The 56,483-nt window shown below is 72.0% G+C and carries 50 protein-coding genes (1 of these 50 running past the window's edge); 25 read left to right on the forward strand and 25 right to left on the reverse strand.

Going from position 1 to position 56,483, the window contains the following annotated elements; all coding sequences use genetic code 11:
* Positions 1–298 precede the first annotated feature (298 nt).
* Positions 299–796: a MarR family winged helix-turn-helix transcriptional regulator gene (locus ACFYYR_RS28940; protein WP_388859888.1), complete on the forward strand. Its 498-nt coding sequence runs from the start codon at positions 299–301 to the stop codon at positions 794–796.
* Entirely contained in the window at positions 793–2,031 is a 1,239-nt protein-coding gene (locus ACFYYR_RS28945) for a multidrug effflux MFS transporter (protein WP_388859891.1), read from the forward strand. The genes ACFYYR_RS28940 and ACFYYR_RS28945 overlap by 4 nt, the downstream gene beginning before the upstream one ends.
* A gap of 257 nt (positions 2,032–2,288) precedes the next feature.
* Here ACFYYR_RS28945 and ACFYYR_RS28950 read toward each other — a convergent pair whose 3' ends face one another.
* From ACFYYR_RS28950 to ACFYYR_RS28960, 3 genes are all read right to left on the reverse strand, one after another.
* On the reverse strand, positions 2,289–3,824 hold the full coding sequence (locus ACFYYR_RS28950; protein ID WP_388859894.1) for an aldehyde dehydrogenase family protein: 1,536 nt from the start codon (positions 3,822–3,824) through the stop codon (positions 2,289–2,291).
* Between the two features lie 211 nt (positions 3,825–4,035).
* Positions 4,036–5,523, reverse strand: a complete 1,488-nt coding sequence (locus ACFYYR_RS28955) for a 2-oxoadipate dioxygenase/decarboxylase family protein (protein ID WP_388859897.1) — start codon at positions 5,521–5,523, stop codon at positions 4,036–4,038.
* 70 nt (positions 5,524–5,593) lie between these two features.
* Positions 5,594–6,763, reverse strand: coding sequence for an NAD(P)/FAD-dependent oxidoreductase (locus tag ACFYYR_RS28960; RefSeq protein WP_388860159.1), 1,170 nt, complete (start codon positions 6,761–6,763; stop codon positions 5,594–5,596).
* 190 nt (positions 6,764–6,953) lie between these two features.
* Between ACFYYR_RS28960 and ACFYYR_RS28965 the strand changes: the two genes are divergently transcribed.
* Positions 6,954–7,922 (forward strand): LysR family transcriptional regulator, encoded by a 969-nt coding sequence (locus ACFYYR_RS28965; protein ID WP_388859900.1) that lies wholly within the window; start codon positions 6,954–6,956, stop codon positions 7,920–7,922.
* 140 nt (positions 7,923–8,062) lie between these two features.
* Here ACFYYR_RS28965 and ACFYYR_RS28970 read toward each other — a convergent pair whose 3' ends face one another.
* The gene (locus tag ACFYYR_RS28970; protein WP_388859903.1) at positions 8,063–8,662 is read right to left on the reverse strand and encodes a TetR/AcrR family transcriptional regulator; all 600 of its coding nucleotides are present in this window, start codon (positions 8,660–8,662) and stop codon (positions 8,063–8,065) included.
* Positions 8,663–8,752: 90 nt separating this feature from the next.
* On the opposite strand from ACFYYR_RS28970, the gene ACFYYR_RS28975 reads away from it, so the two are divergent.
* Together ACFYYR_RS28975 and ACFYYR_RS28980 are read left to right on the forward strand one after the other, a co-directional pair.
* Complete coding sequence (locus tag ACFYYR_RS28975; protein WP_388859906.1) at positions 8,753–9,448, forward strand: SDR family NAD(P)-dependent oxidoreductase; 696 nt, start codon at positions 8,753–8,755, stop codon at positions 9,446–9,448.
* Positions 9,449–9,889: 441 nt separating this feature from the next.
* Complete coding sequence (locus ACFYYR_RS28980; protein ID WP_388860162.1) at positions 9,890–11,314, forward strand: amino acid permease; 1,425 nt, start codon at positions 9,890–9,892, stop codon at positions 11,312–11,314.
* Here ACFYYR_RS28980 and ACFYYR_RS28985 read toward each other — a convergent pair.
* Complete coding sequence (locus tag ACFYYR_RS28985) at positions 11,290–12,201, reverse strand: LysR substrate-binding domain-containing protein (RefSeq protein ID WP_388859909.1); 912 nt, start codon at positions 12,199–12,201, stop codon at positions 11,290–11,292. The genes ACFYYR_RS28980 and ACFYYR_RS28985 overlap by 25 nt on opposite strands.
* Positions 12,202–12,510: 309 nt before the next feature.
* Here ACFYYR_RS28985 and ACFYYR_RS28990 point away from each other — a divergent pair, with 309 nt between their 5' ends.
* The 3 genes from ACFYYR_RS28990 (at position 12,511) to ACFYYR_RS29000 (ending at position 17,211) form a co-directional block, all read left to right on the forward strand.
* On the forward strand, positions 12,511–15,435 hold the full coding sequence (locus ACFYYR_RS28990) for an FAD-binding and (Fe-S)-binding domain-containing protein (protein WP_388860165.1): 2,925 nt from the start codon (positions 12,511–12,513) through the stop codon (positions 15,433–15,435).
* An 81-nt stretch (positions 15,436–15,516) separates the two neighbouring features.
* Complete coding sequence (locus tag ACFYYR_RS28995) at positions 15,517–16,665, forward strand: Glu/Leu/Phe/Val dehydrogenase (RefSeq protein ID WP_388859912.1); 1,149 nt, start codon at positions 15,517–15,519, stop codon at positions 16,663–16,665.
* 192 nt (positions 16,666–16,857) lie between these two features.
* Positions 16,858–17,211 (forward strand): hypothetical protein, encoded by a 354-nt coding sequence (locus ACFYYR_RS29000; RefSeq protein WP_388859915.1) that lies wholly within the window; start codon positions 16,858–16,860, stop codon positions 17,209–17,211.
* Between the two features lie 302 nt (positions 17,212–17,513).
* On the opposite strand, the gene ACFYYR_RS29005 is transcribed toward ACFYYR_RS29000, so the two are convergent.
* Complete coding sequence (locus ACFYYR_RS29005; RefSeq protein WP_388859918.1) at positions 17,514–17,948, reverse strand: ATP-binding protein; 435 nt, start codon at positions 17,946–17,948, stop codon at positions 17,514–17,516.
* Between the two features lie 240 nt (positions 17,949–18,188).
* Between ACFYYR_RS29005 and ACFYYR_RS29010 the strand changes: the two genes are divergently transcribed.
* Complete coding sequence (locus tag ACFYYR_RS29010; RefSeq protein WP_388859921.1) at positions 18,189–19,055, forward strand: helix-turn-helix domain-containing protein; 867 nt, start codon at positions 18,189–18,191, stop codon at positions 19,053–19,055.
* Entirely contained in the window at positions 19,052–19,273 is a 222-nt protein-coding gene (locus ACFYYR_RS29015) for a DUF397 domain-containing protein (RefSeq protein ID WP_388859924.1), read from the forward strand. The genes ACFYYR_RS29010 and ACFYYR_RS29015 overlap by 4 nt, the downstream gene beginning before the upstream one ends.
* A gap of 115 nt (positions 19,274–19,388) precedes the next feature.
* Here the strand turns inward: ACFYYR_RS29015 and ACFYYR_RS29020 are convergent, their stop codons facing one another.
* On the reverse strand, positions 19,389–20,147 hold the full coding sequence (locus ACFYYR_RS29020) for a MerR family transcriptional regulator (RefSeq protein WP_388859927.1): 759 nt from the start codon (positions 20,145–20,147) through the stop codon (positions 19,389–19,391).
* Positions 20,148–20,479: 332 nt separating this feature from the next.
* On the opposite strand from ACFYYR_RS29020, the gene ACFYYR_RS29025 reads away from it, so the two are divergent.
* Positions 20,480–21,634 carry a N(5)-(carboxyethyl)ornithine synthase gene (locus ACFYYR_RS29025; protein WP_388859930.1) on the forward strand — a complete coding sequence of 385 codons (1,155 nt, stop codon included), beginning with the start codon at positions 20,480–20,482 and terminating at the stop codon, positions 21,632–21,634.
* Between the two features lie 136 nt (positions 21,635–21,770).
* Here ACFYYR_RS29025 and ACFYYR_RS29030 read toward each other — a convergent pair whose 3' ends face one another.
* Complete coding sequence (locus tag ACFYYR_RS29030) at positions 21,771–22,271, reverse strand: RNA-binding S4 domain-containing protein (protein WP_388859933.1); 501 nt, start codon at positions 22,269–22,271, stop codon at positions 21,771–21,773.
* A 118-nt stretch (positions 22,272–22,389) separates the two neighbouring features.
* Here ACFYYR_RS29030 and ACFYYR_RS29035 point away from each other — a divergent pair, with 118 nt between their 5' ends.
* Both ACFYYR_RS29035 and ACFYYR_RS29040 read left to right on the forward strand, forming a co-directional pair.
* Positions 22,390–22,647, forward strand: coding sequence for a hypothetical protein (locus ACFYYR_RS29035; RefSeq protein WP_388860168.1), 258 nt, complete (start codon positions 22,390–22,392; stop codon positions 22,645–22,647).
* Between the two features lie 8 nt (positions 22,648–22,655).
* Entirely contained in the window at positions 22,656–23,024 is a 369-nt protein-coding gene (locus tag ACFYYR_RS29040; protein ID WP_388859936.1) for a hypothetical protein, read from the forward strand.
* 168 nt (positions 23,025–23,192) lie between these two features.
* On the opposite strand, the gene ACFYYR_RS29045 is transcribed toward ACFYYR_RS29040, so the two are convergent.
* Entirely contained in the window at positions 23,193–24,080 is an 888-nt protein-coding gene (locus tag ACFYYR_RS29045; RefSeq protein ID WP_388859939.1) for a diacylglycerol kinase, read from the reverse strand.
* Entirely contained in the window at positions 24,077–25,684 is a 1,608-nt protein-coding gene (locus ACFYYR_RS29050) for an FAD-binding oxidoreductase (protein ID WP_388859942.1), read from the reverse strand. The genes ACFYYR_RS29045 and ACFYYR_RS29050 overlap by 4 nt, the downstream gene beginning before the upstream one ends.
* A gap of 17 nt (positions 25,685–25,701) precedes the next feature.
* Between ACFYYR_RS29050 and ACFYYR_RS29055 the strand changes: the two genes are divergently transcribed.
* The 3 genes from ACFYYR_RS29055 to ACFYYR_RS29065 all read left to right on the forward strand — a co-directional run bounded on the left by ACFYYR_RS29055 (position 25,702) and on the right by ACFYYR_RS29065 (position 28,738).
* The gene (locus ACFYYR_RS29055) at positions 25,702–26,292 is read left to right on the forward strand and encodes a helix-turn-helix domain-containing protein (protein ID WP_351508508.1); all 591 of its coding nucleotides are present in this window, start codon (positions 25,702–25,704) and stop codon (positions 26,290–26,292) included.
* Positions 26,289–27,836 (forward strand): glycerol-3-phosphate dehydrogenase/oxidase, encoded by a 1,548-nt coding sequence (locus ACFYYR_RS29060; protein WP_388859946.1) that lies wholly within the window; start codon positions 26,289–26,291, stop codon positions 27,834–27,836. Before ACFYYR_RS29055 ends, ACFYYR_RS29060 begins: the two co-directional genes overlap by 4 nt.
* 161 nt (positions 27,837–27,997) lie before the next feature.
* Positions 27,998–28,738, forward strand: coding sequence for an NUDIX domain-containing protein (locus ACFYYR_RS29065; protein WP_388859949.1), 741 nt, complete (start codon positions 27,998–28,000; stop codon positions 28,736–28,738).
* Positions 28,739–28,907: 169 nt separating this feature from the next.
* On the opposite strand, the gene ACFYYR_RS29070 is transcribed toward ACFYYR_RS29065, so the two are convergent.
* The 3 genes from ACFYYR_RS29070 to ACFYYR_RS29080 all read right to left on the reverse strand — a co-directional run bounded on the left by ACFYYR_RS29070 (position 28,908) and on the right by ACFYYR_RS29080 (position 33,914).
* Entirely contained in the window at positions 28,908–30,959 is a 2,052-nt protein-coding gene (locus ACFYYR_RS29070) for a SpoIIE family protein phosphatase (RefSeq protein ID WP_388859952.1), read from the reverse strand.
* 163 nt (positions 30,960–31,122) lie between these two features.
* Entirely contained in the window at positions 31,123–31,821 is a 699-nt protein-coding gene (locus ACFYYR_RS29075) for a class I SAM-dependent DNA methyltransferase (protein WP_388859955.1), read from the reverse strand.
* 266 nt (positions 31,822–32,087) lie between these two features.
* Positions 32,088–33,914, reverse strand: a complete 1,827-nt coding sequence (locus ACFYYR_RS29080) for a trypsin-like serine peptidase (RefSeq protein ID WP_388859958.1) — start codon at positions 33,912–33,914, stop codon at positions 32,088–32,090.
* Between the two features lie 295 nt (positions 33,915–34,209).
* On the opposite strand from ACFYYR_RS29080, the gene ACFYYR_RS29085 reads away from it, so the two are divergent.
* Positions 34,210–35,232, forward strand: a complete 1,023-nt coding sequence (locus ACFYYR_RS29085; RefSeq protein WP_388859961.1) for a hypothetical protein — start codon at positions 34,210–34,212, stop codon at positions 35,230–35,232.
* A 110-nt stretch (positions 35,233–35,342) separates the two neighbouring features.
* Positions 35,343–35,753 (forward strand): hypothetical protein, encoded by a 411-nt coding sequence (locus ACFYYR_RS29090; protein ID WP_388859964.1) that lies wholly within the window; start codon positions 35,343–35,345, stop codon positions 35,751–35,753.
* Between the two features lie 113 nt (positions 35,754–35,866).
* Here ACFYYR_RS29090 and ACFYYR_RS29095 read toward each other — a convergent pair whose 3' ends face one another.
* Positions 35,867–36,568, reverse strand: coding sequence for a response regulator (locus ACFYYR_RS29095; RefSeq protein WP_388859967.1), 702 nt, complete (start codon positions 36,566–36,568; stop codon positions 35,867–35,869).
* On the reverse strand, positions 36,556–37,803 hold the full coding sequence (locus tag ACFYYR_RS29100) for a sensor histidine kinase (protein ID WP_388859970.1): 1,248 nt from the start codon (positions 37,801–37,803) through the stop codon (positions 36,556–36,558). Before ACFYYR_RS29100 ends, ACFYYR_RS29095 begins: the two co-directional genes overlap by 13 nt.
* Positions 37,804–38,181: 378 nt before the next feature.
* Here ACFYYR_RS29100 and ACFYYR_RS29105 point away from each other — a divergent pair, with 378 nt between their 5' ends.
* Positions 38,182–38,919 (forward strand): DUF4232 domain-containing protein, encoded by a 738-nt coding sequence (locus ACFYYR_RS29105; protein WP_388859973.1) that lies wholly within the window; start codon positions 38,182–38,184, stop codon positions 38,917–38,919.
* A gap of 178 nt (positions 38,920–39,097) precedes the next feature.
* Here ACFYYR_RS29105 and ACFYYR_RS29110 read toward each other — a convergent pair whose 3' ends face one another.
* The 5 genes from ACFYYR_RS29110 to ACFYYR_RS29130 all read right to left on the reverse strand — a co-directional run bounded on the left by ACFYYR_RS29110 (position 39,098) and on the right by ACFYYR_RS29130 (position 46,808).
* Positions 39,098–39,991: an alpha/beta hydrolase gene (locus ACFYYR_RS29110; protein WP_388859976.1), complete on the reverse strand. Its 894-nt coding sequence runs from the start codon at positions 39,989–39,991 to the stop codon at positions 39,098–39,100.
* 87 nt (positions 39,992–40,078) lie between these two features.
* On the reverse strand, positions 40,079–43,180 hold the full coding sequence (locus ACFYYR_RS29115) for an NHLP bacteriocin export ABC transporter permease/ATPase subunit (RefSeq protein WP_388859979.1): 3,102 nt from the start codon (positions 43,178–43,180) through the stop codon (positions 40,079–40,081).
* A gap of 1 nt (position 43,181) precedes the next feature.
* The gene (locus ACFYYR_RS29120; RefSeq protein WP_388860171.1) at positions 43,182–45,299 is read right to left on the reverse strand and encodes an NHLP family bacteriocin export ABC transporter peptidase/permease/ATPase subunit; all 2,118 of its coding nucleotides are present in this window, start codon (positions 45,297–45,299) and stop codon (positions 43,182–43,184) included.
* Positions 45,300–45,544: 245 nt separating this feature from the next.
* Positions 45,545–46,351: an HlyD family efflux transporter periplasmic adaptor subunit gene (locus ACFYYR_RS29125; RefSeq protein ID WP_388859982.1), complete on the reverse strand. Its 807-nt coding sequence runs from the start codon at positions 46,349–46,351 to the stop codon at positions 45,545–45,547.
* Between the two features lie 247 nt (positions 46,352–46,598).
* Entirely contained in the window at positions 46,599–46,808 is a 210-nt protein-coding gene (locus ACFYYR_RS29130; RefSeq protein WP_388859985.1) for a type A2 lantipeptide, read from the reverse strand.
* A 1,192-nt stretch (positions 46,809–48,000) separates the two neighbouring features.
* Between ACFYYR_RS29130 and ACFYYR_RS29135 the strand changes: the two genes are divergently transcribed.
* The gene (locus ACFYYR_RS29135) at positions 48,001–49,146 is read left to right on the forward strand and encodes an abortive infection protein (protein WP_388859988.1); all 1,146 of its coding nucleotides are present in this window, start codon (positions 48,001–48,003) and stop codon (positions 49,144–49,146) included.
* 98 nt (positions 49,147–49,244) lie between these two features.
* Here ACFYYR_RS29135 and ACFYYR_RS29140 read toward each other — a convergent pair whose 3' ends face one another.
* The 5 genes from ACFYYR_RS29140 to ACFYYR_RS29160 all read right to left on the reverse strand — a co-directional run bounded on the left by ACFYYR_RS29140 (position 49,245) and on the right by ACFYYR_RS29160 (position 51,879).
* Positions 49,245–50,057 (reverse strand): MerR family transcriptional regulator, encoded by an 813-nt coding sequence (locus ACFYYR_RS29140; RefSeq protein ID WP_388859991.1) that lies wholly within the window; start codon positions 50,055–50,057, stop codon positions 49,245–49,247.
* Positions 50,058–50,126: 69 nt separating this feature from the next.
* Positions 50,127–50,645, reverse strand: a complete 519-nt coding sequence (locus ACFYYR_RS29145) for a VOC family protein (protein ID WP_388859994.1) — start codon at positions 50,643–50,645, stop codon at positions 50,127–50,129.
* Positions 50,646–50,662: 17 nt separating this feature from the next.
* Complete coding sequence (locus ACFYYR_RS29150) at positions 50,663–50,830, reverse strand: hypothetical protein (RefSeq protein ID WP_388859997.1); 168 nt, start codon at positions 50,828–50,830, stop codon at positions 50,663–50,665.
* Positions 50,831–50,839: 9 nt separating this feature from the next.
* Entirely contained in the window at positions 50,840–51,046 is a 207-nt protein-coding gene (locus tag ACFYYR_RS29155; RefSeq protein ID WP_388860000.1) for a DUF397 domain-containing protein, read from the reverse strand.
* The gene (locus ACFYYR_RS29160; RefSeq protein WP_388860003.1) at positions 51,043–51,879 is read right to left on the reverse strand and encodes a helix-turn-helix domain-containing protein; all 837 of its coding nucleotides are present in this window, start codon (positions 51,877–51,879) and stop codon (positions 51,043–51,045) included. The genes ACFYYR_RS29155 and ACFYYR_RS29160 overlap by 4 nt, the downstream gene beginning before the upstream one ends.
* Positions 51,880–52,182: 303 nt before the next feature.
* Here ACFYYR_RS29160 and ACFYYR_RS29165 point away from each other — a divergent pair, with 303 nt between their 5' ends.
* The 5 genes from ACFYYR_RS29165 to ACFYYR_RS29185 form a co-directional block, all read left to right on the forward strand.
* Positions 52,183–53,550, forward strand: coding sequence for a PIN-like domain-containing protein (locus tag ACFYYR_RS29165; RefSeq protein ID WP_388860006.1), 1,368 nt, complete (start codon positions 52,183–52,185; stop codon positions 53,548–53,550).
* A 246-nt stretch (positions 53,551–53,796) separates the two neighbouring features.
* Positions 53,797–54,330, forward strand: a complete 534-nt coding sequence (locus tag ACFYYR_RS29170) for a PadR family transcriptional regulator (protein ID WP_388860173.1) — start codon at positions 53,797–53,799, stop codon at positions 54,328–54,330.
* A gap of 100 nt (positions 54,331–54,430) precedes the next feature.
* Entirely contained in the window at positions 54,431–54,859 is a 429-nt protein-coding gene (locus ACFYYR_RS29175; RefSeq protein ID WP_388860009.1) for a PPOX class F420-dependent oxidoreductase, read from the forward strand.
* A 521-nt stretch (positions 54,860–55,380) separates the two neighbouring features.
* Positions 55,381–55,803 carry a DUF2000 domain-containing protein gene (locus tag ACFYYR_RS29180; RefSeq protein WP_388860012.1) on the forward strand — a complete coding sequence of 141 codons (423 nt, stop codon included), beginning with the start codon at positions 55,381–55,383 and terminating at the stop codon, positions 55,801–55,803.
* A gap of 220 nt (positions 55,804–56,023) precedes the next feature.
* Positions 56,024–56,483, forward strand: partial view of a DUF998 domain-containing protein gene (locus ACFYYR_RS29185; protein WP_388860015.1) — the 5' portion only. The gene runs 209 nt beyond the window's last position; 460 of the gene's 669 nt are visible here — the first part of the coding sequence; it begins with the start codon at positions 56,024–56,026; the stop codon falls past the right edge of the window.

The raw sequence follows: 56,483 nt of genomic DNA on the forward strand, positions 1-56,483 counted from the left end.
CAACAACGCCCGCTCTGACCTGCACGTCAGAGCAGCCTTGAGATGCATTCATCCCCGGCGTGAACGCCGGGGCTTTCTGCAAGAGCCCCGGTAACGGGCCGGCCGGCGACTGCTGAACCATCAGCCAGCCGAACCCCCAGGCCGGCACGCCCCGAGATCAATCGCGGGTCAGCCCGTAAGCCGCCACGCGAAAACAAGCTGACGCTTCACAAAGAAGGGGATACGTAAGGGTTGCAGGTTCCAGATACCAAGCTTTAGCTTTCTAGTTGTGGAGAGAGACACAGACAGTCAAGCGAAGATGGATCTCCGGCTGGCCGAGTCGTTGCGGTGGGGGGTGTCCCGATTGGCGTCTCGGCTCCGCGCCGAGCAGCCGGGAAGCGGCCGGGCGCTGACCCGACTGGCTGCTTCGGTGCTGGCGAACCTTCGGCACAGCGGCGCGTTGACGCCTTCCGAACTGGCCGCCGTCGAAGGGCTGCAGGTGCAGTCCCTGACCCGGGTGCTCAACGAGTTGGAGGAACAGGGGCGTATCCGCCGCTCGCGCAGTGAGGTGGACGCGCGCCGCCAGAACATCGCGATGACGGATGCGGGGCGGGACGCACTGCAGCAGCACGTCCGAGACGGCAACATGTGGCTGGCGGACGCGCTGCGTCAGACGCTGTCGCCTGCCGAGCGCGACGTCTTGCGGATCGCCGCCGGGCTCCTGGAGCAGGTGGCTGCGGCCGAGGTCGCCACTCAGGCGCGAAGCAGGCCGGCACACACGTCCGCGGACGCGGAGGGGGCGGCTCCCCCGCTATGACCACTCACCGCACTGAGGACGCAGTCCGGCCTCGTCACGCCCCCCGCGTCGCGTCCCGACAACGGGCGCGGCTGCTGACGGTACTGGCCGGGCTGAGCGCGGCCGGTCCGCTGGCGACCGACATGTACGTTCCCGGGCTTCCGGACCTGGCCCGTTCGCTGGGAACCGATGCCTCGGGCGCGCAGATGTCCCTGACCTGCTTCCTGGCGGGCATCATCGCCGGACAGCTCATCCTGGGACCGCTCAGTGACGCGGTCGGGCGCCGCCCGGTTCTCGTTTCGGGGACCCTGCTCTTCGTCCTCTTCTCCGTTGTGTGCGCGTTGGCCCCGACCTTGCCCGTACTGAACGCGGCGCGGGTGGGGCAGGGCTTCACGGGAGCGGCCGGGATCGTCATCGCCCGCGCGGTGGTCGCCGACCTGTTCGACGACGGTGAACTCGCCACGGTTTTCTCCCGGTTAGGAGCGATCACTGCCTCGGCCCCGGTCCTGGCCCCGCTGGCAGGGGGAGCTCTGCTGCTGGTGGTGTCCTGGCGTTACCTCTTCGCGGCCCTCGCCCTGGTCGGCGTGCTCCTCACCCTGGGCGTACTGCGGTGGGTCCCGGAATCCCATCCGCCGCACACGCGCCTGACCGGAGGACTGGCGGGCAGCCTTCGCACCATCGGACAGGTCGCCGCCCAGCGCGCCGTCATCGCCCCGGTGCTGACCCTGGCCTTCGGCGGGGCAGCGGTCTTCGCCTATATCGCCGGGACCACCTTCGTCTTCCAGGACGTCTACCGACTCGCCCCGAGCCTTGCCAGTCTCGTCTACGGCGTCAACGCCGTCGGCAACATGGCCGGCAGCCTGGCCTGCGGACGCTTGGCCAAACGCTGGTCCGCCGAAACCCTCCTCATCACCGGTGCCGTGGCGGCGATGACGGGCCCAGCAACCCTGCTGCTGGTGCAGGTGACCGTCGGCAGCACCATGGCCGTGACATGGCTGTGTCTTCTGCTCACCCTCACCGCGTTCGGGGTCTTCTTCCCCGCCGTGGTCACCGTCGCCCAAAGTCGCGGGCGCACGGCACCTGGAGCCACCTCCGCTCTCCTGGGCAGCGGCCAGTTCCTTTTCGGGGCAGCCGCCTCCCCGCTGGTCGGGCTGTTCGGCACCCGCAGTCCCGCACCGATGGCAGCGGTCATGGCGGTCTGCATCGCCCTGGCCGCCCTCGCCGGCACCGCCACCAGGCTGACTCATCAATCCTGAAACGAGCGGAGCGTACGCACTGGCCGCAGTCGCGACCCCGAAGTCTTCTTCCGGGCTCTGAAGACCCCGCGCAGGCCGCCGGGCTCCGGCGCTCCATGGCATCCCGCGACCCGGCGCGCTCCCGGCCGGGGTCCGAGGCCCTCTCCCGTACTGCCGTATAGGGCCCGAGGCCCCTGTCCCGTGGTGCCGTCCCGGCCCCGGGGCCCGCGGCGGTCATCGCCACCGCGGTGCCCCGGCCCGGAGCGCCGGAACCGCCCCTACAGGAAGCTCACGTTCTGCGCGAGCGACAACTCGCTGGAGTAGTTGACGGTGTTGGTGGCCGCGCGCATGTAGGCGCGCCACGCGTCGGAGCCGGACTCGCGGCCGCCGCCGGTCTCCTTCTCCCCGCCGAAGGCGCCGCCGATCTCGGCGCCGGAGGTGCCGATGTTGACGTTGACGATGCCGCAGTCGGAGCCCTCGGCGGAGAGGAAGCGCTCGGCCTCCTGCTGGTCGCGGGTGAAGATGCTGGACGACAGGCCCTGGGGGACATCGTTGTGCAGGGCGATGGCCTCGTCCAGGGTGTCGTACGTCTGCACGTAGAGGATGGGGGCGAACGTCTCCTCCCGGACGACGGCGGTCTGCGCGGGCATCCGGACGATGGCCGGTTCGGCGTAGGCGGCGCCGGGTGCGGTGTCCGAGACCCGCCGGCCGCCGCCGACGAGGAGCTTGCCGCCCTCGGCCTGGGCGCGGGACAGCGCGTCCTGCATGGCGTCGTGGGCCGTGGCCGAGATGAGCGGGCCGACGAGGGTGCCGTCGTCGAACGGGTCACCGATGGGGAGCTTGCGGTAGGCGTCGGTGAGCCGGGTGATCAGAGTGTCCGCCACGTCGCGGTGGACGATGAGGCGCCGCAGGGTGGTGCAGCGCTGTCCGGCCGTACCGGCGGCGGCGAACACGATGCCCTGGACCGCGAGGTCGAGGTCGGCCGAGGGGGCGACCACGGCGGCGTTGTTGCCGCCGAGTTCGAGCAGGCTGCGGCCGAAGCGGGCGGCGACCCGCGGGCCGACCTCCCGGCCCATGCGGGTGGAGCCGGTCGCGCTGACCAGCGCGACCCGGGAGTCGTCGACGAGCTTCTCCCCGATGACGCGGTCGGCCAGCAGCAGCCGGTGCACGTCCTGGGGCGCGCCGACGTCCTCGGCGGCGCGGGCGAGCAGCCGGGCGGAGGCGAGCGAGATCAGCGGGGTGAGCTCGGAGGGCTTCCAGACGACGGTGTCGCCGCAGACGAGGGCGACGGCGGTGTTCCACGACCACACCGCGGCGGGGAAGTTGAAGGCGGAGATCACGCCGACGACGCCGAGCGGGTGCCAGGTCTCGGCGAGGCGGTGGCCGGGGCGCTCGGAGGCGATGGTGCGCCCGTAGAGCTGCCGGGACAGGCCCACCGCGAAGTCGCAGATGTCGATCATCTCCTGGACCTCGCCGAGCGCCTCGGAGCGGATCTTGCCCGCCTCGATGGTGATGAGGTCGGCCAGGTCGCCCTGGTGCTCGCGGAGCAGTTCGCCGAGGCGGCGGACGAGCTCCCCGCGCCGGGGCGCGGGGGTGACGCGCCAGTCCCGGAACGCCCGGTGGGCCGCGGCGATCGCGTCGTCGGCCTCGTCGGCCGTGGTGGCCCGCAGCCCGAACAGGTCCTCGCCGGTGACCGGCGTGCGGGCGGGGAAGTCGGTGCCCTCGGGGAGTTCGGCGCCGACGCGGCGCAGCGCGGTGCGGGCCGTCTCGCGCAGCGCCTCCGTGGTGGGGAGGCTGATGGCGGTGGCGGTCATGGTGTCCTGCCTTTCAGGTGGGTGGTCGCGTCAGGTCAGGTGTGCGGTGACGGCCGGTCCGGTCGCGGGGACGCGGCGCGTCGGGTGCGGTGGGCGGTGGCTCTTTCAGCCGGCGCGGGTTTCCTCGGTCGACGTGGGTTTCCTCGGCCGGCGCGGGTTCCTTGGCCCGGGCGGGTTCCTTCGGCCGGCGTGGCTCCCCTCAGGTCGCGTGTCAGGCACGGTCCGGCCGGTCCGCGTCGGACGGTCCGGTGGACGGGGCCCCGGGAGACGCGGGCGCCGCCGGCTCCGCGGAGGGGACACCGGGGAGCCCGAGGTCCCGGGCGGCCTGGGCCAGGGAGGCGTTCCGCTGTTCCTCGTAGAGCGCGAACGGGTCGAGCACCGGGCGGCCGATGGCGCCGGAGAGCCAGTCGCTGTCGTAGGCGACCGCCGACCGGGCGTCGTCCCGGGAGCCCTCGCCGCTGAGGTTGGACTGGAAGATGCCGGCCGCCGACCGGGGCAGGAAGTCCTCGTAGACGATGGGTTCGGCGCGCAGCCGCCCCGCGTCGAGCAGTCCGCCGAGCGTGGGCGGACCGCCGTCGGGGGTCGGGACGGGCCCCGCGCTCCCGGTCCCCGCCGACGGCACCGCGTGGTAGGTGAAGAACCCGTGGCCCCGGGCGGCCAGTTCGCGTTCGGTGCCGGGGAAGTGCTGCTCCCACAGGGTGCGGAGGACGGCGCCGCGGTCGGCGCCGGGGTCCTGAGCGGCCAGGGTGTCGGCGCGGGCGAGCAGTTCGTCGTAGTGGGCGCGGCCCCGCCGGGTGAGGGCGATGCCGCGCGCCTCCACCTCGCCGAAGCGCACCCGCAGCGCTCCGGTGGTGACCTCGCCGTCGTCGGTGCGCAGGGCGCGGGGCTCGGCCAGGGCGCGGAACGAGGTCTGGCGCAGCAGGACGTCCGGCCCGTCCCAGCGCGGCGGGCCCTGAATGGTGTCGATCATGGCGATGCCGCGGTCGGTCATCCGCCGGTAGAGCTCGTCGATGTCGAGGACGCGGGGGGTGAGGTGGTTGATGTGGGTGCTGCGGACGCCGCCGATGTCCGCGGCGACGGCGGAGACCCGTTCCAGGGTCTCGTACCAGGCCTTGTCGAGCGGTTCGGTGGAGAGTTCGAAGGCCCGGACGGCGAGGTGCAGGAAGCGTTCGGCCTCGGTCCCGGGCAGGCCGCCCTGTGCCTCCGCCCGGTCCGCCAGGTCCAGCAGTTCCGGCGGGAAGAGCTGCCGTTCGGCGAGGAAGCGTTCCAGCCGGCGGCGGAGGTCGTCGTCGAAGAACCGCGGGTCGGCCGGGGTGAGCATCGAGGTGAACACCCGGAACGGGTTGCGGGCCAGTTCCTCGGCGTCGACCGGGCGGAACGCGGTGGAGACCACGGGTACGGCGCTGGCGGCGGCCTCGCGCAGGTCGTAGAAGCCGACCGGGTGCATGCCCAGGGCACCGAAGATCCGGGCGACCTGCTGGAGTTCGTCCGGGGTGCCGACGCGGATGGCGCCGTGCCGTTCGGCGGTGACCCGGCCGATGGAGCCGAGCCGTTCGGCCTCGGCCCCGGCGGCGCACATCACATCCCCGTTGACCTCGTGGGAGACGTCGACGAGCGTCGTGTAGGCGGGGACCTCCCGTCCGTACATGTCGGAGAGCCGCTGGGCGAACGCGGCGCGCAGTTGCCACTGGCTGATCATGACCGGGGCTGCCTTTCGGTGCGGGGCTCGGAGGACTCGGAACCGGGCCGGTACGGGCCGGGTGCGGGGCTCAGACGATGTGGGCCTCGGGCCGGATATCGGCACCTGCGGTGAAACGGTCCACCCCGAGCGGGGTGACGTCCACCGGTGGTGTCCGCCCCAGGTGCAGATCGCGCACGATCTCCCCCACGGCCGGCGCCTGCAGGAATCCGTGGCCGGAGAAGCCGGTGGCGTAGAGGAAGTTGTCCGGCTCGGCGGCCCGGCCGATGAGGGCGTTGTGATCGGGCGTCACCTCGTAGAGGCCGGCCCAGCCGCCCGCGGTCTCCATCTCCGCCAGAGCAGGGGCGCGGCGGCGGGCGGCGGCGCGGAACAGCTCCAGCCACTCGGGGGTCCAGGTGGTGTCGAACCCCTCGGCCTGGCGCGGGTCGGCCAGCCCGAGGAGCAGCCCGTCGTCGCTGTTGTGGAAGTAGGCGCTGGTGGCGAAGTCGATGGTGAAGGGGATCCGGGGCGCCGGGGGGTCGAGCGGTGCGGTGAAGGCGAGCTGCCGCCGTACCGGGCGCACCGGCAGGTCCACGCCCGCCATGGCGCCGATCCGGGCCGACCAGGCGCCGGCCGCGCAGATGACGGTGTTGCAGCGGACCGGGCCGCGGCTGGTGTGCACGGTGGAGACCCGGTCGCCGCGGGTGTCGATGCCGGTGACGGCCGTGTGCGGGGCGATCACCGCGCCGGCCGCGGCGGCGGCCCGGGCGTAGCCGTCGACGACGAGCCCGGGGCGGGCGTGGCCGTCCGCCGGGGAGTGGACCGCGGCGAGCAGGCCGTCGGTGCTGACGTAGGGGCACAGCCGCCGGGCCTCGTCGGGGCCGATCATGCGGCTGGGGACGCCGAGCCGGTTCTGCACGGCGACGCAGTCCTCGAAGTCGGCGACCTGCTGCGGGGTGGTGAGGAGGAACAGATAGCCGACGGTGTCGAGCCGGATGTCCGCGCCGGGGCGGCGGGGGAAGTCCTGGTAGGCGCGGAGGCTGCGGTTGCCGATCTCGATGTTGAGCGGGTCCGAGAACTGGGCGCGGACGCCGCCGATCGGCTTGCCGGAGCTGCCGCAGCCCAGCGTGCCCTGTTCGACGAGGACGATGTCGGTGACGCCGGCCTCGGCGAGGTGGAACGCGATGCTGGTGCCGATCACGCCCCCTCCGACGATCACGACGTCGGCCGTCTCGGGGACGGGGCTGGATGTGGCTGAGATGGACACGGGCCGTTCCCTTCCTGGCCTGCGCCGGGCGTGAGCGGTGCTCGCGGTGACCGGGCGGTGCCAGTGCATGACGGGAGGTGCATGACGGGAGAGATTGCTGATCAGCGGCTCGGAGCCATCGTGCATCCCCCCGACCGTTGACGTCCATGAACGGTTCTTCCTCTCGATCCATTAGCGTTGCTATATGGAATGGACGAGTGCGCAGCTGCGCTCCCTGGTGGAACTTCCCCGCCGCGGCACCATCACCGCGGTCGCCCAGGCGCTGGGCTACACGCCCGGCGGGGTGTCCCAGCAGATCGCGGCGCTGGAGAAGGCGACGGGGATGGAGCTGCTGCGCCGGGTGGGGCGGCGGGTGGAGCTCACCGACGCCGGGGTGACCCTGGCCGCGCACGCGGAGCGGATCCTGGCCACCGAGGCGGAGGCCGTGGAGGCGATGGAGCGGGCCCGCAGCGAGATCGCCGGGGTGCTCCAGGTGGGCCTGTTCGCGACCGCGGCGGCGGAGATCCTGCCGCTGGCGCTGCAGCAGGTGCGGCGGCGGCATCCGGGGCTGAGCGTGCACAGCCAGGACATGGACGTCGACGAGGTCTTCGGCGCGGTCGCGGCCGGGGCGGTGGACCTGGCCCTGGGCCTGGACTACCCGGACGTCCCGATTCCGCGGAACCCCGCGCTGCGGCTGCGCCGGCTGTACCGGGAGCGGTTCTCGCTGGCCGTGCCGACCGGGACGATGCCGGGCGCCGAGGCGGTCTCGCTGGCCGGCACCCGCGACCTCGGCTGGATCCTGCCGTCGGCCGAGAGCTACTACGGGCGGGCGGTCCGGACGGCCTGCCGGCGTGCCGGGGTGGAGCCGGACGTCCGGCACGTGGTGACGGACACCGCCGCGACCCTGGCCCTGGTCGAGGCGGGGATCGGGGTCAGCACGGTGACGGACCTGATGCTGCGGCTGCGGTCGTCCCGGTTCGACGTGGTGCCGCTGGAGGAGACGATCGAGCGTCACATCGTCGTGGTGGTACGGGCCTCGGCGGAGTTCCGGCCGACGGTGATGGCGCTGGTCGGCATTCTGGGGGAGCTGGCGGACCACGCCCGCGCGGAGGCCGGCCCTCGGGAACCGGCGGACCACGCCCGCGGGGAGGCCGGCCCTCCGGGACTCGTGTGACGCTGCGGGCCTTCGGCCCGGCTCGTATCCCTCACCGATCCCCTGCGAACCGCCACCGGCATCGCCCGCGCGCGCTTGCGTTCAGGCCAGGCGCCAGCCGCCGGCCCGATCGGGGGCCGACGCACAGGTGAAGCGGAGACTCAGTCCGGGCGGGGCCTGAGCAGGGCGTCGACCAGGGTGTCCACCAGGCCGCGGGGGACGCTCGCCCCCGTCAGGGCGCCGTAGACGATCGGGCCGACGAGAGCGTCGAGCGTGGCGTCGGGGCCGAGTCCGGGCGAGACCTCGCCGGCGTCGATGGCGCGCGCGAGCATGTCGCGTTCCTGGGCACGCCGCGGCCCGAGGTAGCGCTGGTGAAAGCGCTCGGCCGTGTCGGGATGGTGCTGGGCCTCGGCGATGAGCGCGAGCAGGACCTTGCCGGCGGGGTCGCGGGTGAGGAATCGCGCGAGCGCACGCAGGTAGCCACGGATGCTTTCCGCCGTTGGCCGCTCCGTCGGGACGGGGAGGCGTTTGCCGCTGTCCTCGATGAGCGTGTCGAGGAGGATCTCGACCTTCGAGGGCCACCAGCGGTAGATCGTCTGCTTGGCGACGCCGGCCCGGCGCGCGATCGCCTCGACGGTCAGAGCGCCGAAGCCGTGCTCGACGAGCAGATCGTCCGCGGCATGCAGCACGGCCAGACGGGCGGCCTCGTCGCGCCGGTTGCCGGAGCGCGGCCTGCGGGGCTGGGAGCTGGCGGCGGGCATGCGGGACACCCTACCCGTCAGCAGTCCCACGGCATTGCCTAGACGCAACGCCGCGTCTAGTCTGCATGCACCCACAACAAAGGAGTGCATGTGTCCGCCACGCCCCATCGCCACGCCCTCGTCATCGGCGCCTCTCGGGGGTTGGGGCTCGTCCTCGCCGACGAGCTCGCCCGACGCGGCTGGCGCGTCATCGCCACGACGCGCACGGAAGGCGGCGAGTTACCCGCGCATGCCGAAGCCTGGAAGGGACAGCTGAAGGTCGAATCCCTGGAGATGACAAGCTCCGGCCAACTGGCCGCTCTGCGCGAGCGCCTGGACGGCTGCCGACTCGATCTGCTCTTCGTCAACGCCGCAGTCGACCGGGGCAACCTGCCGATCGACGAGGTCTCCACCGACATGTTCACCGAGGTGATGATCACCAACGCGTTGAGCCCGCTGCGCGTCCTCGAGGCCCTCCGCGACCTCGTCGCGCCCGGCGGCACGGTTGCGGTCATGTCCTCCGACCAGGGAAGCGTCTCGCGCAACACCGAGGACGGCTACGAGCTCTACAAGGCCAGCAAGGCCGCGCTCAACCAGCTGATGCGCAGCTACGCCACCCGCCATGCCGACGACGGACAGACCAAGCTGCTCATCGACCCCGGCCACAATCGGACGCGGCTCGGCGGACCCGACGCGCCGCTCGCCCCGCAGGAGAGCATTCCGGCCGTCGTCGACGTCCTCGAAGCTCAGGCCGGCGCCCCCGGCCTGCAGTTCCTGGATCTCCACGGCGAGACCGTCCCCTGGTAGAGCTCCGGGCCGCAGCGCCGGGAGCGCCCGGGGGCAGAGCGCATCGGGCGCAGCCGTGGGCTCTCGATCGACGTGCGCGTTGTGCCGCACCGAGTAACGGCAGCCGCGGCTCCCGGGCACCGGCCCTCCTGCCCGGCGTCGAGGGCCTCCCCGCGCACTGCGGACTCCCCTCCCTCCGTCAGCCCCACTCTTTCTTGCCCTGAGGCCGGGAAGGTGTCGCTCTGCGGTGTCTTCTCCCGGCCGCCCGTCGTGGGCAATGGTTTTCAGCCACGTGGTGACCCACCCCACGGCGGCGGCCGCCGGGTCCGCCGTTCGCCGGACAAGGAAGAAGCGATGTCCACCACCGAGACTTCACACGCGAAGCTGCCGGAGCTGCTGGGCAGAGGGCCCCGTGGCATCTTCCGGCGCACCCTGCCCTCCGAACAGCCCTCCGGGGAGCGCATGGTGCGCACCCTCGGCCTCACCCAGCTGACCATGATCGGCATCGGGGCGATCATCGGTGCCGGGGTGTTCAGCCTGGCGGCTGCGGTCGCCCGGGACGTCGCCGGGCCGGCCGTCGTCATCTCGTTCCTCGTCGCGGGCGTGGCCTCGCTCTGCGCGGCCTTCGCCTACGCCGAGTTCGCGGGCATGGTCCCGAAGGCGGGCTCGTCCTACACCTACTGCGCCGCCGTGCTGGGGGAGGTCGTCGGCTGGATCGTCGGCTGGGACCTGCTGCTGGAGTACACCGCGATCGTCGCGGTGGTGGCGATCGGCATGTCCGGCTACATGGGCTTCCTGCTGGAAGCCGTCGGTGTGCACCTGCCCACCTGGGCCCTGGGGGCGCCCGGCACCGGTGACGGCCACCGCATCGACCTGGTGGCGGTGCTGATCTGTCTGGGCGTGGCCTGGCTGCTCACCCGCGGCACCCGCACCTCGGCCCGGGTGGAGACGGTGCTGACCATCGTCAAGATCGCGATCGTGCTGGTCGTGGTGGTGGTCGGGATGACCAAGGTGGACGCCGGGAATCTGCAGCCGTTCGCGCCGTTCGGCTTCGGCGGTGCCTTCACGGGTGCGGCCACGGTGTTCTTCGCGGTGTTCGGCTACGACGCGCTGAGCACCGCCGCCGAGGAGTCCATCGAGGCCCGGCGCAAGCTGCCCAAGGCGATGCTGCTGTCGCTGGGCATCTCGATGGTGCTGTACGTGCTGGCCTGTCTGGTCCTCACCGGGATGCAGCACTACTCCGAACTCAACCCCACCAGCGGGTTCTCCAGCGCCTTCAAGAGCGTGGGCCTGTCCGGCCTGGCGAATGTGATCGCGGTCGGCGCGGTGATCGGCATCGTCACCGTGACGTTCTCGTTCATGATGGGCGCGTCCCGGCTGTGGTACGCGCTGAGCCGGGACGGGCTGATGCCCGCCTGGTTCGGGGCCATCCACCCGAAGCGGCGGATCCCGCACCGCGCCACCTGGCTGATCGGGATCATCTCCGCCGTGCTGGCGGGGCTGCTGCCGATCAACGCCGTCGCCGAGCTGACCAACATCGGCGTGCTGCTGGCGTTCGTCGTGGTCTCGGCGGCGGTGCTGATCCTGCGCTACCGGAAGCCGAACCTCAGCCGCGGGTTCCGCTGCCCGGGCATGCCGTTCACCCCGGTCCTGGGGATCCTCTTCTCCGTGTGGCTGATGTCGTTCCTGCGCTGGGAGACCTGGCTGCGGCTGGGCGCCTGGCTCGTCGTCGGGCTGGTCATCTACGCCGCCTACGGCTACCGCCGCACCCGCCGGGTGATGCCGGGCGGCTCCGTCGACCTGGACGCGCTGGAGGAGATGTCCGACTCCGACGAGCCGGCGCCCGCCGCTGCGGCGCCGCCTCAGGAGCCGACCGGAAGCAGGTGATCCGCGTCGCCGGGAACGGCGTGGCGCAGCGCCCCCAGCACCGCCCCGAGCAGCGGGTTGCTGCCCGCCTCGCGGTGCAGGGCCACCACGGTCCGGTGCGCGGAGCGGCGGGTGAGCCGGGTGGCGAGGATCCGCTCGTCGTCGAGGTGGCCCAGCGCGGGCACCACCGCCACGCCGAACCCGGCGGACACCAACTCCCGTACGACGTCGTAGTTGTTGCTGCGGAAGCCGACGTCGGCGGTGAATCCGGCCGCGGCGCACAGCCGGGTGAGCGAGAGCGCCCCGGCTGTGCCCTCGCGGCTGGTCACCCAGCGGGCGCCGGACAGTTCCGGCAGGTCGGCGCCCAGGCCGCTGTCCCGGGGTCGCAGCAGGAGCAGGTCCTCGCGCAGCAGCGGGCGGGCGGTGAGGCCGTCGGGCCACTGCCGGGGGCTGAGCCCGTACTCGTAGACCAGGGCCACGTCCAGGTCGCCGTCGGCGAGGGGCCCCAGCAGCTCGTCGGGTTCGCCCTCCTCCAGCAGGATCTCCGCCCGGGGATGGGAGGCGGCGAAGGCGGTGAGCGCCGCGGGGACGAGCCGGACGCTGGCGGTGGGGAAGCTGCCGAGCCGGAGCCGGCCGACGGTGCCGGTGGCCAACTCCCGTACGTGGTGGTCCAGATCGTCCAGCGCCGCCAGGACCCGGGCGCTGGAGTCGACCAGCCGGCGGGCGGCGGTGGTGGCGCGGATGCCGTGGGCCTCGCGTTCGAAGAGGACGAGGCCGGTTTCCTTCTCCAGGGCGGCGATCTGCTGCGAGATCGCGGAGGAGGTGTAGCCGAGGTCGCGGGCGGCGATGGCGAACGAGCCGCTCTGGCAGACGGCGCGCAGGGTGAGCAGATGCAGGGGCTTGAGCATACGGGCTCCTCGGGGGCGGTCCCGGTGCGCTGCGGGCGGCCGGGTCCGAGGACCGGCCGACGGTGGTGACGGGGCGACCGGCGGTGGTGACGCGCTTCCGGCCGTCGTTGCGGGGTGTCCCGCAGCACGGTACCCCCGCCCCGGAGTGAGACCAAGCATTCCTTGGCCTGGACCATGATTTCTGTCGTGCTGCTGGCCCTTGTGAGGCCCGGAAGCCGGACCCCATGGTGGACAGGCCCTGGTCACAGCGGTGATCCGTGAGCAGAAGGAGCGAGAGACGTGGCGACGACTGCCGAGCACAGCGGCCGGATGTCCGACCCGGCCGCGGTGGCGGAGGCCTTGGCCCTGGCGGACTGCGGGGAGGTGGCCGCGGACGCCGGCCGCCGCGCCCAGTACTCCGCCGACGCGTCCAACTACCGGCAGGTGCCACTGGCCGTGGTCTTCCCCCGGAGCCGCGAGCAGGTGATCAACGCGGTCGCGGTCTGCCGGCGGCTGGGGGTGCCGGTCACCTCCCGGGGAGCGGGCACCAGCACCTCGGGCCAGGCGGTGGGTCCCGGCGTCGTCCTCGACCTCTCCCGCCACTGCCACCGGGTGCTCGGCGTCGACCCCGCGGCGCGGACCGCGACCGTGGAGCCCGGTGTGGTGCTGGACGACCTCCAGGCGACGGTGGCCGGGCACGGTCTGCTGTTCGGCCCCGACCCGTCCACGCACAGCCGCTGCACGCTCGGCGGCATGATCGGCAACAACGCCTGCGGCTCCCACTCGGTCGCGTGGGGCCGCACCGTGGACAACGTCGTCGAGCTCGAAGTCCTCACCTACCGGGGCACGGTGCTCACCGTGGGCGAGATGACCCGGGCGGAGATCGACGCCGCGGTCGCCGCGGACGACGAGCGCGGCCGGCTCATCGGCGCCCTGGACCGGCTGGCCCAGGGCAACCTGGAGGTGCTGCGCACCGGGCTGGGCCGGTTCCCCCGGCAGGTCTCGGGCTACGGGCTGGAACACCTGCTCCCCGAGCGGCGGTTCAACCTCGCCAGGGCCCTGGTGGGCAGCGAGGGCACCTGTGCGGTGATCCTCTCCGCGACGGTCCGCCTGGTCACCCCGCCCCCGGCCCGCGCCCTGGTCGTGCTCGGCTTCGCCGACTCCTGCGCCGCCGCCGACGCCGTACCGGACCTGCTGCGGCATCCGCTGCTCGCGCTGGAGGGCCTGGACCACGCGCTGACGGACATCGTCACCCGGCCCGCCACCCGGCAGACCATCGACACCCTGCCCGAGGCCCGGGCCTGGCTGTTCGCGGAACTCGGCGGCGAGGCCGGAGACCTCCCGGCGGCGGCGGACGCGCTGACCCGCACGGCGGAGCAGGCCGACGGCTTCACCGGTGCCGAGACCGTCACCGACCCGGGGCGGGCCCGGCAGCTGTGGCGCATCCGGGAGGACGGCGCCGGGCTGGCGACCCGGCTGCCCGACGGCTCCGAGGCCTGGCCCGGGTGGGAGGACGCCGCGGTGCCGCCCGAGCGGCTCGGCTCCTATCTGCGCGGCTTCACCGGACTGCTGGACCGGCACGGCCTCCACGGGGCGGTGTACGGGCACTTCGGCGAGGGCTGTCTGCACGTACGGATCGACTTCGACTTCACCACCGAGCAGGGCACGGCCGTCTTCCGGGCGTTCCTCACCGAGGCCGCGGAACTCGTCGCCGAGCACGGCGGATCGCTGTCCGGGGAACACGGCGACGGCCAGGCCCGCTCCGAACTGCTCCCCCTGATGTACCCGCCCGCGGTGATGGGGCTGTTCGAGCGGTTCAAGGACGTCTGGGACCCGGACAACGGCCTCAACCCCGGCATGATCGTGCGGCCCCTGCCCCTCGACGGCAATCTGCGGGTCGATCCGCACCGCACTCCCCTGCCGCTGGCCACCGTGTTCCCGTTCCACGGCGACGGCGGAGACTTCGCCAAGGCCACCCGCCGCTGCGTCGGCGTCGGCAAGTGCCGCACCACCGAGCAGCGGGGCGACGTCATGTGCCCCAGCTACCGGGTCACCCGGGACGAGAAGGACTCCACCCGGGGCCGCGCCCGCCTGCTGTACGAGATGACGCAGGGCGAGGTCATCACCGACGGCTGGCGCTCCACCGAGGTCCGGGACGCCCTGGACCTCTGCCTGTCCTGCAAGGGGTGCAGCACGGACTGCCCGGTGGGCGTGGACGTCGCCACCTACAAGTCGGAGTTCCTGCACCACCACTACCGGCGCCGGCTCCGCCCCGCGTCGCACTACTCGATGGGCTGGCTGCCGCTGCTGTCCCGGGCCGCCGCCCGCGCCCCGCGCCTGGTCAACGCCGTCACCGGATCCCGGCTGGCCCCACTGCTCAAACGGCTCGGCGGCATCGCCGCCGAACGCGAGGTGCCGCGCTTCGCCGACGAGACGTTCCTGGCCTGGTTCCGCCGCCGCGCCCCCGAGGGCAGCGGGGCACGGGGACCGGCCGTGCTCTGGACCGACTCCTTCAACAACCACTTCAGCCCCGAGGTGCTGCGCGCGGGCGTACGGGTCCTGGAACACGCCGGCTACCGGGTGCAGGTCCCGGACGGCACCCAGTGCTGCGGGCTGACCTGGATCACCACCGGCCAGCTGGGGGTGGCCCGGCGGATCGGGCGGCGCACGATCCGGGCGCTCGGCCCCGCCGTCGAGGCCGGTGCGCCGGTCGTCGGCCTGGAACCCAGCTGCACCGCCGCTCTCCGCACCGACCTGCCCGAGCTGCTCGACGACGACCCCATGGCCCGCGCCGTGGCCGGCGCCACCGTCACCCTCGCCGAACTGCTCACGCGGGACGCCCCCGACTGGCAGCCCCCGCAGGTGGCCGCCCACTCGATCAGCCAGACGCACTGCCACCAGCACGCCACCGCCGGCTTCGACGCGGACAGCGCCCTGCTGCACCGCATGGGCGTCGACAACACCGTGCTGCCGTCCGGCTGTTGCGGCCTGGCGGGCAACTTCGGCTTCGAACGCGGCCACTACGAGGTGTCCGTGGCCGCGGGCGAACAGGTCCTGCTGCCCGCGGTGCGCTCCGCCCCGGCCGACACCGTGGTGCTGGCCGACGGCTTCAGCTGCCGCACCCAGATCGGCCAGCGCAGCGAACGGACCGGCACCCACCTCGCCGAACTGATCGCCGCGGGGCTGCCGGCGGAGGCGGCGGGGCCGTCGGGAGATGCGGGGTCAGCCCGTGCTCCCGCGGCCCGTACCCCGTAGGCCGGCCGCCCCGCCACCGCACCTCCGACGTCATGCGCCCGTATCCCTCCCGTATCCCCTGAGGAAGAAGGAACCGCCACCGTGACCGACTCGCTCTCCCTCGTCGACGACTGGGGCCCCGAGAAGATCGTCGTCGTCTCCCACCGCCGTACCGGCATGAAGGGCGTGCTGGTCATCGACAACACCGCCCGTGGCATCGGCAAGGGCGGAACCCGGATGAGTCCGGCCGTGACCGTCACCCAAGTCGCCCGGCTGGCCCGGGTGATGACGTGGAAGTGGGCCGGTGTCGACCTCTTCTACGGCGGCGCCAAGGCCGGGATCGTCGCCGACCCGGCGTCGCCCGACAAGGAGGCGATCCTGCGGGCCTTCGCCCGCGCCCTGTCCAACGAGGTGCCCCGCGAGTACGTGATGGGCCTGGACATGGGCCTGACCGAGGACGACGCCGCGATCATCCAGGACGAACTCGGCGACCGCGGCGCGGCCGTCGGCACGCCCGGACACCTCGGCGGGGTGGCCTACGACAAGCTCGGCGTCACCGGCTACGGGGTCGCCGAGGCCACCGACGCCGCGGCCGGGACGCTGGGGCTGGCGCTGTCCGGCTCCCGCGTGTCCATCCAGGGCTTCGGCGCGGTGGGCAGCGCGGCGGCGCAGCGGTTCGCCGACCTGGGCGCCACGGTCGTCGCCGTCTCCACCGCCGAAGGGGCCCTGCACGACCCCACCGGACTCGACGTCCCCGAACTCCTCCGCGCCCGCGCGGAACACGGCGACGCCTTCGTGACCCGTCACCCCCGGGGCACGGCGCTGCCGCCCGGCGGCGAGCTGACGGTCGACTGCGACATCCTCGTACCGGCCGCGCTCCAGGACGTCATCGACGAGGACACCGCCCACCGGGTCAAGGCCCGGCTCGTCGTGGAGGGCGCCAACCTGCCGACCTCCCCGTCCGCGCAGTCCGTGCTCGCCGACCGCGGCGTGGCCGTGGTGCCCGACATCGTCGCCAACGCGGGCGGTGTCGTCGCGGCGGCCTTCGCCATGGACGCCCGCTACTCCGGCTTCCGCCCGGACGCCGGGAACATCTTCGACGCGGTCTCCACCCGCCTGCGCGCCAACGCCACCACGGTCCTGGAGGAGGCCCACCGCCGCGGCACCACCCCGCACGGCGCGGGCCGCAGCCTGGCGGAGGAGCGGGTACGGGCGGCGATGGAGAGCAAGGGGCGGATACCGCGGGGCTGAGGAATGCCCCGTCAGCACGTTGAGCCTCGAGGCCTGTTCATTCAGAGCCAACAAGGCGTGGACTCTGTGCTATCGACTGCCCGTCCCGTTGCCACGAGAGTCGAGGGCGACCGGAGCCGACCACGACGTCCACGGGACGTAGCCACGCGAGCCGCCGCAGCAGCAGCGATCGCGGCTGAACGTGGTTGCGCAATGGCGCAACGCGTGGACCGCATGCACGGTCCACTTCGGCACCTGAAGAAAGGTATCCACGTGTTCACAGTGAGTAGGCTGCTCGCGGGAGCGACCACGGCAAGCCTGGCGGCCGCCGGCCTCTTTCTCGGCGGCGTGGCCACCGCCACACCGGCGCAGGCGGACGCGCTGGACTGCTACACATACATCAACGGACATGTCACGTCGCCGGGCGAGCTCCCCCACGCGAAGTGGGCCTGCCGACTCGGCACGTCGATCGTCACGCATTCGAAGTGCGTCGATGAACTTGACAAGATCGATGGCGTGCACCTGAGGCAGGCCCGAAACGGGTGCAACCTCGCCCTCCGCGATTAGGGACGGGTCCGGCAGGTCCTCACCGGAGCCACGGGCCGGAGCGCGGCGAGGACGACCGCGCCGTGAAAGACGTGCGCCCTCCCGTCACATCTGCTGCTACGACCCGGAATCCCTTGAGAGCAGTGGCTGTTCGTTCCCTTTGATTCCTTGACCTCCGCGTTTCACTCGCGGTGGCGTCCGAATGCTGAGCGCAATCGCGAAAGTGCCTTCCGAGCTGGGCTGATGAGGCTCGACCAAGCCTTCTGCCACCACAGCAGGAAGGCACTTTCCGCGTGCACAGGCAAGAGCTGGGCGAGCCCCGCTCACCAGCTCATGTCCGCCCACACCACTTTGCCGAAGGGGCGCTCATCGACACCCCATTTCGCAAGCCGGTCCACGATGAGCAGACCCCGTCCGCGCTGCCGCTCGTCGGACTCCGGCCGTAAACGAGGGTGCTTCCGCACCGGGTCGTGCACCTCGATGCGTACGCGGCCCGTGCCGACCACGACCGCCAGGGCGACGAAGTCACCGGGCTCGGTGCCGTAGCGAACGGCGTTGGTCACCAGCTCGGAGACCACGAGCTGCACATCCCGGACGAACTCCGGGTCGACGCCGGGCAGGTCGCGCTCCATGACCTCGCGGGCATAGCTGCGCGCGTGCCCGACCGTCCCGGGTTCGCTCGGAAAGACGGCCTGCGGCGACGGATCCGATGCGGGTGGGCAACTGGCTGCCCTGTCCGGACCTTGATGCATGGTCATCACGCAGATCCCCTCATGGGAAGTGCTGCACCGACGCAGGGGTCACCACACCGGAACGGCACGAGCTACATCTTCGCGTCACAGCGTGCTCCGGCATCCGCACGCACCGCACCCAATCTCACGAAAGAGTGAGAATTTACAGATGAATGCGAAAGGTGCCACCCGTGGGTGCCATCGCAGATGACACCGGCCAAGCGCACACGGCAGACTGTCCGTCAGGATTCGAGAGCGGAGGGCAACGTGAGCGCACCGACCGTGCGTCGGCGCAGACTCGGCACCAAGCTCCGCGCCTTACGCGACGGGCGCGGACTGACGCTTGAGGACGTGGCGGAGAAGTCCGCATCCACCGAACGTCCCCTCACCATCGCCAAGTTGTCACGCCTGGAAACCGCCCGGAGCGCGGCCAAGCCCGACGACATCGGCCATCTGCTCGACCTGTACGAGGTCACCGACGACGAGTTGCGGACGGCCCTGCTCGCGCTCACCCGCGAGGGTGGACAACGCGGCTGGTGGCAGTCGTATCGCGGCGTTCTCTCACCGGTCTACGAAGACCTGATCAGCCTCGAGGCCGAAGCGACTTCTGTATGCACGTGGCAGATGGGCGCAATTCCGGGGCTGCTTCACACAGGTGAGTACGCGCGGGAGATCATCACAGCCACTGCCATGTCAGCCGCTGTCGAAGCTCAGGTTGACGCACTCGTGGAGGTCCGCCTGGCCCGACAGGCGGTTCTCACACGCGAACAGCCGATCGACCTCTGGGCGATCATCGCTGAAGGTGCACTTCACGCGAAGAGCGTCGGTGACGGAGTGATGCGCGAGCAACTGTCGCGGTTGCTCTCGCTCAGCCGTCGTCCCAACGTCAACATCCAGATTCTGCCGACACGGACTCCGCCCCATGTGGGGCAGATCGGGTCCTACTCGGTCCTCGGCTTCGAGGGACATACGGACCTCGATGTCGCCCACACGGAAAGCTTGACCTCGACCTTGTACGTCGAGAATCCGGAGCAGGTGGGCATCTACCGGGCGGCTTTCGAGCGGTTGCGCGCCGCCGCACTGCCGGTGGAGGCATCCACCGAACGCATCGCAGAGATAAGGGATCAGGCATGAGCCACATGGAGAACGCGTCGACGCTGGCCGTTGCGTGGTGGAAGTCATCACGGTCCGATACCGGAGCGCAGTGCGTCGAGTTCGGCGTTGTCGATCACGAAACGGTCGCCGTCCGTGACAGCAAGGACCCGTCCGGCCCCGCCCTGCTGCTGAGCCGTGAGCAGGTGGCCGGCCTCGTGGCGGCGGTGCGCGAGGGCCGGTTCGGCCACGGTCTGTAGACGTACCTGAAGGGCAGAGCGGTCCGCCCCCGGCACGTCCGGGGGCGGACTCGCGCGTTCACACCGCAGGGCCGCCGCTGCGGGCCTTTTCCCGTGGCGGCGGCCCTGTTCCGGCTCAGCTCAGCCGGGTCGTGGCGTACGCCTCGATGGCGTCCCGCTGGTAGGCGGCCAGGCCCGGCGCGATCGACTCGTAGGCCGCGCGCCACGGCTCGTTCTCCACGCAGGCACGCCCCAGCGCGCGGTACTCCTCGGCGGATACGGCGAGGAGCTCGGAGAGCGCCTGGTACTGGGCGTCGATCTCGGCCTGCACGGGTTCGGCGTCCGCCGGGGTGCCTGCGGCCATCAGCTCGGCCAGCCGGATCATCTGGGCCGTGCGCTCGCGGCGTCCGGCCTCGACCTGGGCCTCGCTCATCGTCGCGGTGTGCCGCTCGATCGCCCCGGCCAGCTCCGGGAAGTCCTGCAGGGTCGCCTGGTACTGGGCGGGCTGGATCCCCTCGAAGAGGTTCTCCGGTCGGTTGATGGTCATGGGTCTGCCGCCCCTCCTGGAATGCTCCAGTTCGGTGATCGTGCGGGCGACGGTGCCGGCCAGGGCGTCGAGCCGGTCGCGCTCGGCGAGCAGCCGACGGTGGTGGCCCCGCAGGGCATCCACCTCGTCGACCTGCGAGGCCAGAACCTTGCCGATCTCGGGCAGCCCCAGGCCCAGCGCACGCAGGACGAGGATCTGCTGCAATCGCAGCAACTCGGCTTCCTCGTAGTAGCGGTGGCCGTTGGTACCGATCCAGGCGGGCGGCAGCAGACCGATCTCGTCGTAGTGCCGCAGTGTCCGAGCCGTCACGCCCGACATCCGGGCGACCTCCGCAGTCGGCCAGGCCATCGCCGCCTCCCTCACGAGTGCTTCACCGGGCCGGTCTTTCCGGCCCTGGTCAGGACGGTAGAAGCTTCCGCTGCGGCAGCTTCAAGCCCCGGCGCCCAGAATCCCAGCGCGCCGTCGCTGCGGCCGTACCGACGTCGTCGCACGGCTTCTGCCGAACGATCCACTCCGCAGACTGCCGCCCGCGACCAGCGCGAGTACGCCGAAAGGGCGATCCACCGCCCTGAAGACACCGGGGTCGAGCCCATCAGGACACCCCGGTCCGGAGAAGTGCTGTCGGCCCGGGGCCCCGCGGCCCCGGGGTGTGTTAAACAGGGCGTAACCAAAGGGGTACTTTGCAGCAGCTCAAGCTCGGAATCATGTCGCAGTCCCGCAAAGAGAACGAGCACCGCCTGCCGATCCACCCAGCGCACTTCGGACGTATCGACGCCGACCTCCGGGCCGGCATCCATCTGCAGACCGGTTACGGAGAACGCTTCGGCGTTCCGGACAGTCAACTCGCACCGCTTGTCGCCGGTTTCGGCTCACGCCAGGAGCTGATCGCGGAATGCGACGTCATCCTGCTGGCCAAACCGCTGCACGAGGATCTGGCGGAGCTGCGGGACGGGCAGGTGCTGTGGGGGTGGCCGCATTGCGTGCAGGACCAGAAGGTCACGCAGGCCGCCATCGACCGCAGGCTCACCGTGATCGCCTTCGAGGCGATGAATCACTGGACCCGCGAGGGTTCGTTCAACCTGCATGTCTTCCACAAGAACAACGAGCTGGCCGGTTACTCGTCGGTGCTGCACGCCATGCAGCTGACCGGTTCGACCGGTGACTACGGGCGTCGGCGCCGTGCGGTGGTGATCGGATTCGGCGCCACGGCCCGCGGCGCGGTCACCGCGCTCAGCGCGCTGGGCGTTCACGCGGTGGACGTGCTGACTGCCCGCGGCGTCACCGCCGTCAGCTCACCGATCCACTCGGCGCGGATCGTGCACTTCGACCACGACGAGGCCGACGACACCCTCGACCCGCGGCGCAGCGTCGCGCTCACCGAGCACGGCCCGGAGCCGCTGGCCGAGTTCCTCGCCCGGCACGACATCATCGTCAACTGCGTGCTCCAGGACACCGCGGCGCCGCTGATGTTCCTGATAGAGGAGGACCTGCCGAAGCTCGCGCCCGGCACCCTCGTCATCGACGTCTCCTGCGACGAGGGCATGGGCTTCACCTGGGCCCGGCCGACCACCTTCGACGACCCGATGTTCACCGTCGGCGACCACGTCCGCCACTACGGCGTGGACCACAGCCCCTCCTACCTGTGGGACGCGGCCACCTGGGAGAACAGCGAGGCGCTGATCCCGTTCCTGCGGCCGGTGCTCGCAGGACCGGCCGGCTGGGACAGCGACAACACGATCCGACGGGCGATCGAGATCCGCGGCGGCACGGTCCAGAACCCAGCGGTCCTGGCCTTCCAGCACCGCGCCGAGCAGTACCCGCACACGGTGCTCTGAGCCGGTCCTGCCCGGTCGTCGGCGTGCCCGGTGCCGGTACGCCGACGGCCGGGTACTCCCAAGCCGTCGGCGGGGACTCGTCGCTGGTCCAGCCGTATCCGGTTCAGCCCATGGACACCCGCCCCGGCGTGCGGCCCTACCGTGACGGGCGCCCCCGCAGCCGGTCCAGTTCGCGGCGTTCGCGGTTGGTCAGGCGGCCGGCGTCGCGGCGGCGGTCGCCGGTCGGGCTGACGCCGGTGTCGGCCGGCGGCGGTGGGCTGTGATCCACATAGCATTCCACCGCGACGGGAGGACCGACCCGCTTGTTCACCAGGCGGGAGACGACGACGATGCGCTCGCGTCCGGCGATGCGCAGGCGCACCTGGTCGCCGTTGCGCACCGGGTGGGCCGGCTTGACCCGCTCACCGTTGATCCGCACATGACCGGCCCGGCACGCCGAGGCCGCCAGCGACCGGGTCTTGGTCAGCCGGACCGACCAGATCCAGCTGTCGATCCGTACCGTCGCCTGGTCTGCACTCATGCCCACGACCGTACGGCAGGAGGCCGACGGACGTCCTGGTTCCGGGCGTCCACCACACCTGCTGTCGTCCCACGGACTGCCCCATTCCCGGGCGCGAGGAACGTCCGAAGGGCGCACTGCCGACGGAGGGGGTGCGCGGGCGGGAGCGCGCTCCTCAAACCCCATCCGCGTCCGGCGGTCCCGCTACGGGTACGAGTACGTACCCGTACCCTGAGGCATGGGAAGGAGCGCCATCATGTCCGACGCCAACGTCCGTATTCCCGAGGAAGCCAAGGAGCGCCTCGCTGCCATAGCCGCTGCCGAGGGGTTGTCGCTCCGCGCCTACCTGGCCCGCCTCGCCGAAACCCTGCTGACCCCGCAGGAACGCACGGAGCGTGCGGAACAGGCCCGCGCCGCGCTGCGGGACTGGAGCGGCTATGACCCGACCGCCGCAGAGCAGCGGGACCTCGACGAGGAACTGGACCGACGCCTGGCGCGGTTGATCCAGGGGTGAATGAGGCGATGCACATCGTCCTGGATGAGACGGCGATGGCGGCAGCGGGGCAGGGCAATGTTCTGGCGTCCCGCCTGATCCACCGCGCGCACGCCGAGCCGGGCTGGTTCCTGTACGCCACGACGTGCGCGTTGGTCGAAGCTGACCGTACCCGGCCGGGCACTGCGGAGCACATCGCCGCCCTACCGGGCGTTACGGTCCTGCATCTGGATCTCCCGGCGGCCCTGACTGTGGCCCGCGAGAAGACGTGGGCTGCGGCGCACTCGCAGTACGCGGCGCTACCCACCGCCGAACGGCCCGACGGCGCGGTCGTCGCGACGGCGGTTCCTGACCAGTGGACCGGTCTGCCGATCCGCGTTCTGGATCTCAGCCCCTGACCGTTCACCTGGCCGCGCGCGGGGTGAGCCCTGTGCCGGGCCTTCCCCTCGGCCCCAGCCAGCGGCATCCTTCCCCCGGGCCGGGCGCGCCGCGGGGTTCCGGCCACCCCTGACGCGCCCGGCCCCCGGGGCTCGTGATCACACGCGGCACCCGTCACTTCGGCACGATCACTGCACAGCCGGCCCCATGACCTCCACCGCCCCCGGCACGCACTCCGCCCGGAGCGGCAGGTCGCCGACCAGCTCGCCGTCGGCGTAGCCGAGCACCCCGGGGGAGTCGATCTCCACGGTCCGGCCGGTGTAGGTCCGGACCCGGGGGTGGCTGGTGTGGGTGCCCTTGTACACACGGGGGAAGACCCGGACGAGTTGGCTCCGGCCGACCGCCTCGACCACGGTCACCGTCAGACGGCCGTCGGACAGGGATGCGCCGGGGCACATCAGCATGCCGCCGCCGTACGACGGGCCGTTGCCGACGGCGACCAGGGTCGCGTCGGTCTCCACCGGGCGGCCGTCGACGCGGAGGGTGAACGGCAGCGGGCGCAGCCGGGCCAGTTCGGCGACGATCGCCAGGTTGTAGCGGGCCCGGCCGCGCGGCCAGGTCATGCTGTTGGCCCGGTGGGTGACCAGGGAGTCGAAGCCGGAGGTCAGCACCGTGCCGAACCACCGGTCGCCGCAGCGGCCGAGGTCGACGCTCCGGCGGACACCGTGGGTGATGAGACGCGCCGCTGCCGCCGGGTCGTCGCGCGGGATGCCGAGGGTGCGCGCGAAGTCGTTGCCGGTGCCGGCCGGGACGACCGCCAGGGCGGTGCCGGTCCCGGCGACCGCCTGGAGGCCGATGCTGACCATGCCGTCGCCGCCGACCACGGCCAGCACCTCGGCACCGGACGCCACGGACTCCGCCGCCCGGGCCCGGGTCCCGGCGGTGTCCCGGCCGGTGACGGTCTCGGCCTGCCAGCCGGCGGCGCCGAGCTGCCGTACGGTCTGTTCGGCGACGCGCCGGGCGGTGCCCCGCCCGGCGGCCGGGTTGAACAGGACGGCGGCGCGTGGGCCGGTCATGACACCGTGGGGATGAGCTTGCCCGGGTTGAGCACGCCGACGGGGTCGACCGCGCTCTTGACCGCCGCCAGCACCTCGACGCCGAGCTGCCCGATCTCGTCCTCCATCCACGGGCGGTGGTCGCTGCCGACCGCGTGGTGGTGGCTGATCGTGGCGCCGTTGGCGGCGATGACGTCGCCGGCGGCCTGCTTGGCGGCGCGCCACCTGGCCTCCGGAGCGTCCCCGGCGGCCGCGGCGACGCTGAAGTACAGGCTCGCGCCGGACGGGTAGGCGTGGGAGAGGTGGCAGAAGACCACCGGGTCCGGCCCGTCGTGGCCGAGGCTCTCGGTGAGGGCCCGGGTCACCTGTTCGCGGAGCTTGGCGAGCCGTGACCAGGAGGCCGCGGTCTCCAGGGTCTCGGTGAGGATGCCGATGTCCAGCAGGGCGTCCCGCATGTAGGGGCCGGAGAAGCGGGACCGGCGCCAGGCGGTGGCGGTCTCGGAGTCCAGGGCGGTCGCGCCGCGTTCCCGCAGCAGGCCGCCCACCGCGGCGCGGCGCTCGGCGACCTGCTCGGCGGTGCCCTCGTAGCTGACGACCGTGAGGCAGCCGGGGGGCGCCTCGGCGCCGGCGACGGCGGCGTTGACGAAGGTCTCGGTCTCGTCCGAGATGCGCATCGCGGTGGGCAGCGCGCCGCTCTGGGCGAGCTGCCGCACGGCGGCGACGCCGGTGGCGAAGTCGGGGAAGGACCAGGCCTCGTCCGCGCGTTCGGCCGGGAGTTTCCGGACGCGGACGGTGACTTCGGTGATGACGCCGAGCACGCCCTCGGAGCCGAGGAAGAGCTGCCGGAGGTCCGGGCCGGCGGCCGAGGCCGGGGCGCGGCCGAGGTCGAGGGTGCCCTTGGGGGTGGCCACGCGGAGGCCGACGACCATGTCGTCGAAGCGGCCGTAGCCGGCGGAGGCCTGGCCGGAGGAGCGGGTGGCGGCGTAGCCGCCGATGGTGGCGTACTCGAAGCTCTGCGGGAAGTGACCGAGGGTGAGGCCGTGGGCGCCGAGGAGCTCCTCGGCCTCGGGGGTGCGCAGTCCGGCTTCCAGGGTGGCGGTGCCCGACTCCTCGTCGAGCCGGACGAGCCGGTCCAGCCGCCGGAGGTCCAGGCTGACCACGGCGTCGAACGTGCCGCGCAGCGGCTCCACTCCGCCGACGACACTGGTGCCGCCACCGAAGGGCACGACGGCGATGCGGTGCCAGGCGCAGGCGGCGAGCAGTTCCTCGACCTCCTGGTGGGTGCCCGGGCACACCACGGCGTCGGGGGCGGTGGAGACGTCGCCCGCCCGGCGGCGCAGCAGGTCGGGGGTGCTCTTGCCGCCGGTGTGCCGGATGCGGGACGCCGGGTCGGTGAGCACCTGGTCGGCGCCGACGACGGCGGTCAGGGCGGCCAGCACCGGTTCGGACAGCGCGCTGGGCGGGAGGGTCAGATCGCTCTCGGCGACCGGGGCGGGCGCGGTGGCCGAGACGCCCAGGGCCTGACCGATCAACTGGCGTACGGAGTCGTTGAGTGTGCGGGCCTGCCCGGGGTCGCCCCAGGCGTTCCAGGCCATCTCACCGACGCGGTGGTGGGGACGAGTCATGCAGTACAGTGTTACACATGACGTCAATGCGTAAAAGAGAGGACGCCATCCTCGATGCGGCCCGGCAGTGCATCGAGGCCTACGGAGTGCGCCGCACCACGCTCACCGATGTCGCCCGCCGCGCCGGCGTCAGCCGCCCGACGGTGTACCGGCACTGGCCCGACATCTCCTCGCTCGTCGGCGATCTGCTCACCCGCGAGCTGCGGGCGGTCATCGCGGCGTGCACTCCCCCCTCCCCCGACGCCCGGGCCCGGGAGCGGCTGATCGGCCAGTGCACCGGCACCGTCGAAGCGCTCTGGGGGCACCCGCTGTTCAACCGTTTCGTGGAGACCGAGACGGATGTGCTGGCGACGTACGTGTTCCACCGGCTCGGCTCCAGTCAGCTCGCGGCGCTGGAGCTGCTCCGCGCGGAGATCGAGGCCGGGCAGGCCGACGGCTCCGTACGGGAGGGCGACGCCGACGAGTTCGCCCGGTTCGTGCTTCTGACCGTCCAGTCCGTCACCACCTCCCGGCGCCTGGTCGAGGACACGCTGTCCGACGACCGGCTGCTCGCCGGGCTGCGGCGGCTCCTGGACGGATACCTGCAACCGCTGGAGGCCTCGCGATGACCCGCAGCCCCGCCCACAGCCCCGCCGACCGTCCCGGCTCGCTCAACGCGGCGCGGCGGGCGCGGTCCCTGGACCTGCTCGGGGACCGGCCGACCGTCGACGTCCTGGTCGTCGGCGGAGGTGTCACCGGCACCGGGATCGCGCTGGACGCCGCGTCCCGGGGCCTGAGCGTGGTCCTCGCCGAGAAGCACGACCTGGCGTTCGGCACCAGCCGCTGGAGCTCGAAGCTGGTCCACGGCGGGCTGCGCTATCTGGCCACCGGCGATGTCGGCATCGCCTACGAGAGCGCCCGCGAGCGCGGCCTGCTGATGAGCCGCACCGCCCCGCACCTGGTACGCGCCCTGCCCATGGTGCTCCCGGTCCACCGGGACACCGGCCGGCTCCGGGCGGCGACCACCCGCACCGGCTTCCTGCTCGGCGACGCGCTGCGCCTCTCGGCCGGCGCCGGCGCGCGGAACCTGCCCGCCTCCCGCAGCATCTCCGCGGCGCTCACCCTGGCGCTCGCCCCCGCCCTGCGCCCGGCCGGGCTGCGCGGCGGACAGCTCTCCTACGACGGCCAACTCACCGACGACGCACGGCTGGTGGTGGCCCTCGCCCGCACGGCCGCCGCGCACGGAGCGCACGTCCTCACCCGGTGCGGCGCGGTGGAGCTGGACGGGCGGGCCGCCGTCCTGCGGGACGAACTCTCCGGGGAGAGGCTGGAGATACGGGCCCGCTGCGTGATCAACGCCACCGGAGTCTGGGCCGACACCCTCGCCCCGGGCGTACGGCTGCGGCCCAGCCGCGGCACCCATGTGGTGCTCCCCGCCTCGGCGCTCGGCCACCCGACGGCCGCGCTGACCGTGCCCGTCCCCGGTGAGACCAACCGGTTCGTGTTCGCGCTGCCGCAGTCCGACGGCCGGGTCTACGCGGGCCTCACCGACGAGCCGCTCGACACCCCGGTGCCCGACGTTCCCGAAGCCCCCGGCGAGGACATCGACTTCCTGCTGGGCGTGCTCTCCCGGGCACTCGCGACGCCGCTGAGCCGCGAACAGGTCATCGGCGCGTTCGCGGGACTGCGCCCGCTGCTGGACTCCGGCGGCGGCCGCAGCGCCGACCTGTCCCGTCGGCACGCCGTCCTCACCTCGCCCTCCGGGGTCATCACCGCGGTGGGCGGGAAGCTCACCACCTACCGGGCGATGGCCGAGGACGCGGTCGACGCGGGCATCGCCCGGGCCGGGCTCGCGGCGGGCCCGTGCCGGACCCAGGCCCTGCCGCTGATCGGCGCCGCCTCCCCCGGCCGGCTGGCCGCGTCGTCCGCACCGGCACGCCTGGTCGCCCGGTACGGCAGCGAGGCGGAGGCCGTCCTCGCCGACGCCGCGGACGACCCCGCACTGCTGGAGCCGGTCGCCGCGGACGTCACCGGGGCCGAACTCCGGTGGGCCGTCCGGCACGAGGGGGCGCTGGACGAGGACGACGTCCTGGACCGCCGCACCCGGATCGGCCTGGTGGCCGAGGACCGCGAGCGGGCACGGGCGGCGACACGGGCGGCACTGGAGGGCTGAGGCCGGCACGACGTAGGGGGCGGGTCCGGCGGGCCGGAGCGGGGCTGCCGGGCCCGGCCGGGCGTCGGATCGGCCAGGTTCTCGGCGGCGCTCGACCGTTCCTTGAGGTGCCGGTCGGCACGGCAAGGGACGCGAGCCGAGGCTGGTTCTACGATGGGCCGGTGACCGAGACACTGCCCCCAGCGGGCATTGAACTCCTCGAGGTGGAACGGCTCCTGTTGGCCGAAGCCGCGGAGCCACCGCTACCGCCCCGGGACGCTGAGGCCCGGGACCGGGTGTGGGACATGGCGGTCCGGGCCAACCCCACCCTCTTCGACGGGCCTGTGGTGGCATGTGGGGGACTGGAGTGGACGGGCCCGCGCGCCCTGCGTCTGTCGTGGGTGCGTGTGACCTACCGGCACTACGCCTTGCGTCGCGTGCCCGGTGCCACCGCGCTGCCCTCACTGTTCGTGAACGTCGTCCAGCCGACCGACGACGGCCGTGTGCTGGTGGCGAGGATGTCGCCCTCTACGGCCGCCCCGGGCCGCTGGCAGCTGCCAGGAGGGTCAGTGGAGCCTCCCCAAAGTGGGGCGGTGCTGGACGAGTCGGCACTGGCCGGCCAGGCCGCACGGGAACTCGTCGAGGAGTTGGGGACCGGCGCAGCGCCCGGGGACCTGAAGCTGTGGGTCGTCACCCGTGGCGAGAACGGCAGTGTCGGCCTGACCTACCTCGCCCCGGCCCTTCCCGAGGCAACGCTGCGCGCGGACTTCACCGCTGCCGCGGCAGCCGAGTGCGCCCAGGGCCGCGAACCTGAACTCGACGGCATCGCCCTGGTGCGCTCACCGGATGAACTGGCCGCTCTGTCCGGTCCACAGGCGGATTACCTGGAACCGATCGTCCGCCGCTTCTTTGGGCACTGCTGAGATCAGACGCCGGAGAGGAAGTCGCGTCCCCGTTCGTCGAGTTCGGGAGAGGCAGGGATCACCCTTCAAGATCATCTCGCGACGGCTCCAGGGCTCACCTCGGCTGGACCCCCAACCGGCTCGGAGCCCTCACAGGAGCCCCCGGTCGCGGACGTTCACCCCCGCCCCGTCACGCCGCCTCCGGGCCGCCCCTGCGCTGTTCCTCGGGGATGGGCTGTTCGAACCAGACCACCTTGCCGGTGCTGAGCCGGGTCGCTCCCCAGCGTCGCGCCAGGTGGTCGACGAGGAACAGGCCGCGTCCGCCCTCGTCCCCTGCCAGGGCCCGCCGCATCCGGGGGACCTGCGGGGAGTCGTCGCCCACTTCGCAGCGGAGCACATCGGTGCGGAGCAGGCGCAGGGCGATCGGCCGGGAGGCGTACCGCACGGCGTTCGTCACCACTTCGCTGACCATCAGCTCGGTGGTGTCCAGCATGGATTCCAGGCCCCAGCGCTCCAGCGCCCGCCGGGTCAGCTCCCGCGCGCGGCCGGGGGTCTTCGCATGCGGTCCGAGGAACCAGTACGCGACGTTGAGCGGTGGGAAGCCGTCGAACCGGGCGGCGAGCAGGGCCACGTCGTCGTCCCGCGCCCCGGGTCCCAGGATGTCCAGGACCTCGTCGCAGAGCGATTCCAGCGGGGGCGCCGGGACGGCCTGCGCGGCGGCGTGCAGCCGGGCGCGCAGCAGTTCCACCCCGGTCGACACATCCCGTTCCCGGGACTCGACGAGGCCGTCGGTGTAGAGCACCAGGGTCGCGCCGGTGGGGGCGGGCATCTCCACCGACTCGAAGGGCACGCCGCCGACGCCGATCGGTGCGCCCGGCGGCACCTGGAGCACCTCGCCGGTGCCGTCCGGGTGCAGCAGCACCGGCGGCGGATGGCCGGCGTCGGCCACGAGCAGCCGGTGCGAGATGGGGTCGTAGATCGCGTAGAGACAGGTCGCCATGTGTTCGGTACCGAGCCGCTGTGCCTGCTCGTCGAGGTGGTGCAGGACCTCGTCCGGCGGCAGGTCGAGCCCGGCGAGGGTCTGCACGGTGGTGCGCAGCTGACCCATGATCGCGGCGGAGGTCATGGAGTGGCCCATGACGTCCCCGACGACGAGGGCGACCCGGTTGCCGGGCAGCGGGATCGCGTCGTACCAGTCACCGCCGACCTGCGCGGTCTCCGCGGCGGGCAGATACCGGCTGGCCAGCCGGACACCGGTGGTGCTGGGGAGGGACGAGGGCAGCATGGTGAGCTGGAGCGCGTCCGCGACGGAGGCCTCGCGCCCGTAGACCACCGCCTTGTCGACCCCGAACGCGGAGTGGGCGGCGAGCTGGGAGGCGACGAGCAGGTCGTCCTCGGTGAAGGCCGCCCGGTCGGGGACGCGGAGCAGGACGACGGTGCCCATGAGGTGGCGGGGGCCGAGCAGCGGGGCGACGATCAGCCGCCGGTCCAGCGGTGTCTCCGGCACGCTCGTCACCGGTTCCAGCAGGTCGGCGGCGGTGGACCGGAGCTCCGGGTCGTCGCCGAACACCGCCTGGCCGTCCAGCAGCGTCCCGGCGAGCGGATCGGTGACGGTGAGGCCGGAGAACCCGGAGGTGCCGGGACGGACGTCGGTGACCGGCTCCTCCGGCCCTTCGGCGATGCAGTACAGCCGCAGTGCGAGGGGGGTCCCGGCGGGGGCGTCGCCGACGGGCAGCGGCTCGCGGAGGTGGACGAGGATCGCGTCGGCGAAGACGGGGATCGCGGCCCGGCACAGTTCGCACAGCGTCTCGCCCACGTCGATGCCGCGGGCGATCTGCCGGGTCGCCGTCTGCAGGTAGCGGAGGCGGTCGGTCTGCTGTGCGGCGGCGGGCTCCGACGGGTCCGGCAGATGAGCGGCCACGGGAGCCCCGGTGGCCGGTGCCGGGGGAAGCGCCTCGTCGCCCGGGACCACCGCGCCCGGCCGCACCCGGCCGGGCTGCTCGCTGTCCGCACGGCCGACCGGTGGGAACGGCCGGGGCTGCGGTGGGGAGGGGGACCGGGACGGGGACGCGGACGGGGACGGCTGCCCGGCGGTGCCCGGCGGGCCGGGCGGCTGGTGCGGTGAACCGACCCCGGTGCCCTGGGGCACTGCCGCAGCGCTCCCCCGCCCCGGGGCGCCGGCAGGTCCGTCGGCTCCGGGGCCCGGTCCGTGGGGTGCTTCGTGGGGGGTCGGGGGCTCCATCACTCGCGTCGTTCCGCTACTGGATATCCGTTAGGGGGATCGTTCGGCATTCCGTGTCGTCGCGCTGTTTCGTTGTCCGTGCCGTCGCGTCGTTTCGTTGTCGTCGCGTCGTTCGTTGTCGTTGCGCCCGGTGGCTGCTGGGGGCCGCGGCAGGCCGGGGCTCTCAGCCGAGCCGCTTGCAGGTGAGGAAGATCTGTTCCTCGGGCGGCACGTCCGAGATGGCGGGGGCATAGGTGTAGGAGGTTTCGTCGACGATCTCGAACGCCGCCTCCTCGACGACCGTGCGCAGGTCGTCCCGGAGATAGCCGGACACGCGGATGACATGCCCGAGGAACGGGATCGAGAAGTAGTCCACATCGGCCTCCACCATCGAGAGGACGAACAGTCCGTCCGGGACCAGCAGGTGGTGGACCGTCTTCAGGGCCAGGGGAATCTCGGCCCGGGGCAGCATCAGCAGGGAGAAGAACGCGGCGACCGCGCCGAACCGGCCCAGGTCCCGCGGGCCGTCGGGGCTCAGATCGGCGATGTCGAGCTGGTGGAAGGTGGCGGCGGGCACGTGCTGCCGGGCGAGCCCGACCATCCCGCCGGCGAGGTCGATCCCGACGACGTCGAACCCGGCATCCGTCAGCTGCCGGGCCGTCGGCAGCCCGGTGCCGCAGCCGAGATCCAGCACCCGGGCCCCGGCGGGCAGGGACCGGATCAGCCACTCGGCGGCGGCGACCTGTCCGTCCTTGTGCGGGAAGGCCTCGTCGTACCGGTCGCCGATGGCATCGAACGCCTCGGCCTGTCCTGCCCGGTCGAGCCGCAGGCCACCGCTGTCCGTCTCGTCGAACTCGTCGATCCCGTCGATCCCGTCGATCACGAATGCGTCCCTCCCGGACTGGCTGGCGCATTACTCCCATGATGCACCTCGTACCGGGCGGTCCGCGGCGGTCGGGCCCGCCTTCCCCACGGGGCGCGGCCGGGCCCAGCCGGGGCGCGGTGACCGTCCGGGGTCCGCGCTCGCGCTGGGTCACCGGCGCCGGCCGGGGGGTGCCGTCGGCGGGCAACCACGCAGGGTACGGAGAGCCGGTCCCGGAACGCGCTCCTCCGCCGCTCCGGGACCGGCCGTTCCGCCGGACCGTCGGATCAGCCCGCCGGGTGGGGCACCAGGACGGTCTCCCGGCCGCCGCCGGCCTCCCCCGCGCCCGGGCGGAGCGTGAGGGCGCCGTCGGACCAGCGGACGAGGATGTCGTCCGCCCGGTGGTTCCCGGTGTAGTCACCGGCGGCGAGCACGGTGGCCTGCTTCCACGGTGCGCCCGGGGCCTCGAGCTGCTTCTCCCCGTGGAAGCCGTCCTGGTCGAGGTCCGGGTAGAGGGTCAGCTCCCCGTCGGACCACCGCACCATCAGGTCGTGCTGTCCGGTGCCGGTGAAGTCCCCGGAGGTGAGCGTTGCGGCGTTCTTCCAGGTGCCCGTGGGCGGCGCGAGCTTCTTCTCGTCGTGGAACCCCTCACGGTCGACGTCGGTGAAGAGCGTGACGGTGCCGTCGGACCAGCGGACGAGCAGGTCGTTCGCCCGGTCGTCGGTCGTGGTGTAGCGCCCGGCGGTGACGGAGGCGGCGCGCTTCCAGCGGGAATCCGGCTTCTGCAGCTGGACCTCTCCGTGGAGGCCCTTCTCGTCCACGTCCGGGTACAGCGTCACCTCACCGTCGATCCAGCGGACCAGCAGATCGTCGTCCCGGCCGGCCCCGGTGAAGTCGCCCGCCGTCACGGAAACGGCGTTCTTCCAGGTGCCGTTGGGGCCGAGGACGCGGATCTCCTTGTCGAAGGTGCCGCCGCCCTCACCGGCTCCGCGGTAGATGCTGAGCTCGCCGTCGGACCAGCGCACGAGGAGGTCGGAGTAGTCCTCGCCGCCCGGGTTGCCGCCGGCGAAGTGCCCGCCGGCCAGCACGTCGGCGTGCTTCCAGGTCCCGGCGGTCCCCAGCACTCCGCGCCCGGCCGGCGGCTTGCCCGCCACCGCGGCCTCGTAGAGCGCCCTGGCGTCCGCGTCCAGATAGGAGCTGTAGGAGACGTCCGCCTTGTCGCCCCCGGTCTTCCAGCCACCGATGACGCCGATGAGGCCCCAGCCCTCGCCCTTCCGGACCAGGAACGGGCCGCCGGACGTGCCGCCGCTGTACCCGTCGCACTCGATCCGGAGGAAGCTGCCGGGGATGCCGGGGTCGGTGCTGTCGTACCGCGTCGTCCGGTCCCAGCAGTCCAGCGGGCCGGTGCGGTTGGCGGGGTAGCCGGTCAGCCGGACCGCGTCGTGGACGTAGCCCGGGTCGGTCATCAGGTCGACGCTGCCGACGACGTCCTGCACGTTCTTCCCGGCCCGCGGCTCCAGCCGCAGGAAGGCGAAGTCCAGGTCGGCCGCCTTGTCCGGCCCCTTCGCCAGGTACCGCTTGTCGACGTAGATCCGGCCCGGGTCGACCGCGAACGCACCGTGCGGCTTGGCCCCGTTGTTGTACTGGGGCACGAACGTCAGGTTCTTCCGTGCCTCCTTGCCGTCGAAGCAGTGACCGGCGCTCATGACCAGGTTCTTGCCGGGGCTGGTCACGACGCTGCCGCTGCAGAAGCGCCCGGTGTCCGTGCCGTCCTGCCAGAAGAAGGTGCCGGCCATCGGCAGCCCCTCGAAGGGCTTGCCCGGCGACCGGGCGGCACGCTGCTCGCCGGATCGGGAAGTCCGCACGGACGCCGCCCCGTTGAGGTTCCGGTCCTCCGCCACGGGCCGGGCGGCGCGCATACGGGCCGGAGTCCAGTGGGCTTCGGCGCGCGCCGAGGCGAGAGCGTCGGGATGTGCCGAGGCGCGGGCGTCGGCACCGGCCGGGGCCGGTGCGGGAACGGGCGGTTCCGCCGGTTCCGCCTGTGCCGGGGTCAGCGGCAGCAGGGCCAGCGCGGCACCCCCCGCAAGAGCGCCGAGCGTTCTGCGCACATGCATGGTGTTGTTTCCCCCCAGGGAGGAGAGCCGCGTCAGTGGGTGACGTGCCCTCGTCGAAGTGAGTCATGATCGTACGACACAATCGGACAAGCGGGCGAATAAGGTGATGGACCGCCGCCACCCCTGCCCGACCGGCCCTTTTTCAGCGGTATGCACCCGTCCCGTCACCGCGCGTTCGCCCGCCTTGCCGGGTGTTTTGTCGCCTTTACCCTGGCAAGAGGGGAGAGCCGGGCCCGCGGAGCCGGCGCCCGGAAGGGGGCGCCGCGAGCGGGCCACAACGCCGGAGGACGGCAGGATGGACGAGGACGCCGAGGCCCCGGACGAGGGGTACGAGGAATTCCCGGGGACCGAGGAGGAGCCGGACGTGCTGCTCGACGTCCCGGTGCTCAAGGTCGACGAGATCGAGCTGGAGGTGGAGAACCTCACCGCTCGCGTATCGCTCCAGGCCGAAGTGCTCGATCTGCTGAAGCTCCATGTCGGCGCGGATGTCGCGCTGGGCCGGGTTCAGCTCGGCATCAAGGGCGTGGAGGCGCAGGCGCTGCTGAAGGTCCGGCTCGGTCATGTCGCGGGGATCATCGACCGGGTGCTCCAGACGATCGATCAGCACCCGGAGATCCTGGAGCAGATCACGCGCGGGGTGGGCTCCGCGGTCCAGGAGGTCGGCACGGGCACGAGCAGAGCCGTGGGCGAACTCGGCCGCGGTGCGGGGGAAGCCGTCGAGGACGTCGGACGGGGCGCGGGCGAAGCGGTCGAGGACGTGGGGCAGGGCGCGGGCGAGGCCGTCGAGGGCATCGGGCGGGGAACGGGCGAAGCGGTCGAGGACGTGGGACGCGGAGCGGGCGAGGCCGTCGAGGACGTGGGGCGGGGCGCCGGGGAGACCGTGGAGGAGGTCGGCCGGGGCGCCGGGGAAACGGCCGGAGCGGTCGGACGCGGCGCGGGCGGAGCAGCGGGCCGGACCGTGGAACAGGCCGGTGACCGGGTCACCGGGGCCGCGAGCCGGACGGCGAACGCCACCCGCACCAAGAAGGCGGCCGGCAGCAAGAAGGCCACCGAGACCAAGAAGAAGGCCGGCGCCAAGAAGACGACCGGAGGTAGGAGCGAGTCCGGCGCCAAGAAGACGGCAGCCAAGAAGACGACCGGGACCGCGGGCACGAAGAAGTCCGGCGAAGCCGCCCGTTCGGAGCGCAAGAAGAGCCGACGGGCCCCTTCGACGGCGACGGAACCGGACGACTCCGGCCGGCGCACCACCCGGACGACCCGCGGCAAGGCCGAGCGCCGCACGAGCCGCAAGCGGGAGCGCGACGAGGAGCAGGAGTAGTCACCGGAGCTGCGGGAGTAGGCGCCGGAGGAGCAGGAGTAGTCGCAAGAGCAAGAGCAAGAGCAGGAGCAGGAGCAGCAGGTGCACGTTGCGCAGACCCAGGAACGGGAGTGGGAATCGTGAACGGCCGTGCCCGCACAGCCGGTTCGGACCCGGACACCTGGGATGTCGCGCTGCTCGCCTCGGTCCGGGCCCGTCGGCTGCGGTTCGGCGCGGTGCCGGATGTCGAGGTGCGCTTCCACGGCAGCCCCGACCGGGCATCGGTGTCGCGGAGCGTGCGCTCCCGTCTGCCGGACCGTGTCGGGACCGCGGTGGACTATCGCGACCTGCGGATCGACTCCGTCGTGGCGTCCCGGCTCACCGACGACTCCGCGGAGGAGCCGCCTCGTCGGCCGCCCCGGGCGGCCCGACGGACCCCGCAACCGCCACCGTCACCGCGGCCTGCGCGGCGCCCCGCCCGTCCGCCCCGGCCGGCCCGGCGTGCGCTGCCGCCGGTGCGACGTACCGGACACCGGTCATAGGGCGCGTTTGAGCTGTGCCGGCCCGGTCCCCTGGCCCGGACGCCACCAAGCCACCGCCCGGCACTGCCGCTGCCGAAGAAGGCCAGGTCACGCAACGCGTTCCGACGGGAGCACTAGCCGACGAGGCCAGACTCCCACGCCCACGCGGCGATCTCGACGCGGTTGCGGGCGTCGAGCTTGCGCTGCACGTTGCCCAGGTGTGTCTTCACCGTCGACAGGGTGACGTACAGCTCCGCCGCGACCTCCTCGTTCGTCCGCCCGCGCGCCACGCGCCGTACGACCTGCAACTCCCGCTCCGTCAGCGGACCGACGGGCCCGCTCGCGGGCGGGGGAACCGGCGCGGTGGCCTTCGCGGGCGCGGAGGCGGCGGGCGGCGTCATATGGCGGAGCAGGCGCACCGTGACCGACGGAGAGATCATCGACTCGCCGTGCGCCGCCGCGCGCACGGCCTCGGCGAGCAGTGCGGGAGAGCCGTCCTTCAGCAGGAACCCGCAGGCCCCGTTGCGCAGCGCCCGGTAGACGTACTCGTCGAGGTCGAAGGTGGTGGCGATCAGCACGTTCAGCGGGTGCCGTGCCTCGGGACCGGCGAGCCGCCGGGTGGCCTCCAGGCCGTCCAGCTCCGGCATGCGGATGTCGAGAAGACAGACGTCGGGGCGCAGGCGGCGCGCCTCGGCGACCGCCGTCGCGCCGTCGGCGGCCTCCGCGACGACCTCGATGTCGGGCTGGGCGTCGAGGATCATCCGGAAGGCCGCCCTGACCATCTCCTGGTCGTCCGCGAGCAGCACGCGGATCGTCTTCCCCTTCACGGTTTCCATGATTCCAGAGGCAGTTCGGCAGCGACCCGCCATCCCGCGGTGCCGTCCTCGCGCGGGCCCGCCGTGAAGGTTCCGCCCAGCGTCCCGACGCGCTCGGCCAGCCCCGTCAGCCCGAAGCCCGGCCGGCCGGACGCCTCGCTGCCGTCCGCCGTCGCTGCCGTCCCGGCGGCCCGCGCCGCCGTGGCGTGGGCCGGTGCGCGGCCGTCGTCCGTGACGGTCACGGTGAGCGTCCCGCCGGGCGACGGCCGTACGTCCACGGTCACCCACCGCACCCCCTCGCCGTGCTTGCGGATGTTGGTCAGCGACTCCCGCACCACCCGGTGTGCGGCCGTGGTCAGTTCGGGACGGAGCCCGTGTCGCGCTCCCGTCAGCTCGGGGGCGAGGGACACCTCGGCGGTGGCCGGGCCCGCGGCAGTGAACTCCTCGGTGAGGCTTCGCAGTTCCCCGTCCAGGTCTCCGGCCGGGCGTGTGGCGGCCGGGCCCTCACCGGGCGCGCGGAGCACCGAGACCATGTCGCGCATCGACTCGATCGCCTGGGACCCCGCGCGCTCGATACCCGCCAGCATCCGGTCGAGGTCGTCGGGCGCGGGCGCGTGACCCAGTGCTGAGGCGTACCGCACCGCCTTCGTCTGCGCGACCATCGCCGTGACGTGGTGCGCCACGAAGTCGTGCAGCTCCCGCGCGTACTCCAGCCGCTGCGCCTGCCGGTCCGCCTCGCGCTCGCGGGCGCGGACGGTGTCGAGCAGCCGCAGAAAGAGGCCGAGCAGGACCGCGAGCACCAGCGAGAAGAAGATCACGGCTTCGCCGAACTCGGTCAGGTTGACGTACTCCGCGCGCGGCAGCCGCAGCGGCAGCAGCCCGGCGGCCAGTCCGCCCGCGGCCGACAAGGCCGCCGCGGACGCCGGGCGTGCCGTCCGTACGGCACGGGCCACGAGCAGCAGCAGCGCCGTCAGCTCCGCCGCCCCCGGTGTGACCTCCGGCCGGTGGGTGAGCTGCACGGTGACGACGGACAGCGCGCCGGACGCCGCCACGGCGACGGCAGCAGCCACCGGGAAGCGGCCGACCGGGACGACGAGCGCCCCCACGCACAGCGCCCCCGTGGCGACGGTCGCGACGGCCGTGGGCACATACCCCGTGGCCGCTCCCTCGGCGACGAGCAGGGCGAACACCAGGACGGCCGCCATGGCCGACAGCGCCCGGCGGAGAGGAGAGCTGGGTAAAAGAGTGGGGATCACGCTGCCTCACGTTACGGCCACGCCGCCGCCCCGCCGCCCGCCATCTCCGACTTTCGGCCGATACGGAGCCGCCGGCGGGCCGCCCGGGTCGGCTGGACGGCTGATCCGGAACGGGGGCGCCGCGCCGCAGGATTGAGGCGTCCACCGCCCGTCCCACGTCCCCCTTTCGCGCTGCCCGCCCTCGCCGTCGTGTCCGCCACCGGCTCGCGGCGGTCCGGCGCCTCGGCGGACCCGTGCGCCGAACGGTGACATGCCTTGCACAGAACGTCGTGAACAATCCTCGGTCATCCGCGATCGCAGTGTGGCCGAGACTGCCGACCTACCACGAGTCCGGCCGGGCGCCTGCGGGAGCGGGCGGCCGGGCCGTATCCGACACCCATGGGGGACCTTGTGAAGACAGCTCGCCATACCCGCCCGTTCCGTACCACCGGCCTCGTGGCCGTGGCTGCCGCCGCCGCGTTCTCGCTGACCGCCTGCCAGGGCGACGGCGGCAAGGACGACGCGGGCAGCTCTTCGTCGTCCGCGGCCGCGTCGTCGAAGGACTCCGGAGCGGATGGCTCGGCTCCGGCGGGCTCCGAGGCGAAGGGCCCCGAGACGAAGGGCTCCGGACGGACCGGCTCGGGCCCGACGGGCAGCAAGTCCGGTGACAACGGCAGTGGGTCCGTCGCGCGCGGCGGTGGGGGCGGTGACAAGGACGGCTACGGGCAGGTCTGCGGCGCCAACGACCTGTCCTGGACCGCCACGTCGAAGACCCAGGCCGGCGGCTACATCCTCCTCTCGGTGAAGGCAAAGCCGGGCATCACCTGCACGCTGCCGGGTCATCATCCGGTGGTGGCGTTCGGGTCCGACGGCACCGAGGCGGGACCGGCCGAGCAGGCGCTCACCGAGCAGGTGAAGCTGAGCGGCGGCACCGTCGCCTATGCCGGGGTGAACCCCAAGACCACCAACAACGACTACGGCAAGGAACTCGACAGCATCATCGTCAAGGTGTCCGGGGACGACCAGGCCGACCCGGTCAGCCTGTCCACCGGCAGCATGACGGTCGACAGGCCGGTCGTCACCAACTGGCACACGTCGCTGCAGGACGCCGTCCCCGGTGACCTGGGGACCAGCTGACACGACGTGCGTGGCGGGCCGGGTTCGGGTTCGGGGTCGGCGGACCACATCACAGGCGGCGAGCCCGAAGCCGGGCCGGACCCGGGGCCGTGGGGGGCTCCGGGTCGGGCCGGAGGCCCGCTCGCCGGCAGGTCGGCCCGGGGTCCGGCACACAACACGCCGGACCCCGGGCCCGGTGTCACACCGGGCCCGGCTCGAAGCCCTGCCCCTCCGCCTGCCCCAGCAGCCCTGCCGCCCGCAGGAGCACCGACGCGGTGAGCAGACCGCCCCGGATCGCATGCCCGGCCCGTGCGGGGACGCAGCGGTCCCGCGCCGGATCGTGCTCGGTCATGATGACGCCCGCGTGGTCGGTGGCCGCATCCTCCCGGTGGACGGGCCAACCGCGCGCCTCCAGGGCCGCGGCGAAGGCGTCCGTGTGCTCGCTCCCCATGACCGTGTCGTGGGTGCCGTGCACGAGCCACACCGGCACGGACGACACCGGGACGGCCGACTCCGGCACGGGCGAGGCCTCCATGGCGGCGATGTCCTCCAGCGGAACGGTGCCGGTGGTGCGGGCCGGACGGTCGTAGCGGGAGCCGATGCCGACGACGGCCGCGAGGCGCGGGCCGTCGGCCGTTCCGGGGCGCAGGACGACGCCCATGGCGGCCGGGGCGCCCGCCGACCAGCCCGCGAGCACGAACCGTTCGGCGTCACCGCCGTGGCCGGCGGCGAAGTCCCGGGCGAAGGCCAGGGAGTCCAGCAGCTGGGAGCGCCCGCCGTCGGGGGCGTCGGAGCGCCAGTCGGGGACGCACACCCGCAGCCCCGCCCGGGCCACGGTGGCGGCCAGCGGCCCGAGGATGTCGCGCTCGTCCGGTGCGATGCCGTGCCAGAGCAGTGCGGTGGGGCCGCGGTCCGGCGCTCCGGGGCCGGGGCGGTAGACGTCGACCGCCTTGCCCCCTGCGGTACGGGCGAGTGTGCGGCGCACCCCGAAGTCGGGGGCTCCGGGGACGTGCTGCCCCTCGGCGGCGTCCTGCCGGACACCGGGGTCCGGGGTCCTGGCCTCCCCACGAGGCGTTCCGGCGTCCGGTGTCACAGCGGCGGCGCTCCTGCTCCTGTCCGGCCGGTGGTCCGCCGGTTCCGGCGGCCGACGGCGTGCGTCATCGGGCGGCGGACGAGCGGGTCACTGGATCTGGCGGCGGACGAGTTCGCGGAACATGCCGCCCGTATCGGCGAGCAGGTCCGCGGGCGCCCCCTCCTGCACGACCCGGCCGTCCGACATGACGATCACCCGGTCGGCGTCCATGACCGTGGACAGCCGGTGGGCGATGACGACCCGGGTGGAGCGCAGCTTGCGGGTGCTCTCGCTCACCACGCGCTGCGTCTCGTTGTCCAGCGCGCTGGTCGCTTCGTCGAAGAACAGGATACGCGGGCGGCGGATCAGCGCCTGAGCGATCATCAGCCGCTGCCGCTGGCCGCCGGAGACGGTGCCGCCCCCGTCCGAGAGGACGGTGTGCATGCCCATCGGCATCGCCTTGATGTCCTCGGCCAGGCCGGCCATCTCCGCGGCCTCCCAGGCCTCTTCCAGCGAGAACATCTCGGCGCCGCAGATGCAGTCCAGGATCGACCCGGTGAACGGCTGGGAGTTCTGCAGCACCACACCGCACTGCCGTCGCACCGCCGACTGGTCGAGCGCCGAGAGGTCCTGCCCGTCGTAGAGGACGTCGCCGGCGGTGGGCCGGTCGAAGCCGATGAGCAGCCGCAGCAGGGTCGACTTGCCGCAGCCGCTGGCGCCGACGATCGCCACGAACTCGCCGGGCCGCACCCGGAACGACACGTCGTCGAGGACGAGCGGGCCGTCGTCGCTGTACCGGAAGGACAGGCCGCGGGCCTCGATGCCGCCGGTCAGCTCACCGGGCTGGGTGCTTCCGCCGCGGACCTCGGGCACCTCGTCCAGCACCGGCTTGATCTGCTCGAACATCGGCAGCACGGCAGCGGCCGAGAGGAGGGCGCCGGTGAGCTGGTTGACGGAGGTCAGCAGCATCGTCACCGCGGTGTTGAAGGTGAGGAAGCCGCTGGTCGACAGCGATCCCCGGGCCGGGCCGGCGAGCAGCACGAACATGATGAGGGTGCAGAGCGGCAGGTAGACGGCGTTGACGACGGTGATGAGGTTCTTGATCCGGCCGACCCGCTGCTGGAGTTCCCGGCTGCGGGCGAACTCGCGCGCCCAGGCCGCGTAGGCGAAGCTCTCGGCCGCGGCGACCCGCAGTTTGGGCAGTCCGCGCAGCGTCTGGAACGCCTGGTTGTTGAGCTTGTTGTTGAGCTCGATCAGCCGCCGCTGCCAGCGCAGTTGCCACAGCCCCATGGCGAGGAACACGGAGGCGATCACGATCAGCATGCCGATCGCGGTCAGCGCCAGCGGGACGCTGAAGCAGAGCAGCAGGACGAGGTTGACCGCGCCGACCGTCCCGGACTGCACGGCGATCGAGCTGATCCCGGAGAGCACCCGCCGGATGGTGCTGATCCCCATCGCCGCGCTGGCCAGCTCCCCGGTGGACCGCTCGGCGAAGAAGCGCGTCGGGAGGCGCAGCAGCCGGTCCCAGATGGCGGGTTGCAGGGTGGCTTCGATGCGTCCTTCCATGCGCAGGATGGAGGTGTTCTGCAGCAGCATGAAGGCGGCCGAGACCAGGGAGGTGGCCACCAGCGCCAGGGAGGTCTGGACGATGAGGCTGTTCTCGGCGTTCGGCACATAGGTGCCGAGCACGGTGCCGGTGGCGATGGGGACCAAGGCGCCGAGGCCGACCGCGACGAGGCCGCCCAGCACGAGGTTGCGCAGGTCGAGCCGGGTGCCGCGGAGGCTGAACAGCAGCAGCCGCCAGGCGGGCATCCCCTGTTCCGGCAGCGGCCGGTAGAACATCACGGCGCGGGGCTCGATTCCGGCGGCCTCCGCCTTGCCCAGGCGCGTCCGCTCGCCGCTGGTCGCCTCCACGGCCTCGTACCGGCCGCGGCGCCAGAGCAGCGCGACCGGCTCGCCGGTGTCGGCGCGGTGGCCGACCAGGGGGCCGATGTTCTCCCGCCACCAGCGTCCGTCGAGCTTGATCACGCGGGTGCGGAAGCGCGAGCTGAGGGCGATGCGTTCGACCGGGTTGAGCCGGTCGTTCAGCGACCCGCCGCCGGTGGGTTCGCTGACGGTGATGCCGGCCGCGGCCGCCACCTTGCGGCAGACCTCGAGGGTGGCGTCGTCGGTTCCGGCGGCCGGGCCCGACCGGCCCCGCCGCGACCGGTTCATGGAGGCCAGCAGCGCCTGGTCGGCCTGGGCGCGCACGGTCTCGCCGGCCTCGATGCCCGCGGCCGTCCGGTCCTCGTGGGCGCGTTCGAGCTGCTCGATCCAGCCGTCCAGCGCGAACAGCAGCCGGGAGAGCTGGTTGACCATCTGCTGCCACAGGGCGCCGTCGATGAGCAGGTCGGCGGCGGCGTCCGTGCTGTAGGCGGCGCCGTACTGCACACTGCCGGGCGCGACGGGCATCCACAGGATGTCGTCGTCGGCCGAGCCGTACGCGGACTCCGCGGCCACGGCCGGGGCCTCGTCGGAGTCGGGGCCGGGCGCGCCGGCTCCGGGGGCGAGCTGCCCGTCGAGGGGTGCTTCGAGGAGCACGCGCAGGCTGCGCCCCACGCCGCGGGCGAAGGCGTCGTCCAGCGCGGAGAGGGCGGTGGCGGGGCCCTGGGCCCAGGGGTCGCCGTAGCCGGTGCCGTCCGACGGTCCGTACGCGGTGCCGTAGCCGTACTGCGTGCCGTGGCCGTCCGAGTGTCCGTAACCGTCCGGGGCGCCGTAGCCGCCGTGGGTTCCGTAGCCGCCGTGCGCCCCGTACCCGTGCCCGGTGCCGTACCCGTTCCCGGTGCCGTACCCGTACTCCGGGGCGTACTCGGTGGGGAAGAGTTCGCGGAGCTGGATCCGGCGCAGCACGCAGCCCCGCAGCGGCCGGCCGACCAGGGTGTGCCGGGGGCCCTCGACCGGGCCGAGCAGCAGGGTGCCGGTGCCGAGCCGGCCGAGGAAGTGCCAGTGGCCCTGCTGGCCGGCGTCGACGGCGAACAGGTCCAGGGCGCCGTCGGCCACCAGCCACAGCACGTGCGGCCCCTCCAGCGACAGGCTGCGCACACCGGCGCAGTCGACCGCGGTGCCCAGGCCCCCGAGAGCGTCGACCACCACATCGCCGGACCCGCCGGTGCCGGCGGCGCTGCCGGACCCGCCGGTGCCGGTGGCGGCGGGGTGGTGCACGGATGACACGTCAATGCTCCTTGACCAGCTCGGCGTACGGTCCCCCGGCGAGGACGAGGTCCTCGTGCCGGCCGCGCTCGACGATGACGCCGCGGTCCAGCACGACGATCTCGTCGCTGTCGCGCACGGTGCTCAGCCGGTGGGCGATGACGACACAGGCGCAGCCCCGCCGTCGGAGGTTGTCGATGATGACCTGTTCGGTCTCGGCGTCCAGGGCGCTGGTGACCTCGTCGAGGACGAGGATGCTGGGCCGCCGGACCAGGGCCCGGGCGATCTCCAGGCGCTGCCGCTGGCCGCCGGAGAAGTTCCGGCCGTCCTGCTCCACCCGGCTCCGCAGACCGCCGGGCCGCCGGGCGATCACCTCGTGCAGCGCCGCGTCCTTGAGGGCGGCGGTGACGGCCTCGTCCGGGATGGACGGGTCCCACAGGGCCACGTTGTCGCGGACGGTGCCCTCGAAGAGGAAGACGTCCTGGTCGACGAAGGACACCGAGGCGGACAGCGCGCTGCGGGAGAGGTCCTCCAGCCGCTGCCCGTCGATGCGGATGGCCCCTTCCCACGGGCTGTAGAGGCCCGATATCAGCCGGGAGACGGTGGACTTGCCGCTGCCGGAGCCGCCGACGAGCGCGACCTGCTGACCCGGGCCGACCGACAGCGAGAAGTCGGTGAGCAGCGGCTTGTCCAGCGGGCTGTAGCCGAAGGTGACGTTCTCCAGCGTCACATGGCCCTTGAGGCGGCGGGTGCTGGCCTCCGGCTCGCGCCGCGTGTACAGCGAGTCCACCGGGAAGTTCTCGACGTCCTTGAGGCGGGCGACGTCGGCGGCGAAGTCCTGGATGCGGCCGGCCACGCCGTTCAGCCGGGTGATCGGGGCGGTGAAGCTGGTCACCAGCGCCTGGAACGCGACGAGCAGACCGATGGAGATGTGCCCCTCCACCGCCCGCAGCCCGCCGATCAGCAGGATCATCGCGCTGTTGAGCGTGGCGAGGGTGGGGGCGACGACGGCCAGGACGGCGCTGGGCACCCCGAGCCGCTGCTGGATGTCCAGGGTGGTGGCGTGCTGGCCGGCCCAGCGGCGGAAGTAGCCGTTCTCGCCGCCGGTGGCCTTCATCGTCTCGATGAGCTGGAGGCCGCTGTAGGAGGTGTTGGTGAGCCGGGCGCTGTCCGCGCGCAGCTTCTGGGTGCCGGTGGCCCGGATGCGGATCACCACCCGCATCGCCACCACGTTGAGCAGGGCGATCAGGATGCCGATGACGGTCAGCTGCGGGTCGTAGGCCCAGAGCAGGAACGCGTACATGACCACGACCACGGCGTCCACCCCGGCGGCGGCGAGGTCGCGCGCCAGGGTCTCGGCGACGGTGTCGTTGGACTGGAGGCGCTGGACGAGGTCGGCCGGGTTGCGCTGGGAGAAGAAGGTGACCGGCAGTCTCAGCAGGTGGCGCAGGAACCGGGCACTGCTCAGCGTGGACGAGATGATGCGCCCGCGCAGCAGGTTCGCCTGCTGGAGCCCGGTGAGGACGGCGGTGAGGACCACGGCCGACCCCATCGACGCGAAGAGCACGCCGAGCAGCGACGTCTGGTGGCCGAAGAGGAACAGGTCGATGTACGTCCGGCTGAGCGCGGGGACCGCCGCGCCGACGACGACCAGCAGGAAGCTGGCGATCACCGCGGCCAGCATGGTGCCCGAGGTGCCGCGCAGCCGGGCGGGCATGGCGCCCATGATGCCCGGTTTGCGGCCGCCGCGGCGGAAGTCGTCGCCGGGCTCGAAGGTGAGCACGACGCCGGTGAAGCTGGAGTCGAACTCCTCCATGGGGACGAACCGGCGGCCCTTGCCGGGGTCGTTGATGTGCACGCCGCGGCGGCCGAGGCGCCGCCCCATGCCGTCGTAGACGACGTAGTGGTTGAACTCCCAGAAGAGGATGGCCGGACCGCGCACCTCGGCGAGCGCGGCGGGCTCCATCTGCATGCCCTTGGCCTGGAGGCCGTAGGAGCGGGCCGCCTTGAGCACGTTGCTGGCCCGGGAGCCGTCGCGGGACACGCCGCAGGCGATCCGCAGTTCCTCCAGCGGGACGTGGCGGCCGAAGTGGCCGAGCACCATGGCGAGGGACGCGGCGCCGCACTCCACGGCCTCCATCTGCAGCACGGTGGGGCTGCGGACGGTCTTCTGCCGGGTGCCCTTGGGCACGGGGGCGGGCCGCTTCGGGCGGCGGCGGCCGCCGCTCGGGCCGGACCGGCGCCGGCCGCGGTCGGGCTGCGGGGCCGCGGACGGGGCGTCCTGCGCGGTGCCGGACGCGTTCCGGGGCGCGGCGCTCGAGGCGTCCTGGGGCGCGGTGCCGGAGGTGTTCCGGGACGCGGTGCGGGAGGTGTCGTGGGGCGTGGTCACGGCAGCAGCCAATCGACGGGGCGCTGCTCGTCGAGGTGCACGGCTCCGCTGACCATGGTGGTGGATTCGATCGGGTACGGCGGTCCCTGTTTCGACGACCAGGCGTATCCGGACTTCGTGCCGGCGGACCGTTCGAGCCGGACCTTGACGGCCACCGGGTGGCCCTTGGCGGCGAACTGCGCGCCGAGCTGGCTGTCCCCGAGGAAGCCGCTGATCTGCCGCCGGGTCTGCGGCACCCGCCCGACGGCGAGGACCCGGCCGCGCAGCACGCCGAACCGCTGTGTGGGAACGGACTGCACGGTGAGGTCCACCTTCGCTCCGACCGGGACCGTGGAGGCGTTGCTGCCCTGGACGTACAACATGGCGACCAGGGGGTCCCTGGCGTCGGAGACCCGCTCCACGGTCGCGACGTCGGTTCCGGTGGTCACCACGGATCCGATCTTGGACACCAGGGAGGTCACCCGGCCCGGGGCCACGGCGCGGACCGCCCGGGTGCCCTGCTGGGTGCGGACGCCGAGCACCGGGGCCCCCGCCCGCAGGGTCTGTCCCTCTTTGGCGAGGACGGCGGTGACCTGCCCGGTCACCGGGCTCTGGAGGACGTAACTGCCCTCCGCGTGGGTGAGGATGCCGGGTGCGCTCAGCTTCGAGGACACGGTGCCGGTCACGGCCCAGAAGCCGGCCACGGCCATGACGACGATGGTGACGGCCAGCACGAGCCGCCCCTGGGGCCGCGCGAAACGCACGGGCACATCGAGCTCTTCAGGCGATTGCAGCTTGGAAAGCGCCTTTTGCCGGAACTGCACGGGACTATTCCTTCAACTGCATTCGTCTCGATCAGGCACAACGGTGCATGACCGTAACACAGCAACCGGCGGACGGATCCGCCCTCGATTACTGCTCATGACAAACTGCGCATGACACACCGGGTGCGGCCGGAGACATCCGTGAACCCCGGAACAGAAGTTCCGGGGTTCACGACGGCCTCAGGGATTCAAGAGACCCCCGGGGCCGGAAGTCGCCCTCGGCTGTGCAGCCTGGTGGCGATCAGCCTCAGAGACCGGCGAGACCGGTGACCGGGGCGGTGTTGACACCGGTGACCTCGCTGGCCAGACCGGTCACACCGGCGACCGTCGGCAGAGCGGAGTCAACGGTGCCAACGGTGTCGGCGACGACCGGGCCGAGCACGCCACCGGAGATGGTGTCCAGGTCGGCGTCGGCAATCTCGCGGGTCTCGACCTGGGGGGTGAAGTCGTTACGCATGACCTGCGTTCCCTTCGTTTGCTTTGGGGTGTTTGAAAAAGATCCGACCGGTTCGGCGACAATCGATCCGGACGGTTCAACGGTCGTCTTTGATACCCGAACCCGGGAACCATTTACTCAACTTCCGCGTCTCGCAAGATGAAATCACGGCGACCGGCGCACCTGCCAGCCGAACAGGGCCTGTTTTGGTGAACGTTGCACGGCCTTAACGTCCTGACGTGCAGCTTTGACCACTGGATGGTGACGAGTCCTTCACATGGTTCACCGTTCAACCCTCCGCGAGGCACCTTTCCGGCGCACGGCACCGGACATATCAACGCGTAACTGCGGTACACCGGGCGCCCCATGAGGGCGTATGGGATTCGCGTGCGCCTTCTGCGAACGAGATGTGCAGGTTCCTCAACCGCGGTTTTGTGAACGACACGTGACGGTGCACTTGGTTCAACGCGGCCAACGCGCACGACTCCCGTATGAATCGGGCCGATTCCCGACTTCCGGCGATGCCGCCACCTCTAACCCCCGGAAGCAATGGGAGCACGTTTTCCGCAATCTGGGGACCAGTTCGACGAAAAGGTCCGGACGGCAGAGAAATCGTACGTAGGCGAAGAACCCGGCCACCATCCCACCCGACACCGGAGACGGAATCGGGAAGGAAACGGGACGGAATCGGTCACCAACTCGATGCGAACCGGTACGGGTTGTCGCCGAGCGAACCAGGACGCCTGTAATCCGCCTCGCTCACTCAATATCACCCCATGCCGGAGTCATCGGCAACACGGGGCACACCGGCGCACCCGCACTCAAAAGGGAAATCAAACGGACACCCTGCGCTCTTCCACACCGGACATCCCGGTATACAGCCGGACAACAGCCGACCCTTGCCGTTGTGTATTTCCCGTCACTGGACCGCCGGATCGCCGTCATGTCCGCCCGGGGCGCGGCGAGCGTGCCGACGGGCGCTCGCCATCCGGGCGACCGGCGCGGGGCCGGCGTGGGTCGGCACGGGGGCGGCGCGGGGTCGGCGCGGGGTCGGCGGACCGACCATGCCGTGCGGAGCTCCACCGCACGCCCCCCGGCCCCGGCCACCCGGCCTCGCCGGTCGCCGAAAGTGGGGCGGGCCACCGACTTCCGTCGGCGGGGCCGAGCCCGTCGGCCGATGCCGCCCCGGCAACTCCCCGCCCAGGCTGGCCCCATGACCTCAGCACCGATCCCCCGCCGCACCCTGCTCGCGGGCACCGCGGCCCTGGCCGCCGCCGGCGCCACCGCCTGCGCCGCCGACCCCGCGCGTGCCCGTCCGGCGCCCTCCGGCACGACGGCGTCGCCCGGGACCGCCTCCTCACTCACCCACCAAGGACTCGGCCACAAAGGACTCGCCTACAAGGGGGTCAACTTCGACACGGACCGCGACGTCTGGCGAACCGAGTACGTCCGCCGGGAGATCGCGGCCATCCGCGAGCAGCTGCACTGCAACGCGGTCCTGCTGCTCGGGCACGACCTCGACCGGCTGACGGAGGCCGCCTCGATCGCGGCCGCGCACGGGCTGTTCGTCTGGTTCGAGCCCCGGCAGTTCGACCGCGACGCGGAGGAGACCCTCGCCTTCCTCGGCAAGGTGGCACGCGCCGCCGAGCGGCTGCGCACCCGCCACCCGGACGTCGGCATCTCCATCGGCACGGAGCTGACCATCTTCATGTCCGGCCTGGTACCGGGCAAGGACTACCTGGAGCGCGGCCGGGCGCTGCACCGTCCCGAGTCGGCCGGATACCAGCAGCGGCTGAACACCTTCCTGGACCGGGCCGTGCGGACCGTACGGACACTGTTCCGGGGCCGCGTCACCTACGCCTCCGGGGAGTGGGAGAAGGTCGACTGGCACGGCTTCGATGTCGTGGGGCGCAATCTGTACCGGACCGCGGACAACCGGGCCGGCTACACCGACCAGGTGCGCGCCCTGCACCGGCACCGCAAGCCCGTCGTCATCACCGAGTTCGGCTGCTGCACCTTCACAGGAGCCAGGGAGCAGGGCGGCATGGGCTACTCCGTGGAGGACTGGGAGCGGCAGCCTCCGGTGGTGAAGGACGGCTACGTGCGGGACGAGCGGGAACAGGCGGACGAGATCGGCGCGCTGCTGAACCTCTACGCGGCCGAGCGGGTGCACGGCGCGTTCGTCTACAACTTCATCGCCCCCGACTCGCCCCACTCACCCCAGCGCCGCCACGACCTGGACATCGCCAGCTTCGCCCTGGTCAAGACCTTCCCCACCGGAACGCGGCGCGGCTACGCGGAGACCGGGCAGTGGGAGCCGAAGCAGTCCTTCCACGCGGTGGCCCGACGGTTCCGGTGACCTGCTGTGCCGGACACGCGGCGCCGACGCGTGGGGGAAGAGGAAACCACCACCGTCCGGCCCTCTCACCTGGGCGAGGGTGGCGTCGGTACCAGGTTTCAGCGCCAGGCAGCGGCGCCCGGGTCGATGCCGTGGGCCTGTGCGTTGGCGTCGATGACGCGGCTGAGCCAAGCAGCGAGTCCGGGGTGCACACGGTCGTAGTAGGCGGTGAACTCGGCATCCTCCCGGTACATGCGCCCGAGGCAGACCTGCATCTCGTGGGTCAGGTGGAAGTAGGCATCGAAGGCTTCCCGGTGGCGTTCGGCGAGCCGGTTGGCTTCGGCGCTGCCGGGGACGATGCCATCCTGCATCGCTACGGCGAGGTCGCTCTCGAGCGCCGCGTTCGCCTGGGCGATGGCCTTCCAGTCGTCGGGTCCCCGGGTGGCGGCGCGTTCGGCGTACTCGGCCCATTGCGGGGTGTCCCCCCAGCGTTCCCGGGCACGGAGGACCCCTTCGGGTTCCCAGTCGGGGCCGAAAATGGCGGCCTGTTGCTCAACTGTCAGAAGGATGCCCTGCTCGTGCGCCCGGATCATCCGGTCCAGGCCCTCGACCATGTCGTTGAGGCGTGCGATGCGCTCCTGGACCTGGTGGCGCTGTGAACGCAGCGCCACGGTCGGGTCCACCGCCTGGGCCTGGAGCAGTTCCCGAATGGTGTCGAGCGGGAGACCGAGCTCGCGGTACACGACCGCACGCTGGAGACGCGCGATATCCGTGGCGGTGTAGAGGCGGTATCCGCCGTGCGTGCGCAGTGAGGGGGAGGCCAGGCCGGTCTCGTCCCAGTGGTGCAGGGTGCGCACGGTGACACCCAGCCGCGCCGCCGCCCGACCAACGGTCAACCCGGAGGTCTCGGCGGCGTCCGCGGGCAGGCTCATACCTCACATTCTCCCATCAGCTTCTCCCATCGGCTTCTCCACATCGGCTTCTCCCATCGGCTTCTCCCATCAGCGATCGTCAGAATTCGGAGGCGTGATGCCGACCGCTGCCAGATTGCGGGCTTCCTGGCTCTCGGGATCGAAGGGCTTGGCGGCGGTGAAGATCACCCGCGCGTTCTCCGGTGTGACCACCTCGACGTCAACGGTGTTCCAAGGGGTGTGCCTCGGCCCTTCGGTGCAACCCGGCTGCAGCGCCTCGCAGGCCTCGATGATCCGGTCGATCTCGCTGAGGACGCACGAGAAGCTCACGCTCGCTGCCGGCGTTGACGTCATCTTGCCGGTCGCGGGCACCAGGAGCGCGTCCTGGAATGCCCACCGGCGCAGGTGGGTGATCTGTTCGGGGATGGTGAACAGATCGATGAACCCGAATCCGTTGACCCAGAAGTCCACTGACGCTGCCAGGTCCGGTGTCGGGATCGTGACGAACATCGGCATCGCGTAGATGCCCCGGAACGGCTCCGGCGGAACCGCATCCACCGCAGCGTCAGGGACAGGGCTGATCTCGAAGGCGTTGTAGTAGTCGCTCATGACCGAAGCCTGAAGCCTCACGTAACGTGAGGGTCAAGTCGCAGCGGCAGCGGCAGCGGCAGCGGCAGCGGCAGCGGCAGCGGCAGCGGCAGCGGCAGCGGCAGCGGCAGCGGCAGCGGCAGCGGCAGCGCGAACGACGGCGCCCCGGCCGCCGGTTCCCACCGGCCGCCGGGGCGACACGTCACCACCAAGCCTCAGCCCCGCGCGACGAACTCCACGAACGCCGCCCACTCACCCGCGGTGAAAGACAACATCGGCCCGGACCTGTCCTTCGAATCCCGCACATGCACAGCACCCGGCCGGGCAGCCACCTCCACGCACTGACCACCCTCGCCACTGCTGTGGCTGCTCTTGAACCAGACGAGCCCGTGCATGGTTCCGATGGCCTCTTCCATGGTCATCCATCTCCCAGCAACTTCTCGACGAAGGCCAGCGACTCACGTGGCGTGAGGGCCTGAGCCCGGATGATTCCATACTGCGCTTCCAGTTCCCGTACCTTCTCGCGCTCTGTTTGAAGACGGCTGACGTTCTGGACTTCCACGTAAGCGACGCTCCGTTGCGCTGTGGTCTCGATCAGGGTGAACGGGCCTGCCAGTCCGGCGTGCTCCTCCCGACTCGTCGGCATCACCTGAATCTCGACGTTGCGCTTGAGACCGATCTCCACGAGTTGCGCCAACTGCTCCCGGAGGACGGCTGCACCTCCCACGGGACGTCGCAACGCCACCTCTTCGATGACGAAACTCATCAACGGTGCGGGACGCCGGTCCATGACCTCCTGTCGCGCCAGCCGCGCCGTCACCCGCTGCTCGATCGTCTCCTCGTCCAGCAACGGCCTCCGCATCGAGAACACCGCCCGGGCGTACTCGTCCGTCTGCAACAGCCCGTTCACGATGTGGGTGTCGTAGACGTGCAGCTCCACCGCCTCCGCCTCCAGCCGCGCTGCGTCGCGGAAGAAGGCCGGGTACCGCGTCCGGGCCACCTCTTCCTTCATCGCCGCCAGGACCCCGCCTGCCGCCAGCACCTCGTCCGCCGTGTCGATGAGGAAGGGCTTGGGGATTCTCCGGCCCTGCTCGACCGCCGAGACCTGATCCTCGCCGTACCCCAGGCGGGCACCCAGTTCGGCCTGTGTCAGCCCCGCCTGCTCCCGGAAGAGTTTCAACTGCCTGCCGAAGCATCGGAGAAAGGCTCCCGAGCCGTCTCCGTCCGGTTGCTCCGGTCGCCCTGTACCGGCCAACGTCGCACCTCCGTCGTACCCGTGTCGTCGGACCACGCCCCCGCCCTCCTGAACCAAGGCCCCCTGCGCAGCCCCCTCGATGACCGGATCCGACGGCCACCTCAAGGACCAACGAACGTCCCCGGCACGGACACGGCCGACAGCCCCGACAGAGTCCCCACCACCCAGTACGAGGCGCACTCACTGCCTCGCGCGCCCCTGCCCGCTTCCACATGTCCCTGCGGTGGCCGTTCCCCCACTGCGATACTCCCGTTCTCCGCCCCGTTTTCTGTCAAGGGGCCGCATTCAGGGGGAAATTGATTCATGGCGCAGGCACTCGAGGAGACAGGTGGGCCGGGTGGGCACGAACGCGGGATCTTCGACTGCGAGGAGGCCCATCACAGCCCGCAGGAGTCCGACTACCAGCGGATCTTCCAGTCGGGCCTCGTGGTTCTCGACACCAACGTGCTGCTCAACCTCTACCGGTCGAATCAGCGCACCCGCGAGGACACCCTGGCCGCCCTGAGTAAGCTCCGCGACCGGCTCTGGATTCCGCATCAGGTGCTCACCGAGTTCTGGCGCAACCGGGAGTTGCGCGCGGTGCGGCACCATCACGGCACGAAGGCCAAGGAGGCCTGCGCCGCGCTGACCAAGGTGGGCCGCTCCACCGAGGACGCCCTCGACCGGTGGGTGACCGCGGTCCACCTGAAGAACGACACCGAGGTCACCCAGCGCATCGACGAGGCACTGGAGACCCTGAGCGAGACCGTTCGCGAGCTCACCGAACTCATCCAGGCGCAAGCCGAGAAGGACGCGCTCACCGGGACCGCGGCAACCCACACCGACCCGGTGCTCACCCGGCTCGAACCCTTGCTGCGAGGCCGCATCGGCGAGCCCCTGTCACCGGGGGAACACGACAAGGCCGTACAGGAGGCACAGGAGCGGGCCGACGAGGAGATCCCGCCCGGTTACGAGGACTTCCGGAGCAAGCCACCGGAGCAGGCCGCCGGCGACTACCTGCTCTGGGTGCAGCTCCTCCAGGAGGCATCGCGCCGCGACTGCGACGTCCTCCTGGTCACGGGGGACGTCAAGAAGGACTGGTGGATCTCCCAGGAGGGCGACCTGCCGGCCCGCCCCCGCACGGAACTCGTGGTGGAACTGCGGGAGCACGCCGGAGCGCAGCTCTTCATGCTCACCCCCGGACAGCTGCTGTCCTGGGCGGAGAAGCTGCTCGACGTGCAGGTGGACGAGAGCTCGGTCAGCGACCTGGAGCAGTTGCGCGGCACCGAAACGGCAGCGGAGTCCTCGACGGGGGGCTGGACCATCGAGCCCCTCATGCGCTTCATGGGCGAGCTGTTGCAGCGCTACCCCGCACAGGCCAAGGTCGTGACTGCGGCGGCCGTCAACGGAGGGTTCGTGGACCGCTCCACGGTCTACGACCTGGCCGGGTACCCGGACGACCGGACCCTCAAGGGCTTCACCCGGCCGATCAGCACGGTGTCCCGGGAGCTTGAGGACGAAGGCGTGCTGACCGGCGAGGAGCCGTTCCTGCTGCACACCATCTACGGCATGCCGACGGAGCCGTCCTGGGCCTCGGGATTCCGCATCCCGAGCGACGTGGTGGCTCTCCTCCAGGGGAATACGGACGAGCCCCGGACACCGGGCGGCAGCGAGCCCCCGTCCGGGGACTGACGACCCCGCGGCCGAGATCCGGGGCCGCGGGGCTGCCCCTCGCCCGCGCCCCCTCTCGGCCACGTCCCCGCTCGGCAGGCTCACCAGGGCAGCGGCACCGTACTCAACCCCCGGCGCTGAAGTCCGGAGACCGCGGCAGAACGCCAAATCCGGAGCGTCGAAGCCCGTTCACAGCGGCTGCCCGAGCCGCCAACAGTCGAATCGACATATGGCGGTTCGACGCTCTACGCTGTCGCCATGTCCGGCATGTTGGATCTCGCCGTCCTGGGCTTCCTTCACGAAGAGCCCCTGCACGGCTATGAGTTGCGCACCCGTATCGCCCGGCTGACCGGGCACGCCCGCGTCATCAGCCACGGCACCCTCTACCCGGCCATCAAGCGCATGGAGCGGGCCGGACTGCTCCGGCGCGAGTCGCAGCCGGGTGCGGCTGCCGCGCCGCGCCACATGCTGAGCCTCACCGACGACGGCGAACGGGCACTGCAGGACGCGTTGCGCGAGCCCGACGAGCCGTTCATCACCGACGAGAACCGCTGGTTCACCCTGCTCGCGTTCCTCCGCCATCTGCCGGACCCCGTCGCGCAGGCGGACGTCCTGAGCCGTCGGCTCGCGTTCCTGGAGGAGCCGAGCAGCTTCTTCTACGAGGGTGACCGGCCACTGCGCGCCGAGGACGTCGACGACCCGTTCCGCCGCGGGGTGCTCACCATCGCCCGGGCGACCTCCCGGGCGGAACGGGCCTGGCTGGCGGACACACTGACCGGGCTCCGGGCGCAGCAGAGCTGAGACCGGGGCCCGCACCCGCACCCGCACCCGCACCGACAGCGACAGCGACAGCGACAGCGACAGCGACAGCGACACAACGAGGAGTGGCACCGTGCAGCCCATGACCGACACCGAGTGGCGGGCGTTCGTCCTCACCGGAACCCGCACCGGGAAGCTGGCGACGAACCGCAAGGACGGCCGCCCCCATGTGACCCCGGTGTGGTTCCTCCTCGACGACTCGGACGACCCGACCCGTGTCGTCTTCTCCACCTGGCACCAGTCGATGAAGTACACCGCCCTCCGCCGGGAGCCGCGCTTCTCGCTCTGCGTGGACGACCAGGAAGCGCCGTACAGCTACGTCATGCTGGAGTGCACCGCCGAGTTCACCGACGACCCGGACGACATGCGCACCTGGGCCACCCGCATCGGCGGCCGCTACATGGGCCAGGAGAACGCCACCGCATACGGCGAACGCAACTCCGTACCCGGCGAATGGCTGGTGCGCGCCCGCATCGACCGGGTCATCGCCTTCCACGGCATCGCGGACTGACCGGAGCGAACGACACCGCACGCACGGAGGCCTCCGGAGATGCGGGGCCGGGAGCCGGGGACGGACGAAGGGATGCGGCCGACACCGCCCGCGCGGTTGAGCCACAACTCACGGACTCATCAAGGGCATTGAAGATGCGCAGCGGAAGGCACCCACCACCCCTTCCGGGCGTTCCGGATGAGTTGCGCCCATGGGGAAGGGCCATGTCTCAGATACTGGGCGTGCGTTGACGCACTCCCTCACGCCGACTTCCATGATCACTACACGGACACCGCACCAGACCGCGCCGTGAGGGGAAATGCTGGGCCAGGTCGTGTTCTTCACATGCCGTTCCGATGTGGGCCGAAGCGCCCCACACGCGCAACGCCCCGGGGCCGACACCCGAAACGGGCGACGCGCCATCACGACCTGAGGCGTACGGGGAACGCCTTCGGCCGGCTTCCCGGGCCGGCGAGGCGCCAAGACCGGGTGCGGGCTCCACCGCAGGCAACGCTTCACCGAACCCGAGAGCAAGGAACGCCATGCATCGTGATGTCACCACCAGCAAGTGCGTGATCGTCGTCAACAGCGCACTGCCGACCGGTCTGATCCTGAACGCTGCCTCGGTCACCTCCCTCACGCTGGGACAGCAGGTGCCCGAACTGATCGGCACGGATGTCAAGGACGCCGATGGCGGTGTGCACCTGGGCATCACCTTCATTCCGGTACCGATTCTCCAGTCCACCGCCGAGGACCTCTCGCGAATCCACCGTGAGGCAGGGTCCGATCCGGACGTCGTGGTCGTGGGCTTCAGTGACCTGGCCCAGTCCTCCCGCACCTACGAGGAATACGGCGAGCGCATGGCCACCACGCCCGCGCAGGAACTCACGTATGCCGCCGTGGGAATCTTCGGCCCGAAGAAGCTGGTCAACCGCCTGACCGGCAGCCTGCCCCTGATGCGCTGACCTCCCGTACCGGCGCCCTGCTCGCCACCTCCCCCAAAGGAGCCGGCACGCCCCGGTCCGCGGTCCCGAAAACGAGGGACCCTCCTTCGCTCGTCTCAGCGATGTGCGGCCTGCCGCCGGCTGGAAAGTTGGGTCCGGCCCGGCCGGAGAGGCCTCACGGGCACGGATGTTCCGCACCGACGGACCATCCGGGACGGACGGAACAGAGGGAGTGGACGACTTGAGCACCAGAATCGGCGCCGTCGCCTGGGTCGTGGGGACCGTGCAGTTCTTCGTCGTGCAACTGGTGGTGGAGGCAGCGTGGCGCACCCCGTACAGCTGGGGCAGCAACAACATCAGTGATCTGGGAAACGTCCACTGCCAGGTCTGGGACACCTCACGTCCGCGCTATGTGTGCTCGCCGCTGCACAGCATGATGAATATGTCCTTCGCCGTCCACGGGGCGCTGTTGCTGGCCGGCATCGTCCTGACCGGCGTCTGCTGGGGCCGGGGCGGGGTTGCCCGGGCCGCCCGGATCCTGTGCGGCACCGGCGGAGCCGCGTTCGTCGTGGTGGGCCTGGTCCCCGCGGACGTCGACGAGAACCTGCACGTCCTGGCCGCCTTGTTCATCATGGGTGTCGGCAACGTCGGACTGCTCTGTGCCGGATTCGTCCGCCGGGACTCCCTCTTCGGCCGGTTGC

Origin of the sequence: Streptomyces sp. NPDC001922 (genome assembly GCF_042891165.1) — a bacterium.
Taxonomy (GTDB): Bacteria; Actinomycetota; Actinomycetes; order Streptomycetales; family Streptomycetaceae; genus Streptomyces.

Coding starts and splice junctions, on each gene's coding strand:
- ACFYYR_RS28940 (WP_388859888.1), top strand. CDS start 299: ATGGATCTCCGGCTGGCCGAGTCGTTGCGGTGGGGGGTGTCCCGATTG.
- ACFYYR_RS28945 (WP_388859891.1), top strand. CDS start 793: ATGACCACTCACCGCACTGAGGACGCAGTCCGGCCTCGTCACGCCCCC.
- ACFYYR_RS28950 (WP_388859894.1), bottom strand. CDS start 3,824: ATGACCGCCACCGCCATCAGCCTCCCCACCACGGAGGCGCTGCGCGAG.
- ACFYYR_RS28955 (WP_388859897.1), bottom strand. CDS start 5,523: ATGATCAGCCAGTGGCAACTGCGCGCCGCGTTCGCCCAGCGGCTCTCC.
- ACFYYR_RS28965 (WP_388859900.1), top strand. CDS start 6,954: ATGGAATGGACGAGTGCGCAGCTGCGCTCCCTGGTGGAACTTCCCCGC.
- ACFYYR_RS28970 (WP_388859903.1), bottom strand. CDS start 8,662: ATGCCCGCCGCCAGCTCCCAGCCCCGCAGGCCGCGCTCCGGCAACCGG.
- ACFYYR_RS28980 (WP_388860162.1), top strand. CDS start 9,890: ATGGTGCGCACCCTCGGCCTCACCCAGCTGACCATGATCGGCATCGGG.
- ACFYYR_RS28985 (WP_388859909.1), bottom strand. CDS start 12,201: ATGCTCAAGCCCCTGCATCTGCTCACCCTGCGCGCCGTCTGCCAGAGC.
- ACFYYR_RS28990 (WP_388860165.1), top strand. CDS start 12,511: ATGTCCGACCCGGCCGCGGTGGCGGAGGCCTTGGCCCTGGCGGACTGC.
- ACFYYR_RS29000 (WP_388859915.1), top strand. CDS start 16,858: ATGGCGCAACGCGTGGACCGCATGCACGGTCCACTTCGGCACCTGAAG.
- ACFYYR_RS29005 (WP_388859918.1), bottom strand. CDS start 17,948: ATGACCATGCATCAAGGTCCGGACAGGGCAGCCAGTTGCCCACCCGCA.
- ACFYYR_RS29015 (WP_388859924.1), top strand. CDS start 19,052: ATGAGCCACATGGAGAACGCGTCGACGCTGGCCGTTGCGTGGTGGAAG.
- ACFYYR_RS29020 (WP_388859927.1), bottom strand. CDS start 20,147: ATGGCCTGGCCGACTGCGGAGGTCGCCCGGATGTCGGGCGTGACGGCT.
- ACFYYR_RS29035 (WP_388860168.1), top strand. CDS start 22,390: ATGTCCGACGCCAACGTCCGTATTCCCGAGGAAGCCAAGGAGCGCCTC.
- ACFYYR_RS29040 (WP_388859936.1), top strand. CDS start 22,656: ATGCACATCGTCCTGGATGAGACGGCGATGGCGGCAGCGGGGCAGGGC.
- ACFYYR_RS29045 (WP_388859939.1), bottom strand. CDS start 24,080: ATGACCGGCCCACGCGCCGCCGTCCTGTTCAACCCGGCCGCCGGGCGG.
- ACFYYR_RS29050 (WP_388859942.1), bottom strand. CDS start 25,684: ATGACTCGTCCCCACCACCGCGTCGGTGAGATGGCCTGGAACGCCTGG.
- ACFYYR_RS29055 (WP_351508508.1), top strand. CDS start 25,702: ATGACGTCAATGCGTAAAAGAGAGGACGCCATCCTCGATGCGGCCCGG.
- ACFYYR_RS29060 (WP_388859946.1), top strand. CDS start 26,289: ATGACCCGCAGCCCCGCCCACAGCCCCGCCGACCGTCCCGGCTCGCTC.
- ACFYYR_RS29070 (WP_388859952.1), bottom strand. CDS start 30,959: ATGGAGCCCCCGACCCCCCACGAAGCACCCCACGGACCGGGCCCCGGA.
- ACFYYR_RS29080 (WP_388859958.1), bottom strand. CDS start 33,914: ATGCATGTGCGCAGAACGCTCGGCGCTCTTGCGGGGGGTGCCGCGCTG.
- ACFYYR_RS29085 (WP_388859961.1), top strand. CDS start 34,210: ATGGACGAGGACGCCGAGGCCCCGGACGAGGGGTACGAGGAATTCCCG.
- ACFYYR_RS29095 (WP_388859967.1), bottom strand. CDS start 36,568: ATGGAAACCGTGAAGGGGAAGACGATCCGCGTGCTGCTCGCGGACGAC.
- ACFYYR_RS29105 (WP_388859973.1), top strand. CDS start 38,182: ATGGGGGACCTTGTGAAGACAGCTCGCCATACCCGCCCGTTCCGTACC.
- ACFYYR_RS29120 (WP_388860171.1), bottom strand. CDS start 45,299: ATGGAGGCCGTGGAGTGCGGCGCCGCGTCCCTCGCCATGGTGCTCGGC.
- ACFYYR_RS29130 (WP_388859985.1), bottom strand. CDS start 46,808: ATGCGTAACGACTTCACCCCCCAGGTCGAGACCCGCGAGATTGCCGAC.
- ACFYYR_RS29135 (WP_388859988.1), top strand. CDS start 48,001: ATGACCTCAGCACCGATCCCCCGCCGCACCCTGCTCGCGGGCACCGCG.
- ACFYYR_RS29140 (WP_388859991.1), bottom strand. CDS start 50,057: ATGAGCCTGCCCGCGGACGCCGCCGAGACCTCCGGGTTGACCGTTGGT.
- ACFYYR_RS29145 (WP_388859994.1), bottom strand. CDS start 50,645: ATGAGCGACTACTACAACGCCTTCGAGATCAGCCCTGTCCCTGACGCT.
- ACFYYR_RS29155 (WP_388860000.1), bottom strand. CDS start 51,046: ATGACCATGGAAGAGGCCATCGGAACCATGCACGGGCTCGTCTGGTTC.
- ACFYYR_RS29165 (WP_388860006.1), top strand. CDS start 52,183: ATGGCGCAGGCACTCGAGGAGACAGGTGGGCCGGGTGGGCACGAACGC.
- ACFYYR_RS29170 (WP_388860173.1), top strand. CDS start 53,797: ATGTTGGATCTCGCCGTCCTGGGCTTCCTTCACGAAGAGCCCCTGCAC.
- ACFYYR_RS29175 (WP_388860009.1), top strand. CDS start 54,431: ATGACCGACACCGAGTGGCGGGCGTTCGTCCTCACCGGAACCCGCACC.
- ACFYYR_RS29180 (WP_388860012.1), top strand. CDS start 55,381: ATGCATCGTGATGTCACCACCAGCAAGTGCGTGATCGTCGTCAACAGC.